This is a genomic window from Sporosarcina soli (assembly GCF_042655805.1).
Classification (GTDB): Bacteria; Bacillota; Bacilli; order Bacillales_A; family Planococcaceae; genus Sporosarcina; species Sporosarcina soli.
Genome location: NZ_JBHSNO010000015.1, coordinates 288358 through 346028 on the forward strand (window position 1 = coordinate 288358; position 57671 = coordinate 346028).

46 protein-coding genes, 1 pseudogene and 2 riboswitches (2 of these 49 only partly in view) are annotated in these 57671 nt (G+C 38.2%); of the genes and pseudogenes, 10 read left to right on the top strand and 37 right to left on the bottom strand.

Features of this window, described 5'->3' with window-relative positions; genetic code table 11:
- Window positions 1–134, top strand: the 3' portion of a protein-coding gene (locus ACFPRA_RS20385) for a hypothetical protein (RefSeq protein WP_381438785.1). Its footprint begins 73 nt before the window's first position; the window shows 134 of its 207 coding nt (coding positions 74–207); the start codon falls outside the window, past its left edge; the stop codon is at window positions 132–134.
- 587 nt (window positions 135–721) lie between these two features.
- On the opposite strand, the gene ACFPRA_RS20390 is transcribed toward ACFPRA_RS20385, so the two are convergent.
- The gene (locus tag ACFPRA_RS20390) at window positions 722–1129 is read right to left on the bottom strand and encodes a winged helix-turn-helix transcriptional regulator (RefSeq protein ID WP_239388191.1); all 408 of its coding nucleotides are present in this window, start codon (window positions 1127–1129) and stop codon (window positions 722–724) included.
- A 196-nt stretch (window positions 1130–1325) separates the two neighbouring features.
- Between ACFPRA_RS20390 and ACFPRA_RS20395 the strand changes: the two genes are divergently transcribed.
- Window positions 1326–2525 carry an MFS transporter gene (locus ACFPRA_RS20395; protein WP_381438788.1) on the top strand — a complete coding sequence of 400 codons (1200 nt, stop codon included), beginning with the start codon at window positions 1326–1328 and terminating at the stop codon, window positions 2523–2525.
- A 62-nt stretch (window positions 2526–2587) separates the two neighbouring features.
- Window positions 2588–3418 carry an aldo/keto reductase gene (locus ACFPRA_RS20400; RefSeq protein ID WP_381438930.1) on the top strand — a complete coding sequence of 277 codons (831 nt, stop codon included), beginning with the start codon at window positions 2588–2590 and terminating at the stop codon, window positions 3416–3418.
- Between the two features lie 473 nt (window positions 3419–3891).
- Here ACFPRA_RS20400 and ACFPRA_RS20405 read toward each other — a convergent pair whose 3' ends face one another.
- From ACFPRA_RS20405 to ACFPRA_RS20430, 6 genes are all read right to left on the bottom strand, one after another.
- Entirely contained in the window at window positions 3892–4524 is a 633-nt protein-coding gene (locus tag ACFPRA_RS20405) for an alpha/beta hydrolase (protein WP_381438791.1), read from the bottom strand.
- A 140-nt stretch (window positions 4525–4664) separates the two neighbouring features.
- Window positions 4665–4865, bottom strand: a complete 201-nt coding sequence (locus tag ACFPRA_RS20410) for a topoisomerase DNA-binding C4 zinc finger domain-containing protein (RefSeq protein ID WP_381438793.1) — start codon at window positions 4863–4865, stop codon at window positions 4665–4667.
- Between the two features lie 379 nt (window positions 4866–5244).
- Window positions 5245–6471: a Zn-dependent hydrolase gene (locus ACFPRA_RS20415; protein ID WP_381438795.1), complete on the bottom strand. Its 1227-nt coding sequence runs from the start codon at window positions 6469–6471 to the stop codon at window positions 5245–5247.
- Window positions 6472–6484: 13 nt separating this feature from the next.
- Window positions 6485–7972 (bottom strand): sodium:solute symporter family protein, encoded by a 1488-nt coding sequence (locus tag ACFPRA_RS20420; RefSeq protein ID WP_381438798.1) that lies wholly within the window; start codon window positions 7970–7972, stop codon window positions 6485–6487.
- Complete coding sequence (locus tag ACFPRA_RS20425) at window positions 7969–8172, bottom strand: DUF3311 domain-containing protein (RefSeq protein ID WP_381438801.1); 204 nt, start codon at window positions 8170–8172, stop codon at window positions 7969–7971. The genes ACFPRA_RS20420 and ACFPRA_RS20425 overlap by 4 nt, the downstream gene beginning before the upstream one ends.
- Window positions 8169–9809, bottom strand: a complete 1641-nt coding sequence (locus ACFPRA_RS20430; protein WP_381438802.1) for an amidohydrolase — start codon at window positions 9807–9809, stop codon at window positions 8169–8171. The genes ACFPRA_RS20425 and ACFPRA_RS20430 overlap by 4 nt, the downstream gene beginning before the upstream one ends.
- 647 nt (window positions 9810–10456) lie before the next feature.
- On the opposite strand from ACFPRA_RS20430, the gene ACFPRA_RS20435 reads away from it, so the two are divergent.
- The 3 genes from ACFPRA_RS20435 (at window position 10457) to ACFPRA_RS20445 (ending at window position 14111) form a co-directional block, all read left to right on the top strand.
- On the top strand, window positions 10457–10756 hold the full coding sequence (locus ACFPRA_RS20435; RefSeq protein ID WP_381438805.1) for a hypothetical protein: 300 nt from the start codon (window positions 10457–10459) through the stop codon (window positions 10754–10756).
- A 1200-nt stretch (window positions 10757–11956) separates the two neighbouring features.
- Window positions 11957–12631, top strand: coding sequence for an SH3 domain-containing protein (locus ACFPRA_RS20440; RefSeq protein ID WP_381438807.1), 675 nt, complete (start codon window positions 11957–11959; stop codon window positions 12629–12631).
- A gap of 403 nt (window positions 12632–13034) precedes the next feature.
- Entirely contained in the window at window positions 13035–14111 is a 1077-nt protein-coding gene (locus ACFPRA_RS20445) for an extracellular catalytic domain type 1 short-chain-length polyhydroxyalkanoate depolymerase (protein WP_381438810.1), read from the top strand.
- Window positions 14112–14253: 142 nt separating this feature from the next.
- On the opposite strand, the gene ACFPRA_RS20450 is transcribed toward ACFPRA_RS20445, so the two are convergent.
- The 3 genes from ACFPRA_RS20450 to ACFPRA_RS20460 form a co-directional block, all read right to left on the bottom strand.
- Window positions 14254–14616 (bottom strand): YolD-like family protein, encoded by a 363-nt coding sequence (locus ACFPRA_RS20450; protein WP_381438812.1) that lies wholly within the window; start codon window positions 14614–14616, stop codon window positions 14254–14256.
- A gap of 62 nt (window positions 14617–14678) precedes the next feature.
- Entirely contained in the window at window positions 14679–15935 is a 1257-nt protein-coding gene (locus tag ACFPRA_RS20455) for a Y-family DNA polymerase (RefSeq protein WP_381438814.1), read from the bottom strand.
- Window positions 15935–16156 (bottom strand): transcriptional regulator, encoded by a 222-nt coding sequence (locus ACFPRA_RS20460; protein ID WP_381438817.1) that lies wholly within the window; start codon window positions 16154–16156, stop codon window positions 15935–15937. Before ACFPRA_RS20460 ends, ACFPRA_RS20455 begins: the two co-directional genes overlap by 1 nt.
- Before the next feature lie 446 nt (window positions 16157–16602).
- Here ACFPRA_RS20460 and ACFPRA_RS20465 point away from each other — a divergent pair, with 446 nt between their 5' ends.
- Entirely contained in the window at window positions 16603–17328 is a 726-nt protein-coding gene (locus ACFPRA_RS20465) for a VCBS repeat-containing protein (RefSeq protein ID WP_381438819.1), read from the top strand.
- 363 nt (window positions 17329–17691) lie between these two features.
- Here the strand turns inward: ACFPRA_RS20465 and ACFPRA_RS20470 are convergent, their stop codons facing one another.
- From ACFPRA_RS20470 to ACFPRA_RS20555, 18 genes and pseudogenes are all read right to left on the bottom strand, one after another.
- Complete coding sequence (locus tag ACFPRA_RS20470) at window positions 17692–18585, bottom strand: hypothetical protein (protein WP_381438821.1); 894 nt, start codon at window positions 18583–18585, stop codon at window positions 17692–17694.
- Complete coding sequence (locus ACFPRA_RS20475; protein WP_381438824.1) at window positions 18578–20551, bottom strand: hypothetical protein; 1974 nt, start codon at window positions 20549–20551, stop codon at window positions 18578–18580. The genes ACFPRA_RS20470 and ACFPRA_RS20475 overlap by 8 nt, the downstream gene beginning before the upstream one ends.
- A gap of 166 nt (window positions 20552–20717) precedes the next feature.
- Window positions 20718–20915 carry a PD-(D/E)XK nuclease family protein gene (locus ACFPRA_RS20480; RefSeq protein WP_381438932.1) on the bottom strand — a complete coding sequence of 66 codons (198 nt, stop codon included), beginning with the start codon at window positions 20913–20915 and terminating at the stop codon, window positions 20718–20720.
- A gap of 420 nt (window positions 20916–21335) precedes the next feature.
- Window positions 21336–22874, bottom strand: a complete 1539-nt coding sequence (locus tag ACFPRA_RS20485) for a hypothetical protein (protein WP_381438827.1) — start codon at window positions 22872–22874, stop codon at window positions 21336–21338.
- Between the two features lie 756 nt (window positions 22875–23630).
- On the bottom strand, window positions 23631–29564 hold the full coding sequence (locus tag ACFPRA_RS20490) for an ATP-binding protein (protein WP_381438830.1): 5934 nt from the start codon (window positions 29562–29564) through the stop codon (window positions 23631–23633).
- A gap of 97 nt (window positions 29565–29661) precedes the next feature.
- On the bottom strand, window positions 29662–30093 hold the full coding sequence (locus ACFPRA_RS20495; protein ID WP_381438832.1) for a hypothetical protein: 432 nt from the start codon (window positions 30091–30093) through the stop codon (window positions 29662–29664).
- A 510-nt stretch (window positions 30094–30603) separates the two neighbouring features.
- The gene (locus tag ACFPRA_RS20500) at window positions 30604–30852 is read right to left on the bottom strand and encodes a transposase (RefSeq protein WP_381438835.1); all 249 of its coding nucleotides are present in this window, start codon (window positions 30850–30852) and stop codon (window positions 30604–30606) included.
- A gap of 74 nt (window positions 30853–30926) precedes the next feature.
- Entirely contained in the window at window positions 30927–32855 is a 1929-nt protein-coding gene (locus ACFPRA_RS20505; protein WP_381438837.1) for a DNA/RNA helicase domain-containing protein, read from the bottom strand.
- A gap of 331 nt (window positions 32856–33186) precedes the next feature.
- Complete coding sequence (locus tag ACFPRA_RS20510) at window positions 33187–33537, bottom strand: hypothetical protein (protein WP_381438839.1); 351 nt, start codon at window positions 33535–33537, stop codon at window positions 33187–33189.
- Window positions 33538–33620: 83 nt separating this feature from the next.
- Window positions 33621–34106 (bottom strand): immunoglobulin domain-containing family protein, encoded by a 486-nt coding sequence (locus ACFPRA_RS20515; RefSeq protein WP_381438841.1) that lies wholly within the window; start codon window positions 34104–34106, stop codon window positions 33621–33623.
- A 473-nt stretch (window positions 34107–34579) separates the two neighbouring features.
- The gene (locus ACFPRA_RS20520) at window positions 34580–35839 is read right to left on the bottom strand and encodes a replicative DNA helicase (RefSeq protein ID WP_381438843.1); all 1260 of its coding nucleotides are present in this window, start codon (window positions 35837–35839) and stop codon (window positions 34580–34582) included.
- A gap of 3 nt (window positions 35840–35842) precedes the next feature.
- Window positions 35843–36619 (bottom strand): conserved phage C-terminal domain-containing protein, encoded by a 777-nt coding sequence (locus tag ACFPRA_RS20525; protein ID WP_381438845.1) that lies wholly within the window; start codon window positions 36617–36619, stop codon window positions 35843–35845.
- Between the two features lie 452 nt (window positions 36620–37071).
- Window positions 37072–39024: a lipoteichoic acid synthase gene (gene ltaS / locus ACFPRA_RS20530; RefSeq protein WP_381438847.1), complete on the bottom strand. Its 1953-nt coding sequence runs from the start codon at window positions 39022–39024 to the stop codon at window positions 37072–37074.
- Between the two features lie 243 nt (window positions 39025–39267).
- Window positions 39268–39678 (bottom strand): DUF4145 domain-containing protein, encoded by a 411-nt coding sequence (locus tag ACFPRA_RS20535; RefSeq protein WP_381438849.1) that lies wholly within the window; start codon window positions 39676–39678, stop codon window positions 39268–39270.
- Between the two features lie 103 nt (window positions 39679–39781).
- Window positions 39782–40144 (bottom strand): annotated as a pseudogene (locus tag ACFPRA_RS20540) (IS66 family transposase); the annotation flags it as partial.
- Between the two features lie 75 nt (window positions 40145–40219).
- Window positions 40220–41599, bottom strand: a complete 1380-nt coding sequence (locus tag ACFPRA_RS20545; protein WP_381438853.1) for an amidase — start codon at window positions 41597–41599, stop codon at window positions 40220–40222.
- Window positions 41600–41689: 90 nt separating this feature from the next.
- The gene (locus ACFPRA_RS20550) at window positions 41690–44107 is read right to left on the bottom strand and encodes a penicillin acylase family protein (RefSeq protein ID WP_381438855.1); all 2418 of its coding nucleotides are present in this window, start codon (window positions 44105–44107) and stop codon (window positions 41690–41692) included.
- A gap of 356 nt (window positions 44108–44463) precedes the next feature.
- Window positions 44464–44766, bottom strand: coding sequence for a hypothetical protein (locus ACFPRA_RS20555; RefSeq protein WP_381438859.1), 303 nt, complete (start codon window positions 44764–44766; stop codon window positions 44464–44466).
- Window positions 44767–44981: 215 nt separating this feature from the next.
- On the opposite strand from ACFPRA_RS20555, the gene ACFPRA_RS20560 reads away from it, so the two are divergent.
- Window positions 44982–45416 carry a DMT family transporter gene (locus ACFPRA_RS20560; RefSeq protein ID WP_239388299.1) on the top strand — a complete coding sequence of 145 codons (435 nt, stop codon included), beginning with the start codon at window positions 44982–44984 and terminating at the stop codon, window positions 45414–45416.
- Window positions 45417–45454: 38 nt separating this feature from the next.
- On the opposite strand, the gene ACFPRA_RS20565 is transcribed toward ACFPRA_RS20560, so the two are convergent.
- The 4 genes from ACFPRA_RS20565 to ACFPRA_RS20580 all read right to left on the bottom strand — a co-directional run bounded on the left by ACFPRA_RS20565 (window position 45455) and on the right by ACFPRA_RS20580 (window position 49633).
- Window positions 45455–47071 (bottom strand): thiamine pyrophosphate-binding protein, encoded by a 1617-nt coding sequence (locus ACFPRA_RS20565; RefSeq protein ID WP_381438861.1) that lies wholly within the window; start codon window positions 47069–47071, stop codon window positions 45455–45457.
- Between the two features lie 228 nt (window positions 47072–47299).
- On the bottom strand, window positions 47300–48391 hold the full coding sequence (locus ACFPRA_RS20570) for a copper resistance D family protein (RefSeq protein ID WP_381438863.1): 1092 nt from the start codon (window positions 48389–48391) through the stop codon (window positions 47300–47302).
- 3 nt (window positions 48392–48394) lie between these two features.
- Window positions 48395–48952, bottom strand: coding sequence for a copper resistance CopC family protein (locus ACFPRA_RS20575; protein WP_381438865.1), 558 nt, complete (start codon window positions 48950–48952; stop codon window positions 48395–48397).
- 240 nt (window positions 48953–49192) lie between these two features.
- Window positions 49193–49633: a cell wall hydrolase gene (locus ACFPRA_RS20580; RefSeq protein WP_381438867.1), complete on the bottom strand. Its 441-nt coding sequence runs from the start codon at window positions 49631–49633 to the stop codon at window positions 49193–49195.
- Between the two features lie 298 nt (window positions 49634–49931).
- Between ACFPRA_RS20580 and ACFPRA_RS20585 the strand changes: the two genes are divergently transcribed.
- Window positions 49932–50429 carry a YehS family protein gene (locus ACFPRA_RS20585; protein ID WP_381438869.1) on the top strand — a complete coding sequence of 166 codons (498 nt, stop codon included), beginning with the start codon at window positions 49932–49934 and terminating at the stop codon, window positions 50427–50429.
- Between the two features lie 320 nt (window positions 50430–50749).
- Here ACFPRA_RS20585 and ACFPRA_RS20590 read toward each other — a convergent pair whose 3' ends face one another.
- Window positions 50750–51391, bottom strand: coding sequence for an HD domain-containing protein (locus ACFPRA_RS20590; protein ID WP_381438871.1), 642 nt, complete (start codon window positions 51389–51391; stop codon window positions 50750–50752).
- A gap of 535 nt (window positions 51392–51926) precedes the next feature.
- Between ACFPRA_RS20590 and ACFPRA_RS20595 the strand changes: the two genes are divergently transcribed.
- On the top strand, window positions 51927–52508 hold the full coding sequence (locus ACFPRA_RS20595; protein WP_381438874.1) for a protein-L-isoaspartate(D-aspartate) O-methyltransferase: 582 nt from the start codon (window positions 51927–51929) through the stop codon (window positions 52506–52508).
- A gap of 284 nt (window positions 52509–52792) precedes the next feature.
- Here the strand turns inward: ACFPRA_RS20595 and ACFPRA_RS20600 are convergent, their stop codons facing one another.
- The 4 genes from ACFPRA_RS20600 to ACFPRA_RS20615 form a co-directional block, all read right to left on the bottom strand.
- Window positions 52793–54172 (bottom strand): amino acid permease, encoded by a 1380-nt coding sequence (locus ACFPRA_RS20600; RefSeq protein ID WP_381438876.1) that lies wholly within the window; start codon window positions 54170–54172, stop codon window positions 52793–52795.
- Between the two features lie 190 nt (window positions 54173–54362).
- Window positions 54363–54421, bottom strand: a riboswitch (glycine riboswitch).
- 2 nt (window positions 54422–54423) lie between these two features.
- Window positions 54424–54522: riboswitch (glycine riboswitch) on the bottom strand.
- 266 nt (window positions 54523–54788) lie between these two features.
- On the bottom strand, window positions 54789–55445 hold the full coding sequence (locus tag ACFPRA_RS20605; RefSeq protein WP_381438878.1) for a carboxymuconolactone decarboxylase family protein: 657 nt from the start codon (window positions 55443–55445) through the stop codon (window positions 54789–54791).
- A 125-nt stretch (window positions 55446–55570) separates the two neighbouring features.
- Window positions 55571–57274: an acetate--CoA ligase gene (gene acsA / locus ACFPRA_RS20610; protein WP_381438880.1), complete on the bottom strand. Its 1704-nt coding sequence runs from the start codon at window positions 57272–57274 to the stop codon at window positions 55571–55573.
- A gap of 2 nt (window positions 57275–57276) precedes the next feature.
- Window positions 57277–57671: the 3' portion of an ABC transporter ATP-binding protein gene (locus ACFPRA_RS20615; RefSeq protein ID WP_381438883.1), read on the bottom strand. The gene runs 325 nt beyond the window's last position; only the last 395 of its 720 coding nucleotides appear in the window; its start codon lies off the right edge, out of view; it ends in the stop codon at window positions 57277–57279.

Consider the following 57671-nt stretch of genomic DNA (forward strand, 5'->3'; position numbering starts at 1 on the left):
ACGAGCGTTTTTATAGCAGTATGGCAACGATGTATGAAAAAGTCATTACGATTTGCAATATGGAAGAGAAGTTTTTCCAAATTTTTAAGGGTAGATTGAAAAAATTCATGACCGATACAGATGGAATCGACTAGGGATTTCATGATCAATTGGCCTATTTATTTGGTGAATTGGATCCCTATGGAGATATTGAAGATTGATGAAGATTCAATCATAATTCCTCCCCTCTTGACAAAAATACATAATCCAGACAAACTAAGAGCACGATTAATAAGGATTGTCTTTACTCGTGGCGCTTAGTTCACGCGTGATGCATTCTACGTGGGGGAACTGACGGCGATTAGTCCGTCCGTTCCTTTTTCTATTTCTTTTCCATTCTTGTTATACATTATAAAAACAGAGCCAATCCTAAACATCGGCTCTGCTAATATACACTACCTATAATGCGGCTAATGTACCAACATGCGCACTCTCTACACAGACTATGACTTTCTCTCATTACAATTATCTTTCAGCTCAATTGACTATTGATCCAAAAACAGTCAGATTGATAGTTGGCGGTGTAAAAGAGCAGGCTGTACAAGCTTGGGTATTTGTGCCAGACATATTTATGACAATTCATCAAATTGAATAATAAATGCAAGTCGGAAGCCATCATTTTTTATACATTTATAATGAATTTACTAAATTGTTCACCGAACAGGCACCCGTTTTATATTTTCTACCTATTAACCGAATCCGTTATATTAAGGTCGTTATTTTTCAACTTATCGTTTAAAATACTCTCCTCTAAGACAGAAAACTTATCTCCATAGACCTTCGTGATATGTAACTCGCCCCAAGCACAAAGAGCATCTAATATACCTTCCAGGCTAAGGCCATATTCACTCAATTCATATTCTACTTTTGGTGGCACTTGATTGTACACAATTCGGTTAATGACGCCATCCGCTTCTAGTTCACGTAATTGTTGCGTTAACATTTTTTGCGTAATATCGGGCATAAGGCGTTTCAATTCACTTGTTCGTTTTTTACCGTGCGTTAAATGGCACAGAATGACACATTTCCACTTGCCGCCAATCACTTCTAATGTCGCCTCAACGGATATATTATATTTCTTTTTTACCATTGTTATCCTCCTCATACATAGGCACTAAAAAGTATCTATAGAACTTTTTAGTGCCTATATTACTTTAAAGTGCGTACTTTTCTTTAAAAACTCTATGACTCATACTAACATTTGCCGGCAGATTTACACTATATATTTTAATTTTACACAACGTAAATTCAATCATACAGCATGAGAAAAATTGGAGGAAGCGTGAATGACTGTAGATAGTAATCGAAGTATCTTTGCATTGCTTGCATTAGCGGTAAGTGCATTTGCAATTGGAACAACTGAATTTATTAGCGTGGGGCTCTTGCCTTTGATCTCCCAAGATCTAGATATATCGGTTTCAACGGCAGGACTAACTGTATCACTGTACGCGTTAGGTGTGATGGTAGGCGCACCGATTTTAACGTCTCTTACTTCAAGAATGCCACGGAAATCATTACTGCTATGGATTATGCTTGTCTTTATCGTAGGTAACGGCATTGCGGCAATTGCAACAAGTGTTACCACCTTATTGATCGCTCGTGTCATCGCCGCATTTTCACATGGTGTATTTATGTCGATTGGGTCGACGATTGCCGCTGATTTAGTTCCTGAAAATCGAAGAGCAAGCGCAATTTCGATCATGTTTACCGGACTCACAGTTGCGACAATTACAGGAGTCCCATTTGGTACGTTCATTGGCCAACAGTTTGGTTGGCGCTTTGCCTTTGTAGCTATTGTCGCTATAGGGATTGTAGGACTTATTACGAACAGTATCCTTGTTCCATCGGATTTACGCAAAAGCACTCCAACAACTATTCGAGACCAGGTTAGGCTTGTGACAAGCGGCCGCATACTGCTGGTCTTAAGCATTACGGCGCTAGGTTATGGAGGAACGTTCGTCGTATTCACTTACCTATCACCTTTGCTTCAGACGATAACTGGATTTACGCAAGGAACCACCGTGATCATCTTACTCGTTTATGGGGTTGCGATTGCAATCGGTAATATGATCGGCGGCAAGCTGTCAAATAAAAAACCGATTAATGCACTATTTTATATGTTTATTGCGCAAGCGATTGCGCTGTTTGCATTAACGTTTACTGCACCCTTTAAATTCGCTGGTTTAGTGACTATACTTTTCATGGGCTTATTCGCTTTCATGAATGTTCCAGGGCTTCAAGTGTATGTGGTTATGTTGGCGGAACGTTTTGTACCAAGTGCAGTGGATGTCGCTTCGGCTATGAACATCGCTGCGTTTAATGCAGGGATTGCCATTGGTGCGTATGTAGGCGGGGTTGTAACCGATTCGATTGGACTCATTCACACAGCTTGGGTTGGGGCTGTAATGGTTGTGATCGCAGTAATATTAACAGGGATCGGTCGAATATTGGAACGAAAAGATCAGCGGCCACTAAACCTGTACTAAAGGGGGTGGTTGGAACCGAGTAGTACACAATGCAACATTTATCTAAAAATGGAGGGTATTCAATAATGAAAAACTTACAATCTACAACAACTTTGCATAATGGTGTGGAAATGCCTTGGTTAGGTCTAGGTGTCTTTAAAGTAGAAGAGGGGCAAGAGCTTGTACATGCAGTTAAAACTGCAATTGAAAATGGCTATCGCAGTATCGATACGGCAGCTATTTATGGCAATGAAGCAGGTGTCGGGCAAGGGATACGTGAAGCGAATATTGCAAGGGAAGATTTATTTATCACATCGAAAGTTTGGAATTCTGATTTGGGATACGAAGAAACGATTGCCGCTTATAAAGAAAGCCTAATGAAACTTGGTTTAGATTATCTGGATCTATATCTTATTCACTGGCCAGTCGCCGGAAAATATAAAGAAGCATGGCACGCATTAGAAACACTTTATAAAGAAGGTAGAATCAGAGCAATCGGAGTAAGTAACTTCCAAATTCACCACCTTGAAGATTTGATGAAGGACGCGGAAATTAAGCCAATGGTAAACCAGGTGGAATATCATCCACGTTTAACTCAACAAGACTTGCTTGCATTTTGCCAGCAACATACTATTCAATTGGAAGCATGGTCTCCTCTTATGCAAGGACAATTGCTCGATAACGCAGAGCTTCAAGAGATTGCCGATAAGCACGGAAAGTCTGTTGCCCAAGTTATTTTGCGTTGGGACCTACAAAATGGCGTTATCACCATTCCAAAATCCACAAAAGAACATCGTATTATTGAAAATGCAACTGTTTTTGATTTTGAATTAACAGCAGAAGATATGGATTGTATTAATAGTATGAATGAGAATTACCGAGTAGGTCCAGATCCGGATAACTTTGATTTTTAAATAATGAAAAGAACCTATCATCCTAAACGAGATAGGTTCTTTGTGTATGCGGTCGGTGCCGTCGCAATCCCTCTTTCCCATAAATGGTGACCACAATGGTGGAAGACCATTCCAGATAAGTGTCGCATCCCTGATAAAGTCAAATAAAGAATACACCAATGCCCACCTGAAACACTAGGTGGGCATTATTTGACGCTTACAAACAAAAAATAGCCAATATACTCATCCTTTTTAAAGACTAAATAAGTTTTGGCTAGGTTTTGCACATGATCATTCATGGCACTTTCTTTTATTAACAATTCAACGTCTGGTTTATCTGAACAACAAAAACTTTTTATTTGAGAGTTAGACTCGTAAGAAATTTGATTATCTTTAATTCTTATCTTTCTAACCTTTTCATTTCTCTTCTCATCTGTTCAAAAGAATATCTGTTGTTATGTATTGGCATAGGTGGAGATCGATCCACCAGAAACTTATGAATTCTGACGTAAAAACGCTATAAGGTCATGATGATTTTCTGGCGTGACACCGTGTCCATCTTTGTATGTCTTAAAGGTTACTTTCGCATCAAGCGATTCGAAGTACTCCTTACTTTCCCTCCCCCATTGCGGTGGAATAATATAATCATACTCTCCATGCGAAATGAAAATGTTCAAATGATTGACCGCCTGTTTCTTATAATCTAGCTTTACAAAATCTGGTATGTAGCCGCTTAACGCTACGACGCCACGGATCACGTTGCCCATCGTTAACGCTAATGACTGTGCCAGTACCGCTCCTTGACTAAAGCCCAGCACATAAATTTGCTCCTCATCAAGCTCAAATTCCGCAATCGCCTCGTGAATAAAGGATTGTATATACATGAGCACTTCATCGAACACCGTACGAATGGGCTTTCCTTCCTCTTCCATTGTAAAAAAAGCATAGCCCGGATCAAATACAATTGGACCCCGTAGACTAAAAATATGATGGCTGTCTTTGAAATCTTGCACAAGCTGCAACAAATCTTCTTCATGACTCCCCATTCCATGTAATAAAAAAATGGCTGGCTGCTTTCCGGCCGCCGCTTTAGGCGCTGTATGTACAAACGTAAATGGTGACTTCACTGAAAACACTCCCCTTCAAATCTACATACATTTATTTTATCATAAAATCAACATTCATCTTATTACTGATAATTTTCATGGTTAATTAGGCAATTGCTAATTTGTGAGGTGAACACAATTCCGAATTGGATTAGAACCTTTCAGCCATTAACCTTCACATTCTCCGTATACCGACAAGCAGGATAATGACTGCAACCATAAAACTTCCCATACCTACCTGTCTTCAAAGTCAATTTCCCATTACACTTCGGACAAGCTCTATGTAAAACTGAGTCATCCTGCCTAGACCTATTTTTTGTAGAGTTGGTCTGTGAACGTGTCGCTTGCTTGACAGCTTTCATCCTCGATTAAGGATAGGATTTGCTGTTGATCGTTAGGCATGACTCTTCACACTGGATTGTTAGCATTAAAGAAAGCTCATAGTAGCATAGTTTTTCTTTTCACCGACTTTCTAGACTACAGCCCCACCATAATAAAAAACTTCTACTGCAGTGCCTTGCCAAGACATTGAATTCGGAATTTCCGCTTGGCAAACAACCTCCTATAATAGCAGGCATTCGCCACCTATTTTCATGCCATAAACCAAAAGATAAACAGGTAGAGAAAACGCATCGTTTTCTCTACCTGTTTTATTTTAGGGACTTATTGGATAGCCCCTATGACAACACATTTATGACATTTCGGTATGTTGCATAAAAATTTAATAATAAGCCAATCAGCTTACGCTTTTACCGGCTCCTTACATAATTTCAAAACGGCATTTAATAGGACATTCGCTCCCTTGGCACAATCTTCATAGGGAGTCAGTTCATCTTCTCGATGGCTATAGCCATTCACGCTTGGAACAAAAATCATTGTTGTTGGAATATACGAAGCAATGAATTGGGCGTCATGTCCCGCCCCACTATACATACGGGCTCCTTTATATCCTAAAGCTTGACAAGCACTTTCAACAGCATTCACAATTTCTTCATTAAATTTCACTGTGTCCCGATCCCATAAGCGCTTTTTCTCTACAGTACACTTATTTGCTACAGATGGTAGTCCATTGACGATACGGGTAACACCTTCTATTACTGAAGCGTCTTGGTGTCTCGCTTCTAGCGTAAACGTTACTTTTGAAGGAATAACTGTATGAATGTTCGGATAAATGTTCATGCGACCAATCGTGTAAACCAAATTTCCATCTAGCTTTGCAAGTTCCTTTTGCATGTCAACAATTAGGTTTGCTGCAGTAAACATCGGATCTTTCCTCATGGAAATTGGTGTTGTGCCCGCATGATTAGATTCCCCACGAACAGATATCTCGTAACACACCATGCCAAGAACGCCTTCTACGACCCCAATATCTAGGTTGTTTTGTTCCAGAACTGGCCCTTGTTCAATATGCAATTCTAGAAAAGCACTTGCCTCTTGCAGACGGTTTGCTTCTGAGCCTTCAAAACCACTTTTCCTTAACGCATTTCCAAATGTGATACCGTCTTTATCGGTTGAAGCAAGCATTTTTTCTTTATCAAACTTTCCCGATAAAACACCAGATGACATAATGGAAGGTTCAAAGCGTGCTCCTTCTTCATTCGTAAAATTAACAACTGTCAATGGATAATCTAATTCTATGTTGTTCTCTTTAATTGTAGAAACAACCTCCAGCGCCGTTAAAACACCTAATACACCGTCAAAACGGCCCCCTTTCACGACAGAGTCTAAATGAGAACCCATAACGATAGGCGGCAAGTCGTTCTTCCCCCGCAAGGTCGCGTACATATTCCCCATATCATCATAAACGACATGCATCCCAAGCTCCTCGCAAAGTTCTTGCAATCTATTTCTAGCCGAAATATCTTCCTCTGAAAGCGATAGCCTTGTGACACCATAATTCTCTGTTTTTCCGTATTCGCTAAACTGTTCAATAAATTGTTGCAATCTTTTTTCATTACATGTTTGCATAAGAATTTCCTCCTTAATTATTAACAGCTTCTTTGGCTACACGAGCATTTTCCCTAACAATCGCTGCATTCGTTAAAAGACTTACCGATACACCAATTAAAATATTCACCACAATCGCTACAAACCCAATGTTAATGTCGTTAATCGAGCTTGGGATATTCGGAAAAATTGTGGCCAATTTAAACGATGTAACCGCGTTAAATAACACAATTGAAACACCCGTCAAGATACCGGCAATCGCACCGTATTTGTTCATATATTTCGTCTTAAAGAAACCGAACATCATAGCTGGCACTAATTGCGTAATAAGTCCATATGACATAATGTTTAACACGGCTAATGCATTTCCGCCTGTCACCGTGAAAAAATAAGCGATTAATATAATAAGTAATACGAAAAGCTTGGAAACTGTTAGTTGTTGGCGGTCACTTGAGCTTGGTTTAATCAATTGATAAAAACCAGTCATTAAACCAACTGCACCCGACATGACCATTACTGAAACAGGCACTAACGCTGTTAATAGACCTGCCGCCCCAACAATCCCTACAAACCATGGGTCAAACGTTTGCATCACAAGACGGAGCAAAGCGAGGTCTCCATCTGCACCTTGTAGACCTGGTACTTGAATAATCGCTGCAAACCCTATGAAAAAAGCAAAAAGTAATAAGATTGTATAGAGAGGTAAAGTGATCGCATTTTTTTTCAAAGCTCTTTCACTTTTAGCCGATAATACAATGCTAAAAGTTTGTGGCAATAAATAAAAACCAAAAGCATTTAATACAATTGTGGAAACGAACCATGGAGTACTAAATCCTTCATTTGCCAACGTTAAGGCTTCAGGTTTGACTGTCTGAACAGCTTCAAATAGCTGCGGAATTCCGCCAAAATAATGATAAGGAATATAAACACCTAAAAAGATAATGACGAATAAAATCAAAATATCTTTTAAGATGGCATTCCAGGCAGATCCATGAATGCCCGAAATCGTCACGTAGATTGCCACGATAACTGCCCCGATTGTCGAAGCAATGAGCGGTGAGATTGCCCCATAAGAAGCTTCAGCCACAATGATACCCAATCCTTTAAATTGGATAACAATATAAGGCACTAAAGCTATTAAACCAATGAAAGCAACGACAACACCTAGTGCTTTACTATTATAATTCTTCAAAAAGTATTGTGGCTGTGAGATAATGTCATTTTTCTTAGCAAATCGCCAAATTTTTGGGACCATCCAGTAAGACAACACATAAGCTAAACAGATATACGCCGGCACATAATAAGCCGCTGATCCATTCGAATAAGCCCACCCGCTGCCGCCTAAAAAAGTGAATGTCGTATACACTTCACCCGCTATCAATAAGAAAATAAACAATGTTCCAAATCCTTTATTCCCAACCGCAAATTCATCAACATTCATTTCTTTTCCACGGGTGGCACGAATTCCTATAAACAATGCAATCGCAGCAGTAAAGAAGATAATGATTAAGGCGCTAATCATTCAAACTCACTTCCTTCATTCGCAGGATCAAGTTTATAAACGATAAGCAAAATCACAGATGATAAAACCATCCAAATTGTAATCCAAAATAACAGAAAAGGTAATCCTAATACATATGGTTCTATTCGGTTAGCTACTGGTAAAAGTGCACCCATCCCTATGAAAGGAATAATCAATAACAACTGAGTATATTTTCTCATTTGCTTAGCTCCTTTACTTCCGATTGAGTGTATACTATTTTTCCATCTAACATTGTCGCCGCTGCTTTTATTTTCGGTAATTCTTCAATTGAGCAATTTAAAATTGAAGTATCAAGAATCGCCATGTCTGCCAACTTCCCAACTTCAATACTTCCTTTAATCTCTTCGTCAAAACTCGAATAAGCAGCATTGTAAGTATACATGCGAATCGCATCCATTAATGATATTTTTTGCTGTTCACCAAACACTGTTCCCTCTTTGGTGTTTCGCGTCACTGCCATGTATATACCAACAAATGGATTCACGGTTGTAATCGGTGCATCTGACCCAGCTGCAACAATAATATCTTTCGCTAGCAAATCATTTGCAGCGTACATATATTTTGTTCGTTCCCCATAATTATGGATATAGCTCTCTCCGAACTCATAAGGGAATGAAGGGTTCAGAATTGGAATCACCTTTAACATTTTCGCCTTTTCTTGTAAATCTGGTGGGCATACACCTAAATGTTCTACCCGATGGCGGTGATCAGCACGCGGATATTCACTTAACAAACGCTCCACTACAGATAAATATTGCTCAATCGCTTTATCTCCTTGAGCATGTACAGTTATTTGATAGCCACCTTGATGGGCTTTAGTGAAGATCGAATATAGCTCCTCTTCCGTGTACATTAAATAACCATAGTTCGTCTTATCGCTCGTGTAGGGCTCCCTCGTCGCAATTGTCGGTCCCGTGCTGCTTCCATCTGTAAATAGTTTTGCAGGACCAATTTTGAAAAATTCATTTCCCGTATTTGTAACAACGCCTGTAGTTAACATGTTTTTGGTGAAATGCTCGCAGTCATTCAATGTGCCGATCATGGCATAAATTCTCGTCTTAATATGTTTCTGTTGGGAGGCAATTTGCATAATTCTAAAGCTATCTTCATCAAATCCGCCTGCATCATGGACGCTCGTAATCCCATACATAAACAATTGCTCTTGTGCCTTTTCTAATGCTTCAAACATTTCCTCTTCGCTATAAGGGATACGTTGGCTAAAATTCAAGAAAGCGTTTTCAATTAATCGACCAGTTAACTTTCCTTTGTCGTCTTTTTCTATTGTTCCTCCAAGAGGATCGGGCGTTTCCTCATCTATACTAAGCAAATCTAACGTGGCTGAATTTACCATTCCTATATGACCACAAGTACGTGTAATAATAATTGGATGTTCTATAGTTAAGCTATCTAGTTCTTGAATAGTAGGATAACGTTTTTCCTTAACCTTTAATTCGTTAAACCCAAATACACGAATCACCTTGCCACTTTCGGTTTCCTTTACTATTTCGGATAACTTTTGAAGTAATTCATCTATCGAATGTATGAACGGTTCTTTACAATCTAAATTTATTAACGTATTTCCAAATAAATAAAGGTGCATATGTGCATCAATTAGACCAGGCAAAACAGACTTCCCTTCTAAGTCAAGGACCGTAGCGGAAGGCGCCATTTGTTGGACGATTTCATCAGACGTGCCAACTGCAATTATTTTATTCCCCTCTACCAAACACGCTTCAAAAACTTCATCTTGTCGGTTTACCGTAATCACTTCTCCATTAATTAAAGCTATTTGAGCCACGTACTCATCCCCCTTCATAAATACTTCCTGAAATTATTTTAATGATACATCCCTTTTAAATCACATAATATATACGAAGTGTCAAAATTTTCGCTCATATAAAGGACGGAATGTTGCGAAATTTGATAAAGATATAGCTTTGGTGCTGTCCCTTTCCCCAACATTGCCTAAGAACCAATCTAGTTTAACGTTTACAAGAGGTTAGGCTTTCTACTTCTATAACACAGGAAATAACCTTCTAATTCATTAGGTTGATTAGAAGGTCTCAAGGAATATTCACCTAAAATCTGCGTGTCTCCTATGTCGGAAAAGTATGCTTTTCCATTTTCTGCATTCATCATATTGATATGTCCAACCGTTCTGGAAATGGGCGGATAGTCGAGCCAATACTTTTCCGTCACTTGGTAGTCCGAAAGCAGCTGCGTCTACTCCGGTTCTATACAATACGGAAGATTAGGATAAAAGTGGTTATTATCACATGGAATACGTTGATCATTTGCAAACAGCGGAAATGCATCCTACAATGGGGATTGCGTCTAAATGACAACTGGTTCAACTAACGGCAAGATATCCTCTTTACCGCCTCGTCAATCGATCGTAATAAGGATTGGAAGGAATCCTTCTGGTACATCCGAAGCATGGATTCAACCAAGGAGTCCAGATTCTTGGATACTGTTTGCCTTCTTCAAAAGCCTGCTCCTTCACATCAATCCCTTGCGCCTTCAACACTTGTAAAAGCCAGACTCGGTTCCTATGATGTAAAGGGCCAACCTCCACCTTCAATTTCAACTGGCCGTTCGCTTGTTCAAACCAGGCAATCACTCCTTATTCATCCACCATTTCTTACGCAAGTCGTTCTCATCAAAATGCTCATCCTACGTCTGCTCGATGAAGTTCGGCAAACGGAAATGGGGCTTATACAAATGTTCCGGCCACTCCAAAAACCAAATAAAGGCCTCCCGTAAGAAGCTATTACCCACCCTCACAATGAAGTCGATTGTTTCTTTATATTGACTGTATAGAGACTAAACTAAAAAAGGACCACCTAATGCTGTAACATTAGGCAGTCTGTAATAGCAGGTTCCCTTCAAGGGGATCAGCTTGGGTATTAAAATAATCCATCCTTGAGCAGCTACTCAAGGATGGATTATTTTTTATTGTGGAACGACAGTATTGAAGTCCGTAGGATGCGGGTCATGCAGTCGTTGCGACAGGACGTCGCGTTCTTAGACTGCCTGCCTTAATACTCCAAATGTTACCATTAGCATTAGCGCATCAGCTACTGACATGCGACCACCTCCGGGCCTACAGGACGTAGGTCATGCAATCGTTGCCGCAGGACGCGGCGAACTTAGATTGCCTTCTTACGAGAAATGGCCGCCCACCCTTGAGTCACCTATTCTATAACTCGTTTATTGCACCATACATACGTTCCCAACTCTATAAAAGATCATGGGCTATACTAGGGCTTTATCTTTAATGAAAAGACCACATCCCGTCTTTTCGATCTTTCAACTCCTTAAGCACAAACGCTCGATACTCGACCAGCTCCGGAAACTGATAAAAGAAGTTCACTTTGCTTTCTGCTACCGTCTGGGGGCTGTCATTGTACGGTGTTAACATAAAGTAAGTAAAAGACTCCACAATATCCTCGAAAAGGATTAACCATAGCATATGTTGTTACAAATGAATCCTAATTTTTTCATGGTAAGCAATTCTCTCTTCCGAAGTCCTATTACCAGCAGATAACCACTTCCCATAATAATCCTTCGAAAAAGCTTGATAATACAGATTCATATAACTGTCAGCGTTATAACAATCTAGAAGGGAGCCAATTCATCAAAGCGATTGGCCCCTTCATATTTTTATTTGCTAAGTAGTTTTGCACGCAACTAGCAGTCATTATTCGATAATAGTTCCGAATTTATTTCATAGTTATGGGGTACAGAAATATAAACTAGTTCATTCATTTCCTGAACGACGATCTTGATCCCAGTCTCCCCTATAACATGTTCTATTTTGACAACTTGGTTCATAACCTCGTCTAGTAGTAACTATAGTAAGGAGTGGTTCAAATTAGAAAAATACTCTTAGCAATGTTGGTGTTGATCCTTGGTTGTTCCTATGCCTTTCCTCAGCATACAACCGCAGGAGCGACAACCGAAATGTATGTAAATGCGAAAAATGATATCTTCCTGCGTGTAGAACCAAAACAAAATGCGGAAAAAATCGGCACAATTCAAAACCACTCGAAAATAACTGTATTGTCTTCCTCAAACGGATGGTCCTATGTACAAGCCGGCAAAAATAAGGGATATGTATATACGTCCGCTTTGTCTAAGAAAAACCCAAAAACCGCTTTAACGACTGTTACTGGTGGCCTGACACCTAAAGAAGGGTTAATTCTCACGTATGAACCATCGTTCTTAGAAAAGAAGAAAGAGACGTTCTATGTAGAAAAAGAGGATGAATACACGTACTTATATAATAAAAAAAGCCCCCTTTACCCGCATTTATCGAACTTTACCTACATCGAAGACGGAAAAAGACTACTGATGGGGGTATCGAGTTCCGACTTCATCTTCGTCAACGTATCCTATCCATTGGAACAAGGGGCTTACACACTAGATTCGTCTATGATGTTCGAGGAACAAAAGGTTTTAATTGAAAGCACGTCGAAAACAATAACCGTGAAAGCCGGTACATTTAAGAACGTCATCATTCTTCGCTATCCGGACCGCTCCAGAGAATACTTCGCAAAAGGAATCGGAATCATAAAAAGTACAGATAAAAACGGCAAGATTTTCACGGAATTGGTATCTGTGAAAGAAGGTAAATAAGTACCCTTAATGAGGTGCCAGGATACTCGCACAACTTTGAATTGTGCGGATGCCTGGCACCTTTTCAAGTTGTTCCATCCGCCAACCAAGACACCCCATTCCATCCGTACCATGTCAATCAACCAGAACTTATCCCCATTCTTCATGACATCGACAGACCAGTTGCGACAGATGCTGCTACAAAACAGAATCCAACTCTATTTCATCGAGTTTCAAAAGCATGTCCGTAACACCATGTTTAACTCTACTCAAAATGATAAAGTTATGTCTCTTATAAATTTCCCCTCTTCCTTTTACTCTCTAAGTCACTTATTTTTGTTAGACTAGTAAAACAAGTACAAATGTTGTGATAATCGTCGAGATAAAATAGGAAAATAGAGTATAAAAACGGAGGTTGAGTGATTTGGGGGAATTTCTCAATTTTATTTATCGCGATTTTAAATACAAGCTATATGTTCCTAGTGAATATAATTCAGATAAAGAGTTTCCGTTGTTGGTGATGCTTCATGGATGTAAACAAAATGCGGATGATTTTGCTGCAGGCACAAACATGAACACACTTGCTGAAAAGGAAAAATTCCTCGTCCTCTATCCTGATATGAACCATCCGCTAAATCCTTTAGATTTGACCGGATATAACCCCATTGGCTGCTGGAACTGGTTTTTAGATGACAACCAACACCGCGGCAAGGGGCATCCCAAGCTAATTTATGGGATGATTAATGAGGTCAAAAGTAATTACAAGATTGACTCAAATAAAGTATACGCTGTGGGCTTATCAGCAGGCGGAGCATTAGCCTGTATTCTGGCTGCTACGTATCCTGATGTCTTTAACAGTATTGGAATTTGTTCGGGACTAGCCTATGACGCTGCCAATGTATATTTACTAACCGATCCGCTGGCTATGGCAGCTGAGAAAAGTATGGAGAAGGGCGTGCCTGACCCGTACGCATGCGGAAACCGTGCATTTCAAGAGATGGGAGAGTATAAGAAAAAAATAAGGGTGATTGTTTTCCATGGGATCTGTGATACAAGGGTCCACCCCATTAACGGCCAGCAGGTTATCACTCAATGGGCTCAAACCAATTTTCTCGTTGAAGGCGGTACTGGCCTTGCTGATGTTACCCCTGCCCTACTCAAATCAGATATTATAAATGGAAAAAGCTATACCCAGCATGTATATAATGATGGGGGCAGCGAACCGTTAATGGAACTTTGGATGATCGATAGAATGGGGCATACTTGGTCTGGTGGAAGCCCGAATGGTTCTTACACTGACCCCTCGGGGCCAAATGCAACAGAAATTATATGGCGTTTTTTCAATAAACTTCAACAACAGCCGGAAGAAAAACGGGTTGAGACTTCGGCCAAAAACTCAATTTCGGTACCAGTTGTTCTACCAGCCAATCCGCAGAACGAATCACCAAAGAAGAACTTTTTTAGCACCCTACTTTCAAAACTTATAAAAAGAAAAAAATAAAAAGGTAAAGAACCGACCCTATGAAACAAAGTTGGCGGGGGTTCCTTCGTAGTCCGGCTACTAAGTTTGTTGGTGCTAACATAGCCATTTTGAATACCGTTTCATATGTTTTGGAGGAGGTATAATCCCCCTCCACTATTGCTCATTCTACACATTGCACACTAATTATTTCTGTTACTGGTATACGAACTGTTCCCATCTGATCCTGCAAAATAATACACATCAATCTTACATCAATCTGTTCAATTGAGCCTTGGTGCTGGATAATGACTCCTGCTTTCCAAGTTTTAATGCGTGTTTCACATTTCCTTCGATAAGCGACATCTAGCTCCTCTTGGATTAATTGTAAATCGAATTCACTCAGTTTCGGACGCTTCACCAGTTCGTCTTCGTTTTGCCATGTGCGCAACTCTTTAATATGTTCCGGGAGCATCATTGCAGTCCATTTAATACGTCCCCGATCCTTGACTTCTCCAACAGATTTCATATGTCTATTCGGTGCCATTCAATCATCCACCTTTTCCATTCATGATGACGGGAATCCGTAGCAATTAACGAGTTGAGGACTCATGATTTGTGACCTCCGACTAATTTCGAACGCTGCATCGCAGTGCCATCTTCCGTAAGTGAAGAAGCCCGTAGTATTGCTGATGAACCGTAACGGCTACGAATTTCATCCATGGCGCTGCCCAGCTTTCTTTTTCGCCACTTATTTTCCTCAAACAGACTGAGTTGCATGGATGTTTCATCTTCCAAATTCGTAATTGAAATGAAAATTTTTCGAACGGGACGTTGATCATGAAACTTATCGAAAAGCGCAACGCAAACATCATAAATTTTCATCGTATCGTTTGTAGCTTCTTCTATTGACAGTGAGCGGCTGAATCCGCCGCCTAAAGAATGCTTGCTATAACCGATACTTAAATGAATGGTGCGTCCCGCTTTTCTTGCATGTCTAGCTCTACTGGCGACATCCTCACAGATTTCCAACATGACAACAAGAACCGACTTTCGTGTGACATAGTCACGGAATAAGGTTTGACCTTTTCCGAAACTTACTTGCCCCTCCAGCAAAGGGGCGCCTAATTCAGAAAGATCAATACCCCAAGCGTGATGGTAAAGTTGGTTCCCCATGATACCGAATTTCTTTTCAAGTTTCTCGAGTGATGTATGTGCAAGATCGCCTACTGAGAAGATCCCCATATTATTTAATGTCTTTTCCGTCCGTCCGCCTACTCCCCACATTTCGCTTAATGGCTGAATCGGCCATAGCTTTCTTGGAATATCCTCATATGTCCATCTTGCGAAGCCCGTTTTCTTGGCTTCCAAATCAAGCGCCAGTTTCGCCATTAACATATTAGGTCCCATGCCAACCGTCGATGGTAAATTCAGCGTCTCAACAATTTCTCGTTGGATCATTTTAATGGTTTGCTTCGGATCCCCCCATAACTTTTCAGTTCCAGTTAAATCAATAAAGCTCTCGTCAACACTGTACACATGGATCGCTTCAGCGGGAACGTATTTGTGTAGAATCCGGGTAATCGCCATCGACATTTCAAGAAAATAGCCCATTTTCGGCTCGAAAAGCTGAATATCGGGATGATCCGGAACCTCGTACAAACGCGTACCCGTCTTTACCCGAAACCTTTTCTTCATCGCAGGGGATGCAGCAAGGACAACGGCCCCCTTTTGTTCAAGATTCCCTACAATGGCAATGGGTACGGTTTTGACATCCAAATTGTGCAAAGAAGCTATACAGCTGGCATAGAAGCTCATCATATCTATGCACGCAATCTGTCGGTTTGGAAATTTACTGTAGTCCATCATATAACCATCCGTTCGCTTGGAATGACGGGAACGAGTGCCAGTACGTTGTCGATTGTAAAGGTACGGTTGGATTTCCTTAAATAGCAATAGACCCTGAATGAAACCTCACCTACTTGAAGCACTTCGATTCTTCGCTTGCTGATTGTCCCGTCTTTTGAAATGTACATCATCTCTAAAACGTAATGCCGATTCATCGACTTCATCAACTCCACACGCACATCCGTTCCCTCCTCTTTTTATCAGTATATGGAATGCACGTTCGGTTTACAACGACAAATAAGCACTTAACAGAAGTTACCAGAAGTGGATTCTTTGTTAAGTGCTGAATTTTGGATAATATGTAATCCTTTAGGAAAGAATCACGGCTGTTTCTATTTTGGATTAGGTGCCTGTGCGAGGTGTATTTATGACAATTCATCCAATTGAATAAAAATGTAAAAGGAAGCAAACCCATATTAATAGGACTGACTTCAGCTATTTAGTTATACGATTGCAGTGAGTTTACTGAATCATTTGTTGCACAGGCATCTGTTTATCAAATCGATACAGATCCCGGTGGCTCATTCTGTCCGCAATACTCAATCAATCGAACACAACCAGTAACAATCACTCCAATACCCCATAGGATAAGATGTAAGTTAGTCTTTATGAAAAGGGGCATATCATGAATAACTCTAACTTTTCGTCTCCTATGGGGCGTCCTACAATTGTTGCGCTTGTGAGTGGAGATGTAACGGGGGATAGAATCATTGATCACATCTATTTGACTGGCACAAAAACGGCGGATAGTCCATTCATTCAAAATATTACTCTTCACGTTAGGGACGGCCGAACTGGTGCTGTGACAAGTATTCCGCTTCATAATAATGTAGGTTATAATCCGACCCTGTTCTTGGGCGATTTCACAGGTAACGGTGTAGATGAGATCCTAATCGGTATTGATACAGGTGGCAGTGGTGGAATTATCAACTATTACATTGTTTCCTTTTTCGGTAATCAAGAAAAAATCCTTTTTGATTCTGATGTTTATAATAATCATTTCCGATATGACGTCACTTATCAGGATAATTATAAGGTTGAAGTTGTTAGCAGACCCAATAACGAGAGATATATTATTGATCTATCGACGAGGGATGCAAGTTATTTAAATGAAATATATGATCGGAATGGCAAGCTGATAAGCCCAATAACTGGTTTTGTGGATCCATTAAGCGGTTTATATCCGGTGGATTTTGATTCGAATGGGGTCTACGAGCTTTTAGCGTATCAAAAAATTTCCGGAAGATATCATGCGGATGGCTTAGGTTATATAATGAATACATTGGGTTGGAAAAATAATGGATTTGTATTGCAGGAACAGTACTTAGGCATATTTGGCGCACAGATGTAGTGCATATCAAACAAATGACAAAATCCCTTCAGGCTTTTTACAGCTGAAGGGATTCTTCTATTTTTTTACGCTTTACTTACAACAATTTCTTCGTCCACAACATCTACATGGACTTTTTCGATTTGGTCTTCTTCCAAAATTACGAAAGTGCTAGGTTCTTAAACAAATGCAAATTCAATAGTGAACAGTGCCTGTGTAAAGCCCAATTATGACAATTCGATAAAAAGTATAAATATACGACCACGAAATCAAGCGCGGTTTGATTCGACTGACTTCCTATAATCTTCTATACAATTGTATTGAATTGTCGGAATAAGGTCGTGCACAGGCACCTAAAATTCTTTAAATAAATTTCAATGTATCTTATCCAAAGTATTTTCTTTTTATATGTGACATTTTAGGTTCAGCTAATACCTGTTCAATTTGTGTTTTATTAATTAGAATACATTTAAATGGAATATGATATTTAGTATCTTTCAAAGTATTAAACCAATCTAAAAAATCACTAGTAATTTTTCTGTTCGTCATTAGTAAGAAATAATCTGGTTTATGCATTAACACTTTTGTTATTTCATCGTAAATTTCACTTATTTGCAGGTTTTCATAACCTTTAGAATACTTACATTGAAGTACCCATTTATTTGAGTAATCAGTTATAATAGGTATCCATGAATAAGCAGCTATGTTAAAACAACCATCTCTAGCTCTGTCTGCCCCTTTACCTATAATTTCGAGGTTTTGCCCTCCCCATTCATTAATAATATCTAAGCAAAGTGCTTCAAATGCTCCAGCTTCATCGACTTTATCTTTTCCAGCAAATTCACCTGGTAATTTAATTTCTTCCCAATTAATCGATTGAGTATAAATTCTAAATTCCTCATAGTCCTCTAAGGTTGTTAAGGAAATTATAATATTATTTAATTCCGCATTTCCTTTCAACCTTCCATCACTACTTTTTAAATCAATCATATTCACTTCTAATTTATAATAGTTACTGTCTAATGTAATTATAGATAAAAGCTTATAATTATCGTCTAAAGCTTTCATATCTAATTCTTTAATAGTCAGACTCAATTTAGGGTCGCCACTTTGCGTATACAATCCCATATTAAATGCGTGAAAATCAATTGATAATCTCCCTTTGCCAACCTCTTCATCTTGTTGACTATAAATTTTTATAGTTTCTCCAATAAAGTTATCGAAATACTCTCTTACTTCTAGAGGCCCAATGTTCGGAATACGTAACGTATTAGTCATTGTGAACGCCTCCATGGTAAATGTACTCATTTTCTGGATTGATATGTAATATCCAACATAAAATATCTGTTATATCATCTTCTTTTCCATTTTCCCATGGAATATTATAAATATACGTACCTAAAATATTTTTAACAAACACTTTAATTCTATCTATCGTTTCCTCTAACATTAAAAGATATGATTCATCTCTAGCTGCTTCTATAAATTCGATTAAATCCCAATATAAAATTTCTCTCATGGTTTTATAAGTTATTTTTTCTGTATTAGAAGAATAATTTGTACCAGCAATAATAATTGCACTATAAAAAGCAAGTTTTTTATCGTCTCTTACATCAAAAATTATCTCTAAAATAGAAACTAATAATTTTGCTTTGGTAAATATCTCTTCACTATTAATAAATTGATAGTATAGGTTTATGCACTGTTTTAAATTATTGCTTATTTTTTTAGGAGAAGATAAAAGTTTGTTTAAAAACGAAAATAATTCATTAGAAAAATCATCAACTTTTTTGGTTCTTTTATGGCCAGATTCTTTTCTACCTAACAAAAGGCTACCCGATGTTTTATTGAATAATATATATGGGTCAACTATTTTAAAATTATACTCATCTTCTGATGAAACAAAATAATATAATACCTCTAAATATCTTACTAATTTATCCTTAGCAAACGAATAAGCTAATTCAGTATCTTTTTTTCCGCAAGAAACACCATTAACAAGAAACCAAACTGAGTTATCTTTTTCGCTATCAGGGATATCAATGAAAGTTGGTTTTTGTTGCCCCCCAAGTTTATCGTATATGCCAGATTGCCAACTTAAAAACATCGGGTGAGAAATGACCTCTATATCTTCTGTAAGAAGTTTTTTATAAATTTTTTCGTCAATAGCCAGATTTTCAACTCTTAAGGCTATTTGAAAATCATTTATAGCTAAATTATCATTTAAAACCTTTTTTACTGTCTCCGATTTCAAATTACCGCTATAAATATCTATACTATTAGCTATCAATAATAGGACATCTTGCGAATTTCTGAATATTTCTCCTAACACAATCATTCTATAATCACTATATCTTTCAATACAGATTTTTTCGGTTGATAGAGAGAGCTCATTTAAATAATTTTCAATTATTTCAATCAGTTCTTCAGCTAATTTAACATAGGATTCAGAATCAAAGGTATCACTAAATTTAGATTTGAATTTAGGACTATAAGAATTAAATATTTTAGTCTTAATATCTGCAGCATTAATTATTTGCTCGATTTTATTTGCTTCTCGTTCCCCATCTTCCATAGTTTTGCCTAATTTCACGCCATTTAATATTTGAAGTATATATTCGTTTATAACTTTTTTTAGTATATTTTCTAAACTCTCTTGAGATAAACTTTGATAGTTTTCGTTTAAACAAATTGTATATAAACCTTGTTTGAATTCCTCATAGATGTTTCGAACCAATTCAGACAGAGTTTTACTTGAATAATATCTTTGGTTAAATTTCTTTAAAATGCCATTTCTAGCTCTATAAAGTTTAAAATAAGTTGGATAAGAACTGAAGACTTCTCTTTGGGAGATAGTATTAACATCTATGAAATTAATAGTAGAATCTCCAACTTCAAAATCTTTAAAAAGTACATCAACCTTCTCGCTGCTATTATCATCAAATTTATTAAAGGGAACTCTTAAAAATTCTTCCATCTCAATCTTGAGAATTTGAGATAAAACCATTAAAGCCATTTCATTCGGAATATCTAATTCAAAAACCGCATTTTCTTCTAATACATTTCTTATCCAACTTTTCTCTACTTCTGAAAATTCGAATCCAAAATTTCGTAAAACATACTGTTCATAAATCGAATTTTTTAATTCATCTAAAGCTTTAGATGCAAAATCATTAACTATATTATCTATTTCTGGTATAGACGAGTATGTACTAAAGTTAAATGTGCCTATTCTCTTATACACTGAATCAACCTCCGTTATAGGTAAATATTTACTTAACAACTTAATAATACATTATTTAAATGCATTTAAGTATTCCCATTGAATTGCTTTAAATAATGTCGGTACCAGGCACCCATTTTAGGAGAAAGAGGAGCTTAAGGAGATCTTTATAGAGTATCTTGGGTATTTATGTGGGTGTCACATTTTTGAGGATGTCCAAAACATCCGAATAGCCAAGCATTAGATAGTCCTCATGCGTAGGCTCCTCATCCTGCAACGTCAAAAACACTGGGATGATTTTATAACCTTCATACTCCGTTCGAACAAACTCGATATATTCCTCAAGCTGCCCCTCGGATTCATTGGACAAAAACTTGTTTTCAATTAAAACCGCAACCCGATGCTAGTGGGAAACAGCCAACAAATCGATCCGCTTCCAATTAGGTGTTGCCAACTCTTTAAACACGACGTGATCATGATAAGAATGACGGCTCAGCTTGGGTACTGGGTGCCTGTGCGAAGCAAATTTATGACAATTCATAGAAATGAATTAAAACAAAAAAGGAAGACAGCATTGATATAACTGAATTCAACTTTTCTTATGCAATTGTAATAAATCCCCTGAATTATTCGATGCACAGGCACCTGTTTTTTATTTGGCTTTACACAACGTAATTTACATTCATAACAAATAATAAAATTATTTACACGGTTCAGCGTATCTCAAAGTTGAAAAATTTTGGTCCATCAGTTAATGACCTACCTAATTTCCCGACATGTTTCACCAAATGTTTAAATAGTAATATTATTTACTGATTTTGAATATTTCCATGCAAAGTTTGATCTGCTCTGAATACTTCTTGATGTCCCTTTCAATATCGGAAGTGAAAATATTAATCTTTTCGTTTTGAATAGAAGTTGTTTTTTTATCGTTATAAAAAATTGCAAACTCTTCTGCGCAATATCTTTCAATATCATCAATTCCAATTGTTGAAATTAATGATGCTGTGTAAGTCTGTAATCGTTTAATGGCTTCTAATTCCCAATTGGTCATTAGGTTGTCATAAATAACAATAGCTTTATCACTCTCTCTTTTAATGTCATATATAATTGATATATATTGGGCGAATAGCTTTTGAGGATTTTCAACTGATGGAAAATCCCGTAACATCCTATTTTGATACTTAATAAAAAACAACAAATCGTGTAAGGCAAACTTTTTGATTTGAGAAATCTCTTCATATTTCCTTTTTCTAAACCCAATGAAGTAAATCAAAAAGCTTATAGAAATAGCTAGTCCTGTTGATAATACATAAGTCACTATCTGCTTCATTTTTGCAATGTCCAATACAAAGTTGAAAGTCACTAAGTCTTTCAACCCCACAGTAGAAGTACTTGCAATAATACCTAACAGGCAGATAATAATCATTAAGATACAGGATAAAATGTAAAACCGTGGTCTTTTCATATAATTATCTCCTATACGGGAATTCAAATAGTTTTCGAATTCCCGCAAATTCTGTTTTAATTCTTTGGCAGTTCTGCTTAAATTTATGGTACGCATTAAATTGTTTTTTAACGAGGTTACTTTAGTCAGATTAATTCCAGCGAATCGAAAGAGTAGTCTTTTAATTTTTTGTTGTTCTTTCGGTTGACCTTTTACCCTTACAAACACTTGCTCATAAGTATTATACAGGGCCAATCCATATACTACAGGGAGATTCATAAACAACAATAAAATAGGAAGAAGAAACTCTTTCAAAGTTTTTATATTTAAAATCTCTCCGGGACGTTGTATTAAGTTGTACAAAGTAAATATTATTACCAATATCCCAAAGATAACAAATAACCCATCTATGAATTTTTTGACCATTACTGTTTTTTCTTCTCTTGATGCAACTGCATAAACCCCACCAAAAAGAAGGGCGATTGGGATAGCTAAAATTTCAACAGCCAAGTTAAACGTCCAAAAATTCAGAATAAATTCGATGAGCACGATAATTGCGAGATTGTCTTTAATCAGTTTTGCAAAGAATCGACCATCTTTTGCATTCTCAATTGTTTTTGCAAATAACGGTACAAGTATGAACACTACCCAAAAGACTGTATCTTTCAATAACGACAAATCCCAAAATTCGGCATGATAGAGATATAAAACAGTTAGAGAAAAGAAGCCAAGAAATACTATATAAAAAACAACGAATTTGCGACTAAAGACAATCGGTAGGACGGACTTCAAAAAATTTCTTCCGGCTTTTGTGAAGAGACCGACTATAATGGCTATGATAACCCAGCCACCTAATGCAATCTCCCTGTTATTAAAAACACTCTGAAGTGCATCCATCTGGGACCTCCTATACTTTTCTACACTTTGCTGTTCGGTTTTTGTACGAACTTAAGTTAAACATCCCTATAGTGAAGAATCTCTCTTTCGAAACACAGTAAGTAGACATAAAAACATTAAATTCACAAAGACCAAGCAGTATGGACTATAGCTGTTTAGCTGCAATATGAGGAGGGGCCGTTCCTTCACCCCTGTCATCCGAGGTAAGTGTCCATGCCCAACAAACGTTTAATGAGGAATATTTCTCCTTACTTATGATTCGGTTTTCTGTGTCCTCTAGAAATGTAAGTAATGAATTAAATAAATAGCCACCACTCTAGCGACCAATCTACTGGTAACACTTGCCTACACAATGTGGGTCATGCAGGCATTGCCACAGAACGTGGCAACCGCGCCTTTACTTTATAACAAGGGCGTTCCAACCTCCCATCCGCCGTATGTCGCAGTACCTCCCATTCTATCACTTAAACTATGTAATGCGAACAAGAATTCTCAAATGCTCACACAAAAAAGAAGCACAAATCCTCCATACAGAGAATTTGTGCTTCTTATCTTTACTGTTTTTCAAAATCTATGGAGACGGCGGGTGTTCAGTCTACAAAACTGAAGAACCTTATTACATCAACGTTTTAAGGGCTTATAAGAAGGTCAAAAATAGCTCTTACAAAGGAATTAATAAGGTTTAATAAAAATCGCTTACGGAGACAACTTTCTACAAAAGTAATTCTTTAAATATTTTTATTGAATAGTCGATAATCAAATATATCTATCATTCATAGGCTCAACTTTTTCTGCACAAAATATATTTAAATTTAAATCTGTTAATAATTGTTCTATCAAAGTTTTTTTGCCTAGCCATCTACCCATTATAGGCTGCCTATAATAGTGTTCTCTATTAGTATCCCTAGTTGGGTTAGTATATGATTCAAAGTATAAAACTTCTTCCCCCTTTGAATTTCCCCATCTTAATGAATTACCATTAATAGGTTTCAATTCTAGCATTTCAATAATAAATGCTGAAGGATATAACATAGTATTACCATATACAAATATACTTGTTCCGATAATTTCATTAACCAAAGATACTCCTTGGCCATTTAGATATTCATCTTCCAGTTCAAACATTTCTGTCATAGAATCAAAACCATTAATTATAAATGATCTAGAATTAATTGCTTTTTTGATATCATATCCCTTTATTAAAATATCCTTAGATATTACTTTACTTGATTCTAAATAAATGATGCCTTCTTTTTCTTTAATAGGGAACCAGATGGCGCCTCCTATTACAAGCATTTCATCTTGAGTATCTTTATATAACAACTTTTTTAAATACGGTTTACATCTTAATAATTGCCCTTCTTCAATATAACTGCTAAGTTTTTCTTCAATACTCCATTCTGGATCATGACTAACTATTGGAACTCTACTAATCACCCAAGGGTCGTCCATATTTAACAAAGTTTGTGCTTTGTATCCAATTGGAATGTTGTTCCATCTTTTTTTCACTTCTTCACCATATAAAATTTTCATATCAAGTTCTGAATAACTAGATGGATAAAGTAAAGAATCTCCATCTCTAACATGACTTCCCCGTCTTTTATGATGTTCTTTCTCTTTCTCTTTCTCTTTTTCTTTTTCTTTATTTATTTTTATATAGTATCCAATATCATCATTACTAATTCCATTTAGCATTTCCATCGCACTTAAAAACCTTGACGCACTTATACTTATTTTACTTTTATCAAACACTTTTGGGAAATTGTTATTCCGGTGATATTCAATAGGTACTGCATGTTCTTTAATATCAAAACATTCCAATTCCGAAGCATCATACCTCTTCAAAAGTATGAAATACAAGTGGATTTTTTTATCCAATTCATTTGTATTAAAAAACTCTGCGTAAAGTTGGGGGTATAACGCCTCAATATCCTGCAGATTTTCTTCACTCCATTTTTCCATCATGAATATCACAAATTGTTTTTGTTCACTATGTAAGACATTCCACACCTTTGATAAGTAATTAAAAGTTTTGGAAGAATATCTTACTAACAAGTCGAACCCAAATAACGCCATTTCAATCCTGTGAATATTTCTTGTTGTTATTTGCTCTAAGAGAATATTTATAGTGTACTCAAGAAAATTCTTAGGTTTTGGGAGCTGACAATTTTGAGTTGCAATTTCATATTCAAAATTAATATGATTACACCCTGTAATCCATTTCTCATGACACTTTAACTCTTCATCAAATATATCAAATACATATTCTTTTGATACCTCTCCTACCAAGAGCGATATTATGACTTGCATATTTGATTTAAATGTATAGTAATTATCACCTACACTAAAATTAATTAAATTATACTTGGCCAGTTCCCACAACAATTCTTCGTTCAACATTGGTAAAAGTTTTTTTATTATTTTTTCACTTCCTGAGTTTTCCCAAGAATATGTCTCCAATTTAGATAGCGTAACATTTTTGATTTGGGTTACCATTTTACTATTAAGTTCTTTTCTACTTTCAATAATATCCCATGCTATTTCTAATGATTTCCACCGAAACATTGAACTCCTATTAGTTTTCAAAAAATTAACGATTTCATCTGCCGTTAAATTAGAAAAAATATCCGTAATCTCTTTGTTTTCCTCATCTAATCGAATATTATAATCCCATTCACTTGAACTCGAGTATGATTTCTTTTCAGATTTCAGAGCTATTTTCACATGTTGAGGCGATATTTCATTTAATATAGCCTCTATAGTTTCTATACCTAGTTCCTTACCTTTAGATATAAATGTATTATAAAGATTTCCTAACTTGATCCTATCTTCCGAATTGTACCAAGATAATATGCTACAGCCAAACATCCAACCTATCTTTAAATCTTGAACATCATTAATATTTTCAAATAAAATTAATAACTCCTCATAAATTAAATCTAACGAAAAACGATAATCTTCATCTACACATCTTAATTCCCAAACATCTTGTATATTATCCTTAGCTGCAGCTTTACTAATTTGACTTTGAATTTCTGAAAATGCTCGATTACTCCCTTTACTTTCAACAATACTAGATATCTTATAAAGAGCAAGGCCCCTGTTTTTCCATTCATTATTATTTATCTCAACCATTTTTTCAAAATACTGTACCAATGGCCAAAGGGCGTATTCTTTATGATCTGAATAACCTACAACATCCCACTTTAATTTATTTGTTATTTCTAGATAAAGAGAAGGATTGATAATTTTCAAATATCCACCGAAATTGTTATGCGTTTCTTCAAAATTTCCTTCTTTAAAGAGATTTTGTCCATCTTCTCCATATAGCTCTATTAGATAGTTCTTAACTATTCCTAAACTATTATCCTCTACTAGATAATCCAAAATTATTGACTTATAAAACATTCCCAGTTGTTTAACTTCAAACAAATGATTTTCTAGAAATGGTATTAATATTTGATTATCTAAAGTATTTAATAACCTATTTTGATTTAAAGAAATGAACAATAATATTTTAAGGCTATCTCTAGAATTAAAAGAATTGTGCTGCCTTCCATATTCCAAAAAGTCTTCATAACTTTTGATTAATACACTTTGTTGTACTGTCCCATTTATACCTAATCTACCTTCACTTATTATTCTCCCTAGTATGAATGAATGTCTCATCAATATCTTCAAATAATCATATTCGCGATCTTTTCTATCAATATTTGTTATAAGTTCATTTACTTTATTTAATTCCACTAATAGATCCTTATGAACTGATTGATACCCTGCTATCATAGCTATAATAACCATTTTTAAATTCGTATCATCGATAATATAATTTATTTTTTCAATAGATGATATATCTACATATGGAATTTCTCTTTCATTGAAAATCAAACATACATATTCTAATAAATCCCCTTTTGATAGATCATTCTTCTTCGTCATTTCTTCAATCATTTCTATATACTCAGTACTTTTTTTGTTTAAGAATAAATCCAGCAAATTCTCTTTAATAGTAGTTAGAGTAACCCCGCCTTCATTTACTACTTCCAAAGCTTTAATCGATTCTGACTGTTCTATACAGTAATTAAAGTAACTATCGTTAAAAGTCACTAATAAGTTCAATTGTTGATTGGTGAATTTTTTAAAATCCAGATCATCCCTAAGTTTTATATATTCATTATTTAGCTTAGCAGCTAATATCCCCCAAAATTTTAGAGTTTGCTCCATTACATATCTATCATAAAGATTTTTATCGTTTTCTATTAAATTCACAAAATCAATAGGAGTACAGTTTTTAGTCCATAAATTATATGTTGATACTGCTCTAACCTTTGAAACAGGATCTTTTAGATACAATAAATCTAAGCAAAACTTAAACATATCTCTATATATTTCAATATTTTGTGTGTTAACTTCTACAGGTCTTAACTCAAATGGACTTAATTTTTTAACATAAGACTTATCTAAAGTATTATATTTTTTATCAAAGTGCTCAAAGTACCGTTGATGCTGTGATAATGTGAAAACAGCTAAATAAACACTATGGAAATCTTTCCATTCTCTTGATTCTAAAACTGCCTTATATGCTAGAATCGTTTGTTCTTCCAACGTCTTTTTAGAAATTCCATTTGCTAGTGAATGAACAATATAATCCGTATTAAATACAGATGGTATCATATCCCTTCTATCTGCACTCATTAATAGAGGTATAGTATTTATTAAGCTATCATGATTTAATCCTACTGAAATATAGTATTGAGCCAATTGTAATGCAATAGCTTTAAATTTGGGTCCTTCGCTATTTTTGGAAGTTAAAAACACCCTAAAATCATTGTGGAAGAGTGCATATTCGTTAGCATTCACTTTCTGAATAAGAGGAAATAATAACTCTAATAATTCTTCCCAATCTTCTTTCATTAAACCAATCTGTATAGCTTCTTTCAAAACCTCAGTATCTAACCGACCGTTCAATAAAATAATTAGACTTGCTAATAATTTATCCGGAAAATTTATTCCTAAAGATTTTGAATTTAAAAAGTCGGCCACGAATTTCCATATGTAACTGTAGTAATTTGTAATATCATCACTAACATGTTTACTATCTAGTATTTTTTTATATTCTTCCAAAGTACTACATTGTTTCGCCTCTTCTAAAGCGAAGACCACCGATAAATTGTTTCCTTGCGTTTTCTCGTAAACAAATTCAGCTAATATTTCATTTTGGATATTATAATTAATTTCGCTTTCATCGAGTAGTTTTTCTATATCATCCCGTTCTAAATTTGGTACAATGCAATGCTTTACTGAATCCGTTTCTTTTTTTAACCATAACGGATAACTTTCATAAAATTCCGCGGGTTGACCTACAATTATAAAAACTACACCTTTTCTAATTTCTTCTGGCCTAAACAAATCACTCAAAAAAGTTACTTCATTATTTGCCCTTGCAGCATGATCGATTCCATCAATACAAATTACAGTTTTTGTACCTGTTAATTCGTAAAGTACTTCAGATAAACGCAATACCTCATGACGCATCTGTTCAACCGTACACAACGCATTTATAACCGGTATACTATACCTATGAAGATTTCCTTTTAATTTTTTTCTCAATTGGATTAGTAAGTCATTCCATAAAGATTCTTTACTACATAAACCTGCATCGTTATTATAGTATTTTTGTTCGGGAGAAATAGGCTTAAATGTATGATATCTAGCTGTAAATAAGTTATGTTTCAATTGTAGGTAGCTTATCAAACTTGTTTTGCCACTACCAGGGTTACCTGAGACCCATACTACTTTCCTCTCTTCGTCTTCTACAATTTTTATAATCTCTTCTGCATATGCTTTCCTACTCTTAAAAAAGGGGGTTGGATATGGTAGTTCATGCTCACCATGTTCTACATCATGATTCAATGACAGGGCATCATAGACATCTTCAACCGTTATCTTAGTATTTTCTCTTCTAGTAGTTGCCCAAATTCTTAATTTTGAACATAACTTTTCAAACAAGTTTTTTGCAATGGCTTTATTACATTTAAAAGTTCTTTCTAAAGAATTAACCATCACTGCTTCTAGTTCTTCAAGTGATCCTTCACTGGACTTTATCTCTAATTCCCCTAAAAAATCAACCACTATTAAGTCATCATCTATTGCGGCTTTAAATTCTTCCCATTGTATTAATAAATCTTTCCCCTCTAGCTCTTGTTGTACACTATCAAGTGACCCTACATTTTTTATTATTTCTAAAATACTTTCCATAAATGTAGCTAAAGATAAAGCACTGTATTTCCTCCCATTAAATACTCTAGTTGTTTTATTAGGTCCTAATTTTCGGTTTGTATACAGTACTGGAAGTATAGATTTCCCTTCTTTTTTTGAGGCTTCTTTCCATCCCAAAGCTAATGCCCTAATTAAACTTACTTTTTCTTTTCCGTTAGAATTAGTGGTGCTTTCTACTAGTTTATTAAATGTTAAATTAGATTTACCTTGATCACCTATTTCATGCTTAACTTGATAACAAATTTCTTTTTTATCACTATATCCAACAACGACATCATCAATCGTTTCATGAATATCCGATTGAAACATAACGTACTCAATATCATTATCTGGATTTAACATTTTTATTACCTGTTCTAAACCAACATACCATTCATACCAATATGGATCTCCAATTCCAGGCGTTGTCATGTAGACCCTCCTATTTCACGAATATTTCTATATAAAAATAAGCTAGCATTATTAAATACTATCAAGCGTTAAATCATTCAATTTATTCTTAAAATAGTTATAGCACTTTACAAAACCGCTTTCTGCATCGGCCTCTTAATGAAATTGTTTTATATTTTTCTTTATTAGTAACAGGCGTTGCTGTTATTTTTCTTGCTTCATACATTGAGACAATTCCTTCATTTATCTTTAGTAGTAAAAGTAATCTAAATAAAGGCTTTCTATACTTTTTACTAATTTCAACAAGTGTATTTAGACTTATACCTACAGTGGGATGCATGTAAAAGTATTGTCCTTTTACAAAACTAAATGGAGCACTCGATTTAATTATCTTACTGTCGTTCGCAGCTCTATGGATCAATTGTCTAGCATAATTACGAGTAGCTTTGAATTCTTCGGATAGAATTTCAATTAACTCCGTAGCAGAAAAAAACTGTTCTTTATTCTTAAACAAAGATTGTATAAAAAGATCGTATTTATTTAATTTCAATTTGTAACACTGCCCTTATATAATTATTATTCTTTTTAAATATACATGCACCTATATTGTGTCTTTTAAAACACTGGTATATCAACACTAGTTCGGTTTTCTATGAAGAATAACTTGTAACATCTTTTAAAACTTTAGTTAATCATATCATCTAATCATTTTATTTTTTGGTGAGAGAAGGTGTAGGCAATTATCTATTTCAAACAATGATCGGCAGATTTTTCATACCAAATTCCCCCGCCATCAAATCCGCCCGCTCACAAGTCTCCACAGCAATCTTCTGAAAATCAGGTGGATATCCATACTTCTTTTACGGTCTCCGTACAGTAATCTGCACCTAGGCTCTCGCAGACTCCTAGAAGTTCCAGCCAATGCTCATATTCTCCTTAAACGACCACCTGCTAAGGGAGGTGGATTTGTGACATAAAATGTCGGCGACTAAAGTCGCTGATTAAGACTGAAGTCATCTCAAAGTTCTAATGCCTAAGCAAACTAAAATTTTGACTAAACTCAATTGTCAATCCAAAATACGTCGTTCTTTTCCTCATTAAACTGGTTTGCGTTATAATTTCTAATAGTTTCTTCATCCACTGATCCAACTGTGGCACAAAAGTAACCTCCTGCCCATAATTTTTGCCCCAATATATCTTTTTCAAGGCGGGGAATTGATCCCGAAGTAGCCTGGAGGATTTTACAATGTAAAGATTCAGATTCTGCCGTTTTCTCAATCCCTAACGGATGGTTTGTCTTAACTAACATTTAAAATAATGTAGTTGTAGAACACTCTATTACCAATTGATACAATCGCTTTGATAATAGATTTTTCCTCATCCTTAACTATATCCCTCCCCCTCATCCACCAAATACAACATCTCCTCCCTCTCTCTTCGATACACCGTAACCTTCTCCAACCTCTCCTTCAAATACGCCTGCAATGCAGGATCCGTACAAAAAACAAAGCATCCCTTCTGCCCCCGTGTCATTAACGTTCTATACGTATTACGGATAATAGGATCTGCCAACTTATGTGCTTTTTCCGGGTCAACCTTTGCGATACCTTTTATTCCTCTTAATGATTGATCTGTCTTGGCGCGCTTTGTGTGGTCTGTAATAATTTGGCCGTTCTCGAAGCGCATGTCGTCCCCGATAATGACGCCGACGTAGTCAAACTCCAACCCTTGCGCCGTATGGATACAACCGGCTTCTCTAACGGAAGAATTTTCGATTGCCCAGGTGTTTTCGATATTCCAGCTGATTCCGAAATCGTGCTCCGGGATGGTAATGTCATGGTGATTGACGTCCTGTCGGTTTTTCTTTGGCCATTCCCAGCAATATCCGGCCATCACACGGGATTTATTGTTTCTTTCATTCAACTTTTCAATTTCCGCAAGCATTTCATTTGGATCATCATAAAGTTTGATATCATAATCCATGCCCAAGTCGTTCATATTGGCTGTATTTCTAATTTGCAGTACATCATCTAGCCATGCGATATACCCGTCAGATCCATCACAGCGGAATTGGGATGTGAGTTCACAGGAAATGATATCTGCTTTGAATTGTTTGGCGTAGTGTTTGATTAAGTCGACGCTGCCTATATCACTTAAAGTCACTTTTTGGTTTTCATCGATAAAAAATAGCGTGAATTTCGAGCCTTTGATTAATTCCTTCACTTGGTTTTCGCCTTTGTTTCGGAACATGCCGGACTTTTCGTTTAGACGATGTGCTTCATCAACGATTAGTACGTCAAATTCATTATTGTCCACTTCTGTAAAGCTGCCGGAACCTTTGAATAGGTTATCGATATGCGACTTTTTGAAATCACCCTTGAGTTTTGTGGAGTAAATATGTCGTGGTGCGGAGTTCTTTGTCACATACATCGTGACAAGCCCTTGATCAATTAATTTCACTAATAAATTGATGGCCAATACAGATTTTCCTGTACCGGGGCCCCCTTCCACAATCATTACTTGTTTCGTATCTGTTTTAACAGCTTCCATGGCAAGATGGAATGCCTCTTCAAAGAACACTTTTTGTTCATCGATCATAATGAACTCTTCGTTTCCCTTCAGCATGTTATTTAACGCGTCTTGCAAGGATTTTGAAGGGCGGATTCTTCCGTTTTCAATTTGGTAGATCAGGTGGTTTTGATCACCTTTTCGAATAAACTTCTTGATAAATCCACGAAGTTTTTGGATTTCCCCCTTTGTAAATACAGGAGCCTTTTCGAGATGAGCTTGATAATGGACATCTGTCAGAGGGTCGTCATCGGTTTTTCTATAGTTATGTAAATACGCACAAGGCTTCAACTGAATTTCTTTTTCTTGTACATTCTCGTTAAAGTCCTCAATAAGAGCCGCGTATGACCACGCTTGATAGGATGGATGGGTTGTTTCACGGTTCCCATTCCCTACATATGTTTTTACAATTGCATCTCTCGTCGTTACTTTTTCAACTTCTTCCCATTGCTTTAGCTCGACAATGACGACGTGATCTTGGCTGCCATCATTGCCGGCAATTAGAAAATCAACTCGTTTAGAGGTGTTGGGGATATTAAATTCAATCGCAACCGCCGCGTCATTTGGAATTTCATCATCCTGCATGACATTGGACATTTTTTGCAATGAATGCTCCCAAGAGCGGATTTCAGCTTTGGAGGTACGCCCTATTTTCTTCTGATAAGAATTGTAAAGCCGATCAATAAGGAGTTCATTGACAACATCGCCTACAAATTGTTCTTTTGTAGATTCGTATATGATCATAACTACACCAACTTTTACTTTTTAATAGATGATTCTCCAAATATCATCTGAAAATCAACTAGCATTCAATATTTTAAAAACTTAGTTGATCGTTAATTCTACATTTTAAAATAATTCATTGATTCCATTGTCTTACAGTTCTACTTTTCCTGCAAGACTATACTCCCAAAAGCATTGTTTATTGTAAATAAAAACAGTACCAGGTTCCAACACAATTCGAAAATGCGCTAGGTCCTGGTACTCTATATTTTTACTTCTATACAGTTCTCATCTTTAAGTAAAGTATAACTAGAAACAACACTTATTGCATTAAGCCATTACCTCCTCCACTTCAACAGCTCAAATAACTTCCCCACATTCTCATACTTCGCAAAATCACCAATTCCTTCGTCAATTGCCCGACCATATCAATCTGATCTTCGTTCAGTTGTCTAAGAAGGCTTGAGCTTCCTGTGAATTCTTCGGCAGTTAATGGAATCTTCGATAGTTCTTCTGTCACGACAATATAGTCCTCTTTATAGAAGAAAAACAGTTCGCCTGGACGTTCGAGTACGAGTTTTCTTCTCACTTTCTCCTCTTCGATGAATAGCTCCAGTTCTTCAAAGAGGGTTTCGTCGTTCTTTTCTCTAAACTGTTTGACATGTTTGTGGAGTCCTACAAGATTATCCGGTATTCCACTCATGATGTTGGCTTGTTGTTCGGCTCCGTATCTACTGAGGAAGGTTTCGGTTTACAGATTTAGCAGCTGATTTCGATTAAACATCCTTATTTCACATGATACAATCCAACTTTGTTCTTTATCAGCTTCCTCTCCCCCGCCCATGCATGCCCCAAATAATACGGATAGGCAACGACTTTGTTGCGATGGAAGTAAAGGATCTCCTCGGTATTCGTTTCAGCGAAATGAAAAAGTTTCTTCATTAAAGAGGATGCATTCGTTAATCGTTTTGGCGTTTCCCGGAAGAGGTCTTGGTGGAGCGCTTGTGCCTCTAAGACGTTTTCACTAAAGTAAAATGCGAAGCGATCCGGTTCCTTCGTTTCGGCGACGTATAATTTGATTTTGCCGATGCTTAACCTATTTTCTTCGGCCATTATCGAAATCGCTTCATCGTCATAGTCGATGGTGTCGAGTCGTTTGGAATCGTCATTCAATTGTACTTTTCCATTTGTAATTGCCCAAAAAATTCTGTGTGCCAAATGAATCATATCCATTTCAATCGCTAAATCTAGCACTTCTTGTACAGTTACCATCTTCACTCCACCCTCTTCCTTTATCGTCTTGACGCCGAACGCCCTGTGCTTTAGATCAATCACGCCTCGGCGTGATTGCGTCCAGATTTTGAATTGCGAATCGAACAGCGGAGTGTTCGATTTGCCGTATTTCTGCGTTTTTTGCAGAAATTAAGGCACTTAGATAAGCGCGATTAACTCCTTTCAAAATCTGTGACATCCGCCGGAGGCTTGGGCCAACAGGATGTTGGCCACTCAGGCGTTGCCAATCAAACAGCGAAGGGTTTGATTTGCCGTATTTCTGCGTTTTTTGCAGAAATTAAGGCACTTTCATTCAGGACGCGGCGAACTTAGCCTGAGTTCTTCTAATCAGCAAATCTTTTTGTACTGAAAGCGAAGCGTCAGCTACAGGGAGTTTGGACTCCCTCTGATTGATCTGCCTTCTGGCATTCATCCCGCCACTTATGAAAGTGGAGGACTTCTGCTGAATCAAGTTAATCCCATTTAATATTGTGCAGAATGCCTGTTTCTTTCACATAACGGATAGTTGCTGTTCCTGTGGGTCCGTTACGATGTTTTGCGATATTGATTTCTAACAGGCCGGGCCTGTCCGTTTCTTTGTTGTAATAATCGTCACGATATAAAAAACCGATCACATCCGCATCTTGTTCGATATTGCCCGAGTCGCGTAAATCGCTCATAATGGGGCGTTTGTTGTCCCGGGCTTCGACGCCGCGATTCAGTTGGGACAGGCAAATGACAGGACAGTTAAATTCTTTTGCCATTTGCTTTAGTTCGTTGCTAATTTGTCCGATCGTTTCCGTACGATTATGGCTCTTGGATTCACTACGGATAATTTGCAAATAATCGATGAAAACAATCGGTTTGAGTTTCGGCTCCGTATGCATTATTTTTCTCGTTACGGCACGCATTTGAGATACGGTCAGTCCGGCGCTGTCATCGATATGAATATTCGCTTCGTTCAATCTCGCGAGTGTTGGGAGCCAATTCGCTTTTTGTTTGTCCGTGAAATACGTGTAAGGATTCCGCATACGCAGTCGGTTATAGCCGCCCATGATGGCGATGAAACGGTCAATCATCGACGTTCGGCTCATCTCCAGCGAAAAAATGATCGGCTTATATCCTGCTAATCCGGCATGTAGTGCAAAATGGTTCAATGTGTCGGTCTTCCCCATCGACGGTCTTGCTGCGATGACGATCAGTTCGGCAGGTTGGAAGCCGTCGAGCAATTTGTCGACGTCGTTCAATCCTGTCGGAACACCAGGTACATGTAGCATTTCTTCATAAGGCCTTTCGCCCATCCGTACCAAATCCATTTTAATGCTCGTTTCGCTTCCTGCATGACCTTCATTTTCCAACTTCTCGAACGCTTGTTGGATTGCACCGATTTCCCAATCCCCCTCTTGTGCCTGAATCAGAATTTTGTTCTTCTCACGGTTTTTCCATGCTTCTCGCATCATGTCCACATACTGATCAAACTTTGTCGGACTTGCAAAATTCACGAGACTTGCCAAGTAATTCGCGCCGCCGAGTGCTTCGGGCGCCATCATCGTCAGAAGTGTCACATAGTCAACGGGACGTTTTTTCGCCAGTAACGCTTGCATGCAATCAAAAATATTTTTGTGGATTTGACTGTTGAAAAAGTCTTGTTTCACTCCGCCATCGACGATTAAATACGGTTCCGAGAGCATTGACCCTAACACGCTTTTTTCAATCTGCTCATGACGTTCCATCCCTTACGCCTCCCCTTCGCTAAAGTCCAATTCGAGTGGTTTTGGTGGAACGCTTTCTGGCGAGACGCTCCTCCTCGACTCTTCCAAATAGTTTTCAAAGTTCGTTGCATTGAACAACGTAGATGGACGTAAATACTTCTGCCAATGTGGATGATCTCGCCATTCATTTGCTTTCGTATCAATGACCCTCTTGAAATCGGCCATTGTGTACCCTTCACGGAATCGTGCATGCACTAAACGTGCTGTTGCCTTCGAAGACGGCTGGAATTGTTTGTCTGCTTTGTCATTCAAGTATTCAATCACAGACACAACGTCGAGATTGTTCTCGACAGGTTCTTTTTTAATTCTTTTATTCTTTTTAGTTATTGCTAGGGGCATGTTGCCTTCTAGAGAGGGGGCGTTTTGCACTTCCTCTCGAGCTGATGATGCTGTTGTCGATGTCGCATCTTGCCCCGACTGCGATTGCAGCATTTTATAATCAATGCGGTACCACTTTGTTTTATCCATTTTCGTCCGATTATACGAAGCGGTGGAAATAATATAGCCACTACTTTCCAGTCGACGAATCGCCCTTTTGATCGTATCGACAGACCAAAACGGAAATTCTTCGTTTTTCCACTCGTCATATGTTTTGTAAACCCACTTATGCCCATCCCGAACATGCGTCGAGATGAGCGATCTGAAGTGTAATTGCTGCAGTAAAATCGCTTCATTCAATCCCACTTGCACGGCAAGTGATGGAATCACTTGAAGCGGTGACTCTTTGATTAATAAATGCATGAAAAATCCCCCTCGTAGTGTCTTTTGAAATTGAGTACGACGTCTTATGCTTAGACGAACGATGCTTTCACCCTTTATATAGACAATTCAATCGCAAAAGTGGACAACTTGAGGACAACTATTTTTTTCACGTTGGGAATGTAGAATAATAAAAGCAAAATCCGACAAAAAATAAAGAGGCCTGCCAACCTACAGATAGAAACTGTATGGTCGACAGGCACTCGAAAGGTTATGGAATTTCTCACTGAAAATAAGGCGGAGAGTAATTTTAATAAAAAGCAGAAAAAGATTAACCGAAGAAGTTTTCCTGAAATCAGCGAGATGCTTGAATGGGGAGTTGTAAAAACAATACCAGGTTCCAACACAATTCAAAATCGTGTTGGAACCTGGTACCTAAATTTTATTTCATTTCCTAATGGCGTCACTTCAATATGTTCGTCTAACGTAACATATTAGTTAGATTTTGCATTCGCATCTTTGTTGTAATTGATCTGAGAAGGATCAACTGGAGTATATCCTTTTGGCGTATAGAATCTCAATAAGTCACCATTCACGACTTTGTCAGAAAGCTCCAATTTATAATCCACTTCTTTTTTGATCGAATTTGCCAACTCCAATTGACTATCATCTAGTGGTAAGCCTGTTTTATTATCATAAAATTTTCCATTAATTGAATAAATCGTAGGACTCACAAAACCGCCATTTCTAAATGGAACAATTTCATTATGCTCTTCTGATAATAAATCTGAACCAAATTGAATAAAGTTTTTCGTATCAATTCCCAGTAAATGTAATAACGTTGGAAGAAGGTCTGTTTGGCCACCATACGTATGGTTGGTTCCACCTTGCATTCCAGGAACATGTATGAATAATGGTACGCGTTGTAAATTAGCACTTTCATAAGGTGTAATTTCTTTTCCCATGACTTGTCCCATCGCTTTTTTATGATTATCTGAAATACCATAATGGTCACCATAAAGAACAATCATCGAATTATCATATAAGCCTAATTCTTTTAATTGATTGAAGACTTGTTTGATCGCTTCATCTGTATAACGCGCTGTTTGGAAATAAGCGTCAACACTTACATCTCCAGTATTGGCTTTATCTATTGTTACTAAGTCTTGATTTATTTTATACGGGTAGTGGTTTCCTACCGTAATCAATTTCGTATAAAAAGGTTGTGGTAACGAACTTAAAAGACGTTCAGATTGTTCATAAAATGGTTTATCTAGCAAACCATATTCAGCCATGTCTTTTGATGAACTCGTGTCATAATAACTAGCATCAAAAAAGTTATCGAAACCAAATGATTTATAAATTACATTTCGATTCCAGAAGCTCCCGTTATTCCCGTGGAACACAGCTGATGTATAGCCATAATCTTTTAAAATACTAGGAGCTGCTTGGTACGTGTTTTGTGCTTTTGTAATAAAAGCAGACCCTTGTGGTAACCCAAAAATAGAATTTTCCAGCATAAATTCTGCATCGGAAGTTTTACCTTGACCTGTTTGATGGAAAAAATTATCGAAATACATAGTGTTCTCATCTTTTGTTAATGAATTTAAAAATGGTGTAACTTCTTCACCGTTTAATTTGTAGTCGATAAGAAAGTTTTGGAATGATTCTAAATGTAAATAGATGACGTTCATTCCTTTTGCTGCACCAAAATATTTTGCATTAGGGTCGGCGTAGTTAGATTTTGTATAGTTAATCACTTCTGTAATATCATCACTATCCGCCAGAACTCTCTGTGATGATGCTTTCATAGTTTCTACTGAGTCATAAATCGAATAGTTATACATTCCTAGATATTTCACAATATAGTTTCTATCAAAACCCCGAGTTAATAGTTGTGGACGACTAACTTCAGCTAGTCCTAAATTTATGATTGATACGACTAATGCAAAAGCAATAATTGCTATTGCTTTTTTATATCCAAAATGGTTTGTTTCTTTTTGTATTTTCCTTGAAAATCGCATGTAAAAAATCACAAATACATCCACAAAGAACAAGATATCATAAGGTTTTATTAAAGAAAGAACACTTCCACCTAGATCTCCAAAGTTCTGCGTTTGGAAAATTGTAGGTAAGGTAATGAAATCACTAAAAAATCGATAATAAACCACATTGGCATATAAAAGAATAGACATAAGAGTGTAAATTACAACTAGTGTTGTATATTTTTTCTTTCCTTTAAATAAAAATGAAAACCCTAGAAATAGCAATGCTGAACCTAATGGATTTATTAGTAAAAGGAATTGTTGAAGAGGTCCTTCTACACCTAGTTCAAATTGTGATAGTTGAGTGATGTATGTTTTAATCCATAACATCAAAACAGCTAATAAATATATACCTAAAAAGTTGTTTAAAAGATGATCTTTTTTACTTACTAGATTTCTCATTTTTACACCAACCTTTTACTTAATTCAAATTATTAGTATTAAATTCAAAAAGCTATTTCGCAATAACATTTTTGCCGCTAAGGAATTTTACTCCACATTTACACTTCTGTCAAGTTTTTAAAACCCATCAAAACTACATGACACTAAAAACGCCCAAACCCTTGCTGTATCAAGAGTTTTGGCATTCATTGAAATACGTACAGAAGCCAATCGGCAGTTGATTCGGTTGGCTTCTTTCTTTTTTCATACAATTGTAGTGTATTTACTGAATAATGTTCTGCACAGGCACCCGGGCTTGTTACGGAACATCCGTGCATCATGGGCTGCTTTGTTGCCAATTTGGCGGATATGATGTAGGGCGTCTCGAATTTCAGGCGTTAAATAGCCTTTTTCGAATCGTTCTTTCAAATTCGCCCATGGCTCGTCGGGCTGCTTTTCCGCTTTGATCACTTGTTGCAATATATTTTCAACGAAGGCTTTCGCATGTGTCAGCACGGTACGTAGGCTTGTGAATATGCTGTTTTCCTGCTCACGTGCAACGTATGTGAGTTCTTTCGATAGTGGTTCAAGAAATTGATAGAAGTATGATGGTTTTTCCGTGTGACAGTTCCTCCGGCCTTGTGAAATCCTGTTTATGGTCTTATTTTTCCACACTCGCACTATCTTAGGATTTTCAGGATGAAGGAGTTTTTGTTGGACACCAGGTTACATGACAGTAAGCCCGTAATATAAAAATGAGCGCACCTTTTAGTGCGCACGACGAATAGCCATCACATATAATCGTACCTTTTAAGTTCACAGTGAAATCTTCTAATACAGAACGGCTTCTCGATAGAGAACTTTGAAAAAGAACAATCGTTGGTCCTTGGCATGATACGCTACGGAAAACCCAATTATAGGTGTTAGACTGACCCGATTTACCGTCTGATCGATTGATAATATGGGTATAGGTTTCATCCACGTGTAGCATAGATTTAGCCGTCAATGGCTGTTTCATAAACTCGAAAACAGGAGAAAGGCAATCTTCTGTTGTGCGAATAACCCAGTTCAATAAATTTTTATCATTGATCAGCAGACCATAACGTTTCCATTCCTTTACCTGACGGTAAGGAGGCAAGTAGTAAACTCATTTGAACGTGATTTTTCAACGAAAAAAGCCATGAGCATAAAACTCATGGCCTTTGAACATACTTCGTTATCCTTGCAAAACCTTCTCCATCTCTGCTCGTTTTTTATAAAACTCTTGCAAAAAGTTCTTTTCGTAAGCATAACCCGCTCTTATTAAAACAGGTTCTGCATACGAAGATGTAACAAGTTGAAGGCCAACTGGTAAATCGTTCGCGCCGAATCCAATTGGAATGGAGAGGGCCGGTTGTTCAGTCAAATTAAACATGGCCGGATAACGCGTCATGGCACTGAATACATCTTCAGGAACCTCCCCCAAATGCACCATTTCCTTGCCAATTCTTTTTGACGTCGTCGGCGTTACAGGTGAGGCCAACACATCTACATGTAAAAATAAATTTTCAAATTCGTGAATTAGTTCTTCCTTCCGATTCAACGCCTGTAAATAACGTAATGCGGAAATATCGCGACTTGCCTTCAACACAGCGCCAACATCTCTTCCAAATTGCGATTCAGGTTTATCGATATAGGCGTTGTGAACAAAACCTGCTTCTGTCATCGCTATAATTGTTATAATATCACGGTCTTCGTCTGTAAACGGTATATCCACTTCGACTAACACCGCGCCCATAGATGTAAACTGTTCAAGCGATTGTTGATAAAGGGCCGCTGTTTCTTCGTCCATTTTTTCATTTAAATAGTTCGTAGGCACACCAATTCGCAATCCACGAATGTCTTCCTCCAAAAACAGCGAATAATCATCACCTGTCGCCGCATCCATCATGATTGCGAGGTCGTCCATTGTTTTTACGATCGGCCCGACATGATCAAGCGTCCACGAAATGTTTTTCACACCCGTCGCCGGAATTAAATCGCGAGTTGCCTTTAATCCAATGACTCCACAAGCTGCCGCTGGAATACGAATCGATCCGCCCGTGTCGGTGCCAATTGAAGCCGCACATAAAGAAGCCGCTACTGCTGTTCCCGATCCACCGCTCGAACCACCCGGAGTATATTCGGAATTCCATGGATTTTTTGCCGGACCGTAGAACGGATTATTCGTCGTAATCCCAAATGCAAATTCATGCAAATTCGTTTTCCCTACATTCACGGCACCTTCACGCTGAAGCACATCCACAATACCCGCATTCAGCTCCGGTACAAACGCTTCGTCAATTTTGGAACCACTTGTCGTTCGCAATCCTTTTGTGAATAAATTATCTTTATATGACAAAGGAATGCCTTCCAAAATTCCTGTATCTTCCCCGAACAAAAACTTTTTCTCCGAAATCTCAGCTTGCTGTAAAGCTTGGCGATCGTTAACGGTTATATAAGCGTTCAATTCTTCAAACTCATGAATACGATCCAAGTAATACTTCGTCACCTCAACCGGTGAAAACAACTTCGCTTCATATCCTTTTATCAGTTCACGAATGGTTAACTCTCTCAAACTCATCCCTGCCTTGTAATAGTAATTATGCCACGATTTTGAATTTCACTTGCGCATTTCACAATCGTGGCGATCTTTGGTGACTTTATCTTAATTCAGCTGTAATTTAGTGCTGTGTATCATCGCATTTTCTACATCTTTTTTCTTAAATAAATACGGCTTGAATTCCCAGTTCTCATACATTTCAACTTGGTCCGTGTAATAATTACTAATCGTGCCATCTTTTTTCACAAATCCAATTTGACCAGGCGGTGTAATATTAAAGCCTACCGGTCCACCCGGGGCCATTTCAATATAATGATTTTCACTACCGCGATTCATTTCAATGACGGAAGGTGCAGGTCCATTACTATGTGGAACCGCAATTAGCGATTCGTGGCCAAACGTCATTTTCTTGATTTCAGATTTCCAGCTGTCCACATCTTGCCCTTTTTCTTCTTCTAACGTTGCCAACGCTTTTTCAACACTAGCGAGTATTACTTGTTCAGAAGATTCCTCCAACCATTGATAGTTTGTCTCGTCCTCATTCAAGAGTCGATATGCTAAAGAGCCTCCATAACGATGATTCGTAATCGGATTCGTTATTTCGGAAAAACCGTCAAGCTGATCCTCAAATAAGGCATCATGCACATTGTTCCACCATTCATCAAAAAACGTTGCAATTGCAGCGTCGTAGTAGCCATCTTTGTTTGTGTCTTCTTTCAAGTTATTCCAATTCTCAAGTTCCTCGATCAAAACTCCGTAATTCGCATTCGAGCCCTTATGATTATTCAATGCCTCAATTAACAATGGTTTAAATTTATTCGTACGTAGCGCTACAAAACTAGCATGATGATTAATATCATTTAAGTCATCCAACGTAACTTTTCCTCGCGCTTCCATTCCGTTAATGAATTGTTGCACTCGATTATCTTCGCCCCAATAGAAGCTATTCTCGCCATTACTCCAAGTCGCCTCTGGTTTGTTGTTCCAATTGACGACATAGCCATTTTTCGGATTCACGACTTGTGGATTCTCTTTGAATGGTAAGAACCCTTCCCACTCATACTCTCCTGTTCCGGGAGTTGGAATTCTTTCATCGATTTGTGCATTTCGAATTGGATATTTTCCGACATGGTAATAGCCAATGTCGCCATTTTTACTCACATAATACCAATTGAGCGACATCGTAAATTTACTAGCAGCTTGTTCAAACTGATTGCGGTTTTTAGCAAAGTTCGCCTCCATAAACGCGGCCATACTTGTCGCTTCTGTTCCGCGGAAAGCCCATGCTTTACTATAAGCAATCTGTTGTTCTTCATCTATGCTAATGACTGGACCATGTACTGTTCGGTAAAATACTTCCTCGATCATTTCGCTTTCGCCATTATCCTTTTTCACGTTAATCAATTCCGTTCTCTTCTCCATCTCTCTCCACTCGCCCTTATACAAGTATTTCGTGGAATCTTGTGGATGAATTGTTTCTTCAAATAGATCGACGACATTTCCGTAACCAGCCGTTGATGAAAAAGCAAAATCATTATTAGCACCAAACATGATGAATGGGTACCCGATGAAACTTGACCCTACCATGTCATAACCCGGAGTGTGTAGTCCAACTTCATATAAAAATCCTGGTGCAACAAAACCAACTTGCGGTCCACTCATTAATAACGCATTTCCTGTTTTCGATTTATCCGCCCCGACAATTATTGCGTTACTTCCTACAGAAAGTGGCAAACCTAACTCTTCAGACGCTTGGACATATTCTTCTCGTTCCCTGTCCAACTGTTTAGCAACATTCGTAGCTACGGATGAAATCGTTTGCATACTTTTAGAAGAAGAACGATTCTTTGATTTATTTTCGGTCGGAATGCTCGTCGGTGCCTCCGGATCATCTACCCACACTAAATCATCGAACATGTCGCGTGCTACTTCTTTTCCAAAGGTTTCTTCCAAGTCCGCTAGCAATCTAGCATTCGTCAATTCTTGGTGATTATCCATAAAGAACGTCATAGACGCCATAAATAAGCGGACAACATCGGTGGAAGTCCACTCTCGCGGAAGAAAATCATAGTCGTGAAACTCCTTCGAAAGCTTCTCCTCTGGATCATGTAACGCTTCCTCCACATATCGGGAAATTCCCTTCGCAAACTGTGCAATCAATTCCTCGTACTTCGGGTCTATTTTTGCAAGCATTGCTTCAACTTCTTCGTTTGTATAGCCATCACGTCTCGTTTGCAAGTCTTTAGATAAATAAGCTTCTCCGAAAATCTCTGAAACGGTCCCCTCATTCCCTCGACGGAACATCTCTAACTGAAACAAACGATCCTTTGCCATTACATAGCCATACGCTTCATATAAATCTTGTTTATTTTTAGCGTACAAATGTGGCACTCCGTAAGAATCCCGAAGAATCGTCACCTCTCCGACTTTCTCCTTTTTCCCCATCTCTCCCGCCAAAACAATATGTTGCGGAAGAATCAATACCAACACCAACAATAACGAAACGAGCCATCTTCTTCGCATTCATACACCCCCGGTAAAGTATTACAATTACAAAACGAATTATACATTTCCTGTTACATATAGTCAAACTAGTCACAAATATCCCAATTATACTTATTATTTTTCCCGGATCTTTCTTACGTCACATTGGGTAGTGGATATGTTTCCAAGCACCGATGAAATGAATTAAACCAGATTGGATAATACGATATCGCTGCGTCCTTCTTTATTAATCATGTATATTACTGGGGAGATCGATCGTATCATCGAATGGCAATGGGTTGGACCGTGTACCGATCGGCTTTTCCTTTCCTCCAATTCTTCCTGTTCCACTTTCGTCACATCTTGAGAGATTGAAGTACCATCTGCGCCGGACTTCACTTCACGGCTATTTTTCTCATCAATATTCCCGTAAGCTGCAAGAAAGGCCTGCCATCATAGTAATAGTGCTTCGGCATTCCTTTTTTCTTTTGCAGCGAAGTAACCGGAAAGACGATGGACTCCACGAGGGCAGCCACATCTTCTCGCACAGCCCCGATGCCCACTTGCAAGTCCTCAGGGAAATGGCTATGTATATCATGAATTGACAGCATTTCATCTTCGGCTGTATAAGTTTTCAATATGCGGATCACTTCAAGAAGACGTTCCCTTGCCGTGATAGGGTTTTGGGTCAACTTCATCACACTTTCGCATTGTTTCTTTCAATCTTACAATAAAAACAATATCAGGTTCCAACGCTATTCAGAATTGTGTTAGAACCTGAAATTCGTTTGAGCACCTTTCACTAAAAAGTATGACAAAAAGTATCCATATTATGTTAGCATGAAATTAGATTTTGGCTCTCCACATCAACTTATGGGAGTCGCCATTCACTATCATTTAAAGGGGTGGGTTTGTGAAACTATTATTTCCGTTGTTAGCGATGTTAGGCGGTGCTGCAGTCGCCTTTCAAGTACAAATTAATGGAAGCTTAGGAAAAAGGACAGGCGTATTGGAAGCTTCCTTTATCTCATTTGGTATAGGTACACTTGCATTATTTTTTATTGTTTTATTTTTTGGTAAAGGGAATTTCATGGCGGTTTCTGCAGTCCCCAAATGGCAATTATTCGGAGGTCTACTAGGTGCCTTTTATGTAATTGTTACCATATTAATCGTGCCAAAGCTCGGTGTTGCACCAACGCTCATTGCCGTCATTGCTGGGCAGATCCTATTGGGAGCGATTATCGACCATTTTGGACTATTTGGTGGAGAAGTTAAACCAATCGATTTGAAAAAATCAGCAGCTATACTTTTACTGTTTTTCTCTCTGTATTTATTTAATCATAAATAAAAAGATGTGGTGACCGACCATTCGATCACCACATCTTTTCATTGTGTTTCTGGGAAGAATACCTGAGCCGTGCTGATGTCTACCAGCGTGGGAGCATCCATATGGAGCGCTTCTTCCAGCACTGATTCTAGCTCAGTATCTGAGGTGGCGCGTAATCCTTTCCACCCACAGGCTTCTGCCAATTTTATAAAATCAGGGTTGGTTAAATCTACCCCAACCTCTTTCTTGTTTGCTGCTTTGAGTTTATCTCTCTCCATTTGCAGGCTCTCATTATTTAAGACAACGACTGTAATATTGAGTTCATAGCGGGTAGCTGTCAATAAATCAGCAAGCACCATTTGAAGTCCTCCGTCCCCAACTACCGCCACTACTTGTTTTTCAGGTTTTATCAGCTTTGCGGCCATCGCGGCTGGAAGACCAAAGCCCATTGTCCGCCAATAGCCGGAGAATAAAACAGATTGTTCTTTTTGCCGGAAGTTGCGATTCGTCCATACTGTATTATCTCCTGTATCCAGTGCAAGAATAGCGTCCGGTGCTACTGTTCGGTCAAGGGCGCGGATAATCCGTGCGGGATGGACAGGATAACCCGTGGAACTCCCTTCCTTTTCATTGTGCAAAGCCCATTTCTCTTTTATTTCCTGGCAACGGGCCACCCAATCTTCGGAGCGAGAGAATCCTTGTAGGCTCTCCGTTATAAATGGAAGCACTTCTTCTGCTTTGCCGGTGATTCCAAGTTCTGTTGGAATATCTTTTACAAATTTATCGAAATGGGGGTCAATCTGGATAATCCGTGCCCCCGTTGGCACATACCCTTCCGGCCACCATGCCGTGCCTGCAAGAAGTACCACATCTGCCACCTTAAATAAATCAGAGGCATAAGGATTGCCGCCTTCGCCAATCCCTTGCAAATTATGCAAGGAAGATTCATCGAACAATCCTTTCCCCCCTAAGCTTGTAAGGATGCCAGCTCCCCACAAATCAGCAAGTTTCTCTAATTCCTCTGAAGCAGAAGCAGCTCCAGAGCCTGCAAGGATCATTGGCCGCTTGGCTGTTTTTAGTATTCCCGTTGCCTGTTCCAAGCTTTCTTTCGTGAAGATGGAAGCGCCCTCTATAACATCCGGCAATGGACGCGGTTCTCCTGTAGCCGGCATCATAAAAATATCCTTTGGAACGGACAAATGTGTGACAACCCGTTGTCCGAGTGATGTTCGCGCTGCTTTTTGAAGCACTTCAATCGTCGCATCGGGGTTGGCTAGATTAGCAGAATAAGTAGCAAAGGGCTTCATAAGTTCCTGCTGGTCAATATACTGCGGAAATTCCGTACCAATTTTATTACTGGGCGCCTGTCCAGTGATGGCTAGTACAGACGCTTTGTCTGCATGTGCATCACCGAGCCCATTTAGCAGATTCGCTGCACCAGGCCCCATCGTCGCGGTGCACACGCCAAGTCCGCCTGTCAGTTTTGCTTCCGCAGACGCCATAAAAGCAGCTGTCGACTCATGCTTGACCGCAATGTATTTAATTTTATCCTGCTTAGCCAGTGCATCGATAAGCCCGAAGGTCGCATCGCCCACTACCCCATATATCCGTCGTACGCCGAACAAAGACAATTGATCCAGCATCAATTCAGCAACCGTTCGCTCTGTTTTTGCCATGACATATGAACCTCCTTGATAGCTCTTTCCAACTTGCTAGGCATAAAGCATCTTTTTATTTTTCGTTCATCTTATTTTTTCCCGAAAAAGCGCCGGTTAATCTTCGTTTTACCAAACGCATGGCAAAATGAGGATTAAGTTGTGATAAACGAACAAAAAGAAAGAGCATGATTTGAAATGAAAACCGTTCAAAACATGCTCTTACTATATTCAAATAAAGCGCTCTTTTTAGCGGATCACTACAGTCACCATTAACATCAGATAGATACACATTACAAACAAACAACTAAAAAGGAATGATAGTATGATCGATGCTTTTTTGAAAAACGATAACACAATCAATCCCACAAATAAAATGGATAGGAAAAAGAAGTATACTGTATTTAAGTTCACAACAAAGCCAATTGTGCTACCCGAATCGATAACGTCATTGTGAAGTAAATGGAATAAAGGTGACACTGCCTCACTCATTAAATAATTGCCATGAGGTGGTGATTGTTGTGAAAAAATAGCTGTAATCGTAAAAATTACAAATAAAATAAAGCCTTCTACACGAATCCAAGGAATGGGATTAAATGCAGCATCTTTGGATAGCATATATTTCACAATGAAACCATTCGCTAATGCATAAAAAACAAGCGGCAGTAGGAATAAATGTTTGATTAGTAACCCTTGTCCATATGAAACCAACCAAGAATCAATATACCCATCCACCATTACATCCATCAAAATCAGACCACTAAGAGCTGTAGCAACTAAACAGCCAATAGCGACCATTGAAAACCAACTTAAAAATTCCAGCCAATTTTTATGATTGAGCGAACACCAGCCTATTATAAGTAAAACCCCAACCCAAATACTGACAGCTGTTAAATGAATAAAGTGGCTGATAATTCCTACCACTTGATCAATAGAGCTTGCATGGCTTGACCAAGCAACTGTTAATATTATTCCAAATGATAGCAATGCTCCTAAAATCGCGTAAATGCTCTTTTCAGCGGGCCTAGCCAAGGCAATTAATAATATTAACACACCGGAACCGAGAAGGGTAAAATCCCACGCTGTCCCAACCGTGTAGGTTGTTAAAACAATTTTTAACGATTCAACTAAACCTAAGCGCGGCGCAATATATAAGGTAATATCCAGCACTGGAATAAATGCAAAAACAGGTAGCGTAATGGCACTGATAAGCAATAAGCGCTTTGAAATTTTTATATCTGGACGATATTGGCTTGGGACTAGCAGAAGAATAAAACTACCTATTAAAACCGAAAAGCACAAATATAAAAGCGTCTGACTAATAATTACTACTATATCCATTCCTTATTTCTTTCTTTTAGTAAGTAAGAAGAAACCGCCTGCTACAATGACAATTAAAAGAACAATTAGGATAACTGTCATAGAAGATGATTCTTTCTCTACTTCATCCGCTGTGGCTACATTTTCTTGATCTTCTGTCGATTGCTCAGCTGATTCTGTTGTTTCTGACGGTTCCTCTGTTACTTCTTCCACAGATTCAGGAACTGAAGCATTGACTGTAAATGAGAATTCACCTTCTAATGGATGACCGTCTGCACTAATAATACTCCAATTTACTTGATATTCGTCATTCGGAAGTGGCTCTGCAACAGTGCCTGTTAATGTACCATCACCAATAATAATTTCTTGTAGTTCGATGGCTTGTCCTTTTGTCGTTTGTACATCTATAAAGCTACCTTGTTCAATTTGTCCATCAAATTCAAGGACAATTTCATTTAATGGCTCCGTTACAATGTCACCATCTGCTGGATTCGATCCTTCTAAATGCGAGTGAGCAAACGCACTAGTAGAAATAGACATTGTAAGTAAGATTGCTGTAGTTACGGTAAATATACGTTTCAAAATAACCCCTCCTAAACTTATCACTATGGAAACAATAGGTACAACTATTCATAGTCATCATTTACTTTATAGTAAAAGTGTGAGATTTGCATGAAGTAGGCACACACTTCCATTCATAAACTGTACTATTAAGAAAAGACCAGATGCTCGAACATCTGGTCAATACAATGGAATTCCACGTGAAAAGCGGCTGGCCAGTTATAGTTGTAAATATCCTGCTTACATCTAACAGTAGAAAACCTAACCGATATAAACACTCTCACATGTTCCCGCTGCTGGTTCATAAAAACAATGATTTTTAAATTGACCAGTAAAAGGTTGCCCGTACCAAGTTGGTGGACAGGGAGCATACGGATTAAAATACCAAAGGGCAAATTTCGCTGGATGTTCTCTCCAATTCTCCAAATTCTGTCTTGCTAATCTTTTTTCAGTGGATCTCGCTCTTTGATAAAATAAATTCCCTTTTTGAACAGCTTCGAAAGAATAATTTCCTCCTTGAACCTGAAAAATGACATCTTCAATTGATCTTACGTCCCTGAAGTCCAAGCAATCCGCGACAGCACGGTTAACAATTACATTTCCAACATATAACATCCCTTGCTTTCCTTCACCTTCAGCTTCCGCTCTCATCATCCTTGCCATTAGATCAACGTCTGCATCTCGGTATTTGACTCTTGGCATTTTTCCACCCCAACTATATTGTATGAAAAAAACTCTACATAAATGTCATTTTCAAAAAACAGACACTGCCGCTACTTCAGCGAACGCTCCATCTTGCTGCTAAGGTCATTCACTTACGCAATAACTGTCATGAGGACTTCTTATTCGTTTTTGCAATATACAGCAATTGAATTAATATGAATTTCATGTGCTATGATTAGGTTTAAATCAATTAAAACCATAATAGATACACACAAAAGGGCAATAATAATGATGAAGTCGTTTTGTAATTACTGCACTATATACAGGAGGTCAACAAATGAATAATAATGATATATTAATTCGATTACGATATGCTTTAGATTTAAAAAATGCTGATATGGTAGACATTTTTCATCTTGGTGGCATTGAAGTAACAAAAGAAGATGTGCTACTGTTGCTTACAAAATCAAATGATGATGAAGCTGAAAATGAATTGCAAATGAAATGTACGAATAGTATGTTGGATTCATTTTTAAATGGCCTAATTATATACAAAAGAGGAAAACAAGATCCAAAACCAGGACAACCTCAAGGTCCAACTGTATCGATCATGACTAATGAAAATGTGAATAATATCCTTCTAAAGAAAGTAAAAATAGCACTCGCGTTAACAGGTGAGGATATGCTTGATATTTTAGAAAAAGCAGGAGTCATTATATCAAAAAGCGAATTAAGCGCTGTATTACGAAAAGAAGGGCACAAAAATTATAAACCGTGCTTGGATCGATACGCTAGAAACTTCTTAAAAGGATTAGCTATAAAATATAGAGCCTAATTTAAGGTGCCTGGTACTGATGCAATTCCGGATTGCGTTAGTACCAGGCACTTATCTTTTACGGACTTTTACGTCACCGCTTCATCGGACGAGCCCTTCACTCATCTCCACTTGGGCTTTCAGTAGAAGCGTTCCATCATGTTGACTTTGAAAATTTGATTATGGTCATAAGAATGTACCAATTCTGCCATGTTTTTTACCAGTAATTGCCGCAAGACTTACCGTTCGTTGCCAATTCGTTTACCAATAATGGATTGATTGTGGAAGTTTTGCGTTGTACGTTAACTTGCTTTAGAATTGGTTATTTTTATGTATTTCCTTTACTCTTCATGTTCTTCAATGATCCGCATTGCGATGCCCGTTAACTCGTCATGTTCAGTAAATCGTTCACTAAGCATATCCGTAAGAATATGTTCTAGGAAGTATTTTACACAGTTCATCTCTTGAAACAGTAGTATTGTCCTTAATGCTTCTTCATATATTTCTAAAAACAATGGCTCTGGATTACCCTTTTGAATCTCACCAAATGCTTCATAAAGCAAATCAACTTTATCAGCAACAGATAAAATGCGCCCCTCCAATGTCTCATCCTTACCTTCTTTAAATCGCTCCAAATAAATGTCTTGAAACTCAGATGGAAGTTCCTTTTCTACAAACTTTCTTGTCATTTCTTCCTCTACTTCACTGAATAGTTGCTTCAACTCTTTCGAAGCATATTTTACTGGTGTTTTTATATCTCCCGTAAAAAGTTCTGCGTAATCATGGTTCAATGCCTTTTCATATAGGAGTCTCCAATCCACATTCTGACCAGATTGCTCTTCGACTGTTCCAAGAAATTGAGCGATTTTTGTCACCTTAAATGAATGACTGGCGACGGAATGCTCCTGATATTTGAACTTTCCCGGACAACGAATAATTTGTTCTAAATCAGATAAGCTTTTAAAATATTGATGTACACCCATCTTATTCATCACCTTTCTTTATTTTCGGGAGCTATCGTATAGAAAGCCTAGTCGTACAACGACTCCTATTTATGCTTTCTAACGGGGCTCTGTTCACGTTAAGTATTGTCTTTCAATACTTTCCCTTATTCTGACTAAAGTATGCAGGAAAGGAACTAATATCATACAATCAAGAATTTAATCAGTCCATTTTGTCACACAGGCCATGCTTCGGCAGTCCGTTCAGCCACTTCTCAATAATATGATTAGCTGGGGCATCTGGATTTTTTCCTCTCTATAATACAAAAGACCATTAATTTTCATGACAATAAAGATTTAGCGTCATGAAAATTCCGCTTACAATTTAATCATACAGCATGACGATAACAAGGACATTGTTGTATAGGTCCATAATACTAAAAACTAAAACCATCCCCTTTTCCACCCCAAATTATGTATTTATCGGTACCGTTCACTTCATATTGTTTACGAATACCCCGTATAGGAAATGATGAATGTGCAGTGTAAGTTATGATTAAACGAAGGAGCATAGATAATGGCCAAGCAAAACTCAGACATCCTTAACTATTTTCAAAAACTAGACCGTGGCTTTTTCATGGATGAACTCAAAGAATTCGCCTATATGGACGAGGCCATTCCAATCGGACATGAACAAACCATTTCTCAGCCTTCCCTCGTACTTGAAATGACATTGGCCATCGATTTACAACCTCATTCAAAAGTGCTGGAAATCGGAACAGGATCCGGCTTCCAGACCGCCCTACTCGCCGCCTTCTCGAACTCCGTTTATACAATTGAACGAATTGCTGCCTTACATGAACGGGCAAAAGAGAGATTGGAAAAGGCCGGTTTCTCTAACATCCATTTTAAGCTGGATGACGGCAGCACCGGTTGGGAAGAACACGCTCCTTATAATCGGATTATGGTGACTGCCGCCGCTGCCCAAGTGCCAAGCGAGCTCATGGACCAACTAGCTATCGGAGGAAAAATGATCATCCCAGTTGGTCCCCCCCTTCTACAGGAACTCTTGCTCTTGGAAAAAGATGAAGACGGAGCAATCCATACGACTGTGTTGAATGAAGTGAGGTTTGTCCCATTGAAAGGAAAATATGAATAGGCAACAGCACAGTTAAAAATTATATACAATAAGAAGCTAACCCAACATCGATTCGGTTGGCTTCTTGATTTATCTTCATTTAACAAATGTTTTTGTACTGAAAGCGAAACGTCAGCTACAGAAGACTCCGACCTCCATAGGTCGCGGGATGAATGCGGTTTTGTCTCCTGTTCAACGGGTGTCAAACGCCGGCTTAACGAAGAATGGAAGGCAACCTATGTGTATTAAAAAAAGCGCCAAGTTCTAACACAATTCAAAATTGCGTTAGAACCTGGCACCCTAAATTAGCTCTCCACCACTTCTGGCTGTTCAACTTGATTCACTTTCATTTTCCGCACCTTATAAATAACAATCAGTAAAACAAACCAAGCAGGCGTTACGAATAAGGAAACACGCGTATCCTCCGCAAGAGCAAGAACGACTAGAACAAACGCTAGGAAAAGCAGGATCAAGTAATTGGTAACCGGGTAAAGCGGCATTTTGAATTTGTTTGCTTTCGCTAGCTCTGGTCTTGTTTTGCGGTATTTCAAATGGCAGATGACTGTAATTCCCCAAATAAAGATGAAACAGACCGTAGAAATACTGGTAATGAGTGTAAATACGCCTTCTGGCATGACATAGTTCAAAACAACGGAAATTAGAATGACGATCGTTGAAAAGAACAATGCATTGGAAGGGACTTTACGTTTGTCCAGTTTTGCTAATCGTGCAGGTGCATTTTTATCTTTGGCAAGTGAATAGATCATTCTACTTGTACTAAAGATGGCACTGTTACATGCCGAAGCTGCGGAAGTAAGGACGACAAAATTGACGATACCAGCGGCCGCAACAATTCCAACGCCTACGAAGACTTGGACGAATGGACTTTCCGCAGGTTTGACTGCAGTCCATGGATAGATACTCATAATGACAATCAAAGCACCGATATAGAAAACAATAATCCGAATCGGGATATTATTGATCGCTTTTGGAATAACCTTTTCGGGATCCTTTGTTTCACCAGCCATCAGCCCTACAAGTTCAATACCAACAAACGCAAATACGACCATTTGGAATGAAAGAATAAATCCATTCATTCCATTCGGGAACATTCCGCCATGGCTCCATAGATTCGTAAAACTAGATGGACCTTCACTCGTTGAAAAGCCTTTAATGATCATGAAAGTTCCGATGACAATTAATCCAAGAATCGCAATGACCTTGATCAATGCGAACCAGAATTCCATTTCACCAAAAAGCTTTACAGTGGCAAGGTTCATAATTAACAAAACAACAAGCGCAATTAAACCCGGCATCCACTGTGGTACTTCTGGAAACCAATACTGGGCATAGAGACCAACTGCTGTGATATCGGCCATTGCGATTGAAATCCAGCAAAACCAGTAGGTCCAGCCAGTGATAAAGGCTGCCATGTTCCCTAAATAATCTTGCACAAAGTCAACAAAAGAATGATAGTTCAAATTGGATAAGAGTAGTTCTCCAAGTGAACGCATGATTAAAAAGCAAATGATCCCTGTAATGGTATAGGCAAATAATATGGAGGGTCCTGCTAGATGAATCGATTTTCCTGCTCCTAGAAACAATCCAGTTCCGATTGCCCCTCCAATCGCGATGAGTTGTACATGTCTATTTTTTAGTCCTCTTTCCAATTGTTGTACTTGCATAGATGTCACACTCCTTAATTTTCAGATCATTAATATTGAGTATTCTGGCCATCATTCTGTCGCCCAGAAATAAAGCGCTTACATTTTAAAGTATTGGAAATTCATAACAGAATATTATTAAAGATGTCCCCCCTCCTTTTGTATTTCACCAATAAAAAGACAGGGGAAATATAGGTGTTCACCTATACTTCCTCTGTCCTTTTACCTGAGAGTATAACTCCTTTGGTGGCACATGGCGCTCTCCAGAGGCGCGTCCTATTATGGTCCTTTTACCTGAGAGATTAATTCTTTTTCTGGAACTTGCTCCTTCGGTGCTAAACCATACGTTTAGTCTCTCCCATAATATTCATCCGCTATTATTTAATTAATTTATATAATAGCACCTGGAAAGGTAAGTTGTCTAGTTAATATTTAGAATTTAGATATTATTTTGTCCTCGTATAAAAAGCCAACGTAGCTTTAAAACAGTAGCCGCTCATATAAAGTACGGGTTCGCATACGCAAAATACGTTCGGTTTCCAACCACAAATAAACACTTAACAAGGTCTTCACTAGCGGACTCTTGTTAAGTGTTCAACAAATACTTATTTATAAATTAATAAATCAAAAATCCGACTTATGCATCAAATGCATTTAACGCATTCACACTGTGAGCCAAAGCGGAACCTGCTTTTAGTGCTGTTGCCACCAGAATCGATTCTGCCAACTCTTCCTTCGTTGCACCTGCACCCTTAGCACCCTTTGTATGAATATCAATACAATACGGGCAGCCCGTCGTATGCGCAACAGCGACGGCAATCAATTCTTTCTCTTTGACACTCAGGATACTTGCTTTCAATGCTTTTGTATCAAAGTCAACAAATGCCTTGAATACATCACCGTTTAGCGCTGAGAACTCTTTTAATCTGTTAAAATAAGATGCCTTATATAATTCATCATCGCCATTTTGATCATATGCATTTAAGGCATTCACCCCATGAGCTAGAGCAGAGCCTGCTTTTAATGCCGTTGCAACTAGGATGGATTCAGCCATTTCTTCTTTGGTCACATCTTCTGATTTTGCTGCTGTTACATGGACTTCAATACAGTATGGACAACCTGTCGTGTGGGCAACCGCAACGGCAATTAATTCTTTTAACTTTTTCGTTAGCTTTCCTTCAGATAAAGCTAGTTTGTCAAACTGTGCGAAAGCCTTGAATGTATCTGGTGCAAGATCACTTAATTCTCCAATACGGTTAAAATATGATTTTTTATACAATTCTTCTCTACTCATTATTACTTCCCCCTCATTATGTTTTATTGTTTGTTATTTTCGACAATTGCCTCTATCAATATATCAGAAAAGGTAGAAAAAGTGTATTTTTCCGAACTGACACTCTTCTGTCCTCATTCAAGAGATTAGACGCCGACTTTTTGCAGTTCCCTTGCCTTTAATTCGCGTCGAAGAATTTTCCCGCTAATCGGAGTCTTCGGTAATTCCTCTAGAAATTCAATTTCTCTTGGAGCAGCATGGGCTGCAAGTCCACTTCGTACAAATTGACGAAGCTCTTGCAATAGCCCGTCACTTGCTTCATAGCCATTCTTTAAGACAATAAATGCCTTAACAATTTCGCCTCTCACCGCGTCTGGTTTTCCAATGACACCCACTTCTGCCACAGCTGGATGTTCGATCAATTTGCTCTCCACTTCAAATGGACCGATTCGTTCACCTGAAGAATTGATCATATCGTCACTCCGACCTTGGAAAAAGATATAACCGTTGTCATCGATTGTCGCCAAATCACCAGACACATACCATCCCTCGAATGGGAAATACGTCGCATATTTCGCAGGATCTTTCCACACTTCCCGCATGATGGCAGGCCAATTGGCTTTTAAGGCTAACTGACCGACTTTACCAGGCGCAAGCTTTTCGCCGTCATCGCCTAGAATTGCTGCCTCAATTCCTGGAAATGGTCTTCCCATTGATCCTGGAATAATGTTTTCGGATGGAAGATTGACAATGAGTTGAGCCCCTGTTTCTGTCATCCACCACGTATCGTGGATGCGGTTGGACAACGTTTTAATCCCCCAACGGATCACTTCTGGATTTAACGGCTCGCCCACGCTTAAAATGTGGCGGATCTTTGACAAATCATAAGTCGCTGTCTTTTCATCCCCTTCTGCCATCAACATTCTAAATGCTGTCGGCGCACTATACCAAACGGTAACACCGGATTTTTCTAACACGGAATACCATTCATCGGCATTAAATCTACCGCCGTGAATAATAATGGTTGCCCGGTTAAGCAGCGGTGCGAAAACGCCGTACACCGTTCCAGTCACCCAACCCGGATGGGCCGTGCACCAATACACATCCTCTTCTTTCAAATCCAATACCCATCTGCCTGTAATATATTGTTGGATCATGACTCGATGTGCATGGACAATTCCTTTCGGGCGCCCTGTTGAACCACTCGTATAATGAATGTTCAGCGCGTGTTCCAAATCTACCCACTCGATGATATCTTCCTCAACTTCAACAGCCCGTGCTTCCTCAAATAATGAAATCTCATCATCCTTACATTCTTCTGGTTCCGCCGTTATCAAAACTGTTTTCAAGGACGGCAGTTCCGCACGCGGCACCCGTTTCACCAACTCAGGTGAAGCGATTAAATAAGTCCCCTGACAATCCGCAATCCGCTCCTTCACTGCATCTTCCATAAACGCTTCAAAAAGCGGCCCGACTACAGCACCAAGTTTAATTGCGGCGAGCATGGCGATATGGCAATCGGGATGCTTTGGTAAAAAAATAAAAACAAAGTCCCCTTTTTTCACGCCTTGCTTTTTCAGAACAGTCGCCCAGAGATCCGATTTCTCTTTCAATTCGCGGTACGTTATCGTGTACTCTTCCTCTTCCCCAAAATAATGGAGAGCGACTTTCTCTCCGAATCCTTCCACCACATGGCGGTCCACACATTCATAGGCCATATTCACTTTGCCCGTAGCCGACCAACTAAAATTCGATTCAATTTTTTCCCATGCGAAATCCTCTCGTGATGGAAGATCAGCTGTTATATTAGTATTTCCTTCAAATGGATAAATCACTTCTTCATTTGCCAAGTTTAGTCAACCGCCTTTTCGATATGTAATAAATCTAGGATTTCCGCCTTTTTCGCCGCTAGAATCGCATTACCTCGATCTCGTGGTTTCGCCACCTCTATCGGCATTTCTACTTGCAATGTCCCGGGCTGACCCCCAAGGATGAAAATTCGGTCGCATAAGTAAAGTGCTTCGTCTATGTCATGCGTTACGACCACCATCGTCGTTAACCGTTTCTTTTGAATTTCCAACAATAAATCTTGCAGTTGCATTTTCGTGAAAGCATCCAGCGCACTAAACGGTTCGTCAAGAAGTAAGACATCGGGCTCGCCAATCAGTGCTCTCGCAATGGCAACCCGCTGTGCCATTCCGCCGGACAAGTCTTTCGGATAATAATCGCCAAAGTCGGACAAACCGA

Coding starts and splice junctions, on each gene's coding strand:
- ACFPRA_RS20390 (WP_239388191.1), bottom strand. CDS start 1,129: ATGGTAAAAAAGAAATATAATATATCCGTTGAGGCGACATTAGAAGTG.
- ACFPRA_RS20395 (WP_381438788.1), top strand. CDS start 1,326: ATGACTGTAGATAGTAATCGAAGTATCTTTGCATTGCTTGCATTAGCG.
- ACFPRA_RS20410 (WP_381438793.1), bottom strand. CDS start 4,865: ATGAAAGCTGTCAAGCAAGCGACACGTTCACAGACCAACTCTACAAAA.
- ACFPRA_RS20415 (WP_381438795.1), bottom strand. CDS start 6,471: ATGCAAACATGTAATGAAAAAAGATTGCAACAATTTATTGAACAGTTT.
- ACFPRA_RS20420 (WP_381438798.1), bottom strand. CDS start 7,972: ATGATTAGCGCCTTAATCATTATCTTCTTTACTGCTGCGATTGCATTG.
- ACFPRA_RS20425 (WP_381438801.1), bottom strand. CDS start 8,172: ATGAGAAAATATACTCAGTTGTTATTGATTATTCCTTTCATAGGGATG.
- ACFPRA_RS20430 (WP_381438802.1), bottom strand. CDS start 9,809: ATGAAGGGGGATGAGTACGTGGCTCAAATAGCTTTAATTAATGGAGAA.
- ACFPRA_RS20440 (WP_381438807.1), top strand. CDS start 11,957: ATGTATGTAAATGCGAAAAATGATATCTTCCTGCGTGTAGAACCAAAA.
- ACFPRA_RS20450 (WP_381438812.1), bottom strand. CDS start 14,616: ATGGCACCGAATAGACATATGAAATCTGTTGGAGAAGTCAAGGATCGG.
- ACFPRA_RS20455 (WP_381438814.1), bottom strand. CDS start 15,935: ATGGACTACAGTAAATTTCCAAACCGACAGATTGCGTGCATAGATATG.
- ACFPRA_RS20465 (WP_381438819.1), top strand. CDS start 16,603: ATGAATAACTCTAACTTTTCGTCTCCTATGGGGCGTCCTACAATTGTT.
- ACFPRA_RS20470 (WP_381438821.1), bottom strand. CDS start 18,585: ATGACTAATACGTTACGTATTCCGAACATTGGGCCTCTAGAAGTAAGA.
- ACFPRA_RS20485 (WP_381438827.1), bottom strand. CDS start 22,874: ATGGATGCACTTCAGAGTGTTTTTAATAACAGGGAGATTGCATTAGGT.
- ACFPRA_RS20490 (WP_381438830.1), bottom strand. CDS start 29,564: ATGACAACGCCTGGAATTGGAGATCCATATTGGTATGAATGGTATGTT.
- ACFPRA_RS20500 (WP_381438835.1), bottom strand. CDS start 30,852: ATGTTAGTTAAGACAAACCATCCGTTAGGGATTGAGAAAACGGCAGAA.
- ACFPRA_RS20505 (WP_381438837.1), bottom strand. CDS start 32,855: ATGATCATATACGAATCTACAAAAGAACAATTTGTAGGCGATGTTGTC.
- ACFPRA_RS20510 (WP_381438839.1), bottom strand. CDS start 33,537: ATGAGTGGAATACCGGATAATCTTGTAGGACTCCACAAACATGTCAAA.
- ACFPRA_RS20515 (WP_381438841.1), bottom strand. CDS start 34,106: ATGGTAACTGTACAAGAAGTGCTAGATTTAGCGATTGAAATGGATATG.
- ACFPRA_RS20520 (WP_381438843.1), bottom strand. CDS start 35,839: ATGGAACGTCATGAGCAGATTGAAAAAAGCGTGTTAGGGTCAATGCTC.
- ACFPRA_RS20525 (WP_381438845.1), bottom strand. CDS start 36,619: ATGCATTTATTAATCAAAGAGTCACCGCTTCAAGTGATTCCATCACTT.
- ltaS (WP_381438847.1), bottom strand. CDS start 39,024: ATGAGAAATCTAGTAAGTAAAAAAGATCATCTTTTAAACAACTTTTTA.
- ACFPRA_RS20550 (WP_381438855.1), bottom strand. CDS start 44,107: ATGCGAAGAAGATGGCTCGTTTCGTTATTGTTGGTGTTGGTATTGATT.
- ACFPRA_RS20555 (WP_381438859.1), bottom strand. CDS start 44,766: ATGAAGTTGACCCAAAACCCTATCACGGCAAGGGAACGTCTTCTTGAA.
- ACFPRA_RS20565 (WP_381438861.1), bottom strand. CDS start 47,071: ATGGCAAAAACAGAGCGAACGGTTGCTGAATTGATGCTGGATCAATTG.
- ACFPRA_RS20570 (WP_381438863.1), bottom strand. CDS start 48,391: ATGGATATAGTAGTAATTATTAGTCAGACGCTTTTATATTTGTGCTTT.
- ACFPRA_RS20580 (WP_381438867.1), bottom strand. CDS start 49,633: ATGCCAAGAGTCAAATACCGAGATGCAGACGTTGATCTAATGGCAAGG.
- ACFPRA_RS20585 (WP_381438869.1), top strand. CDS start 49,932: ATGAATAATAATGATATATTAATTCGATTACGATATGCTTTAGATTTA.
- ACFPRA_RS20590 (WP_381438871.1), bottom strand. CDS start 51,391: ATGGGTGTACATCAATATTTTAAAAGCTTATCTGATTTAGAACAAATT.
- ACFPRA_RS20595 (WP_381438874.1), top strand. CDS start 51,927: ATGGCCAAGCAAAACTCAGACATCCTTAACTATTTTCAAAAACTAGAC.
- ACFPRA_RS20600 (WP_381438876.1), bottom strand. CDS start 54,172: ATGCAAGTACAACAATTGGAAAGAGGACTAAAAAATAGACATGTACAA.
- ACFPRA_RS20605 (WP_381438878.1), bottom strand. CDS start 55,445: ATGAGTAGAGAAGAATTGTATAAAAAATCATATTTTAACCGTATTGGA.